The sequence below is a fragment of the Nocardia sp. NPDC058114 genome (genome assembly GCF_042884695.1).
Classification (GTDB): Bacteria; Actinomycetota; Actinomycetes; order Mycobacteriales; family Mycobacteriaceae; genus Nocardia.
In genome coordinates, this window is record NZ_JBHVTK010000002.1 from 739,370 (window position 1) to 795,624 (window position 56,255).

Annotated in this window: 56 protein-coding genes and 1 pseudogene (1 of these 57 cut by a window edge); 19 read left to right on the forward strand and 38 right to left on the reverse strand. The window is 66.5% G+C overall.

Annotation, left to right across the window (positions count from 1 at the left end):
* Both ACFVVI_RS11975 and ACFVVI_RS11980 read right to left on the reverse strand, forming a co-directional pair.
* Nucleotides 1–661: the 5' portion of a methyltransferase domain-containing protein gene (locus tag ACFVVI_RS11975; RefSeq protein ID WP_387445269.1), read on the reverse strand. Its footprint begins 428 nt before the window's first position; the window shows 661 of its 1,089 coding nt (coding positions 1–661); its start codon is at nt 659–661; its stop codon lies beyond the left edge, outside the window.
* Nucleotides 662–900: 239 nt separating this feature from the next.
* The gene (locus tag ACFVVI_RS11980) at nt 901–1,518 is read right to left on the reverse strand and encodes a nucleotidyltransferase family protein (protein ID WP_387445270.1); all 618 of its coding nucleotides are present in this window, start codon (nt 1,516–1,518) and stop codon (nt 901–903) included.
* Nucleotides 1,519–2,228: 710 nt separating this feature from the next.
* Here ACFVVI_RS11980 and ACFVVI_RS11985 point away from each other — a divergent pair.
* Both ACFVVI_RS11985 and ACFVVI_RS11990 read left to right on the forward strand, forming a co-directional pair.
* Nucleotides 2,229–2,675, forward strand: a complete 447-nt coding sequence (locus tag ACFVVI_RS11985; protein WP_387445271.1) for a hypothetical protein — start codon at nt 2,229–2,231, stop codon at nt 2,673–2,675.
* A gap of 112 nt (nt 2,676–2,787) precedes the next feature.
* Nucleotides 2,788–3,555, forward strand: coding sequence for an alpha/beta fold hydrolase (locus tag ACFVVI_RS11990; protein WP_387445272.1), 768 nt, complete (start codon nt 2,788–2,790; stop codon nt 3,553–3,555).
* 559 nt (nt 3,556–4,114) lie between these two features.
* On the opposite strand, the gene ACFVVI_RS11995 is transcribed toward ACFVVI_RS11990, so the two are convergent.
* From ACFVVI_RS11995 to ACFVVI_RS12005, 3 genes are read right to left on the reverse strand one after another with little or no spacing between them, the layout of a single operon-like run.
* On the reverse strand, nt 4,115–5,239 hold the full coding sequence (locus ACFVVI_RS11995; protein WP_387445273.1) for a PDR/VanB family oxidoreductase: 1,125 nt from the start codon (nt 5,237–5,239) through the stop codon (nt 4,115–4,117).
* Complete coding sequence (locus ACFVVI_RS12000; RefSeq protein ID WP_387445274.1) at nt 5,236–6,108, reverse strand: metal-dependent hydrolase; 873 nt, start codon at nt 6,106–6,108, stop codon at nt 5,236–5,238. The genes ACFVVI_RS11995 and ACFVVI_RS12000 overlap by 4 nt, the downstream gene beginning before the upstream one ends.
* Complete coding sequence (locus tag ACFVVI_RS12005; RefSeq protein WP_387445275.1) at nt 6,092–7,009, reverse strand: alpha/beta fold hydrolase; 918 nt, start codon at nt 7,007–7,009, stop codon at nt 6,092–6,094. The genes ACFVVI_RS12000 and ACFVVI_RS12005 overlap by 17 nt, the downstream gene beginning before the upstream one ends.
* A 212-nt stretch (nt 7,010–7,221) precedes the next feature.
* Between ACFVVI_RS12005 and ACFVVI_RS12010 the strand changes: the two genes are divergently transcribed.
* From ACFVVI_RS12010 to ACFVVI_RS12020, 3 genes are all read left to right on the forward strand, one after another.
* A complete protein-coding gene (locus tag ACFVVI_RS12010; protein WP_378994578.1) occupies nt 7,222–7,839 on the forward strand; it encodes a TetR/AcrR family transcriptional regulator in 618 nt (205 codons plus the stop codon).
* Nucleotides 7,840–7,915: 76 nt separating this feature from the next.
* Nucleotides 7,916–9,328 (forward strand): wax ester/triacylglycerol synthase family O-acyltransferase, encoded by a 1,413-nt coding sequence (locus tag ACFVVI_RS12015; protein WP_387445277.1) that lies wholly within the window; start codon nt 7,916–7,918, stop codon nt 9,326–9,328.
* Nucleotides 9,329–9,348: 20 nt separating this feature from the next.
* On the forward strand, nt 9,349–10,302 hold the full coding sequence (locus ACFVVI_RS12020; protein WP_379312553.1) for an enoyl-CoA hydratase/isomerase family protein: 954 nt from the start codon (nt 9,349–9,351) through the stop codon (nt 10,300–10,302).
* Between the two features lie 83 nt (nt 10,303–10,385).
* On the opposite strand, the gene ACFVVI_RS12025 is transcribed toward ACFVVI_RS12020, so the two are convergent.
* The 6 genes and pseudogenes from ACFVVI_RS12025 to ACFVVI_RS12050 form a co-directional block, all read right to left on the reverse strand.
* Entirely contained in the window at nt 10,386–11,360 is a 975-nt protein-coding gene (locus ACFVVI_RS12025) for a sterol desaturase family protein (RefSeq protein ID WP_387445279.1), read from the reverse strand.
* Between the two features lie 107 nt (nt 11,361–11,467).
* A complete protein-coding gene (locus tag ACFVVI_RS12030; RefSeq protein ID WP_379312550.1) occupies nt 11,468–13,036 on the reverse strand; it encodes an MFS transporter in 1,569 nt (522 codons plus the stop codon).
* Between the two features lie 137 nt (nt 13,037–13,173).
* Nucleotides 13,174–14,559 carry a hypothetical protein gene (locus tag ACFVVI_RS12035; RefSeq protein WP_387445280.1) on the reverse strand — a complete coding sequence of 462 codons (1,386 nt, stop codon included), beginning with the start codon at nt 14,557–14,559 and terminating at the stop codon, nt 13,174–13,176.
* A gap of 67 nt (nt 14,560–14,626) precedes the next feature.
* Nucleotides 14,627–15,172 (reverse strand): hypothetical protein, encoded by a 546-nt coding sequence (locus ACFVVI_RS12040; protein ID WP_379312548.1) that lies wholly within the window; start codon nt 15,170–15,172, stop codon nt 14,627–14,629.
* A gap of 489 nt (nt 15,173–15,661) precedes the next feature.
* A pseudogene (locus ACFVVI_RS12045) lies at nt 15,662–16,183 on the reverse strand (OsmC family protein).
* Between the two features lie 109 nt (nt 16,184–16,292).
* The gene (locus ACFVVI_RS12050) at nt 16,293–16,754 is read right to left on the reverse strand and encodes a phage tail protein (RefSeq protein WP_387445282.1); all 462 of its coding nucleotides are present in this window, start codon (nt 16,752–16,754) and stop codon (nt 16,293–16,295) included.
* A 200-nt stretch (nt 16,755–16,954) separates the two neighbouring features.
* Here ACFVVI_RS12050 and ACFVVI_RS12055 point away from each other — a divergent pair, with 200 nt between their 5' ends.
* A complete protein-coding gene (locus ACFVVI_RS12055) occupies nt 16,955–17,542 on the forward strand; it encodes a TetR/AcrR family transcriptional regulator (RefSeq protein WP_387445283.1) in 588 nt (195 codons plus the stop codon).
* 14 nt (nt 17,543–17,556) lie between these two features.
* Here ACFVVI_RS12055 and ACFVVI_RS12060 read toward each other — a convergent pair whose 3' ends face one another.
* The 3 genes from ACFVVI_RS12060 to ACFVVI_RS12070 all read right to left on the reverse strand — a co-directional run bounded on the left by ACFVVI_RS12060 (nt 17,557) and on the right by ACFVVI_RS12070 (nt 20,166).
* Nucleotides 17,557–18,174: a DUF305 domain-containing protein gene (locus ACFVVI_RS12060; protein WP_387445285.1), complete on the reverse strand. Its 618-nt coding sequence runs from the start codon at nt 18,172–18,174 to the stop codon at nt 17,557–17,559.
* Entirely contained in the window at nt 18,171–19,694 is a 1,524-nt protein-coding gene (locus ACFVVI_RS12065) for an LVIVD repeat-containing protein (RefSeq protein ID WP_387445286.1), read from the reverse strand. Before ACFVVI_RS12065 ends, ACFVVI_RS12060 begins: the two co-directional genes overlap by 4 nt.
* Before the next feature lie 292 nt (nt 19,695–19,986).
* Nucleotides 19,987–20,166, reverse strand: coding sequence for a hypothetical protein (locus ACFVVI_RS12070; RefSeq protein WP_358068566.1), 180 nt, complete (start codon nt 20,164–20,166; stop codon nt 19,987–19,989).
* 159 nt (nt 20,167–20,325) lie between these two features.
* On the opposite strand from ACFVVI_RS12070, the gene ACFVVI_RS12075 reads away from it, so the two are divergent.
* From ACFVVI_RS12075 to ACFVVI_RS12085, 3 genes are all read left to right on the forward strand, one after another.
* Nucleotides 20,326–20,826: a GtrA family protein gene (locus ACFVVI_RS12075; RefSeq protein ID WP_387445288.1), complete on the forward strand. Its 501-nt coding sequence runs from the start codon at nt 20,326–20,328 to the stop codon at nt 20,824–20,826.
* A 138-nt stretch (nt 20,827–20,964) separates the two neighbouring features.
* Nucleotides 20,965–21,543: an adenylyl-sulfate kinase gene (gene cysC, locus ACFVVI_RS12080; RefSeq protein WP_387445290.1), complete on the forward strand. Its 579-nt coding sequence runs from the start codon at nt 20,965–20,967 to the stop codon at nt 21,541–21,543.
* Nucleotides 21,540–22,340 carry a sulfotransferase family protein gene (locus ACFVVI_RS12085; RefSeq protein WP_387445292.1) on the forward strand — a complete coding sequence of 267 codons (801 nt, stop codon included), beginning with the start codon at nt 21,540–21,542 and terminating at the stop codon, nt 22,338–22,340. Before cysC ends, ACFVVI_RS12085 begins: the two co-directional genes overlap by 4 nt.
* Here the strand turns inward: ACFVVI_RS12085 and ACFVVI_RS12090 are convergent.
* Together ACFVVI_RS12090 and ACFVVI_RS12095 are read right to left on the reverse strand one after the other, a co-directional pair.
* Nucleotides 22,337–23,143: an ABC transporter permease gene (locus ACFVVI_RS12090; protein WP_387445293.1), complete on the reverse strand. Its 807-nt coding sequence runs from the start codon at nt 23,141–23,143 to the stop codon at nt 22,337–22,339. The two genes, ACFVVI_RS12085 and ACFVVI_RS12090, sit on opposite strands and share 4 nt — an antisense overlap.
* Nucleotides 23,140–24,078 (reverse strand): ATP-binding cassette domain-containing protein, encoded by a 939-nt coding sequence (locus ACFVVI_RS12095; protein WP_387445294.1) that lies wholly within the window; start codon nt 24,076–24,078, stop codon nt 23,140–23,142. The genes ACFVVI_RS12090 and ACFVVI_RS12095 overlap by 4 nt, the downstream gene beginning before the upstream one ends.
* A gap of 118 nt (nt 24,079–24,196) precedes the next feature.
* Here ACFVVI_RS12095 and ACFVVI_RS12100 point away from each other — a divergent pair, with 118 nt between their 5' ends.
* Complete coding sequence (locus ACFVVI_RS12100; protein WP_379312540.1) at nt 24,197–24,835, forward strand: PadR family transcriptional regulator; 639 nt, start codon at nt 24,197–24,199, stop codon at nt 24,833–24,835.
* 16 nt (nt 24,836–24,851) lie between these two features.
* On the opposite strand, the gene ACFVVI_RS12105 is transcribed toward ACFVVI_RS12100, so the two are convergent.
* Nucleotides 24,852–25,781 (reverse strand): DMT family transporter, encoded by a 930-nt coding sequence (locus ACFVVI_RS12105; protein ID WP_387445295.1) that lies wholly within the window; start codon nt 25,779–25,781, stop codon nt 24,852–24,854.
* 129 nt (nt 25,782–25,910) lie between these two features.
* Between ACFVVI_RS12105 and ACFVVI_RS12110 the strand changes: the two genes are divergently transcribed.
* Entirely contained in the window at nt 25,911–26,363 is a 453-nt protein-coding gene (locus tag ACFVVI_RS12110; RefSeq protein WP_378994618.1) for an Lrp/AsnC family transcriptional regulator, read from the forward strand.
* Here the strand turns inward: ACFVVI_RS12110 and ACFVVI_RS12115 are convergent.
* The 7 genes from ACFVVI_RS12115 to ACFVVI_RS12145 all read right to left on the reverse strand — a co-directional run bounded on the left by ACFVVI_RS12115 (nt 26,350) and on the right by ACFVVI_RS12145 (nt 32,680).
* Nucleotides 26,350–27,003 carry a CoA transferase subunit B gene (locus ACFVVI_RS12115; protein ID WP_387445297.1) on the reverse strand — a complete coding sequence of 218 codons (654 nt, stop codon included), beginning with the start codon at nt 27,001–27,003 and terminating at the stop codon, nt 26,350–26,352. The genes ACFVVI_RS12110 and ACFVVI_RS12115 overlap by 14 nt on opposite strands.
* Nucleotides 27,000–27,743, reverse strand: coding sequence for a CoA transferase subunit A (locus ACFVVI_RS12120; protein ID WP_378994624.1), 744 nt, complete (start codon nt 27,741–27,743; stop codon nt 27,000–27,002). Before ACFVVI_RS12120 ends, ACFVVI_RS12115 begins: the two co-directional genes overlap by 4 nt.
* Entirely contained in the window at nt 27,740–28,324 is a 585-nt protein-coding gene (locus ACFVVI_RS12125; protein WP_387445299.1) for an RBBP9/YdeN family alpha/beta hydrolase, read from the reverse strand. Before ACFVVI_RS12125 ends, ACFVVI_RS12120 begins: the two co-directional genes overlap by 4 nt.
* Before the next feature lie 26 nt (nt 28,325–28,350).
* The gene (locus tag ACFVVI_RS12130; protein ID WP_387445300.1) at nt 28,351–29,652 is read right to left on the reverse strand and encodes an MFS transporter; all 1,302 of its coding nucleotides are present in this window, start codon (nt 29,650–29,652) and stop codon (nt 28,351–28,353) included.
* Between the two features lie 65 nt (nt 29,653–29,717).
* Nucleotides 29,718–30,770, reverse strand: coding sequence for a 3-keto-5-aminohexanoate cleavage protein (locus ACFVVI_RS12135; RefSeq protein ID WP_387445301.1), 1,053 nt, complete (start codon nt 30,768–30,770; stop codon nt 29,718–29,720).
* A gap of 45 nt (nt 30,771–30,815) precedes the next feature.
* Nucleotides 30,816–31,682: a TauD/TfdA dioxygenase family protein gene (locus ACFVVI_RS12140; RefSeq protein ID WP_387445302.1), complete on the reverse strand. Its 867-nt coding sequence runs from the start codon at nt 31,680–31,682 to the stop codon at nt 30,816–30,818.
* Nucleotides 31,683–31,708: 26 nt separating this feature from the next.
* Entirely contained in the window at nt 31,709–32,680 is a 972-nt protein-coding gene (locus ACFVVI_RS12145; protein WP_378994639.1) for a quinone oxidoreductase family protein, read from the reverse strand.
* Between the two features lie 108 nt (nt 32,681–32,788).
* On the opposite strand from ACFVVI_RS12145, the gene ACFVVI_RS12150 reads away from it, so the two are divergent.
* A complete protein-coding gene (locus ACFVVI_RS12150; RefSeq protein WP_387445303.1) occupies nt 32,789–33,784 on the forward strand; it encodes an AraC family transcriptional regulator in 996 nt (331 codons plus the stop codon).
* An 18-nt stretch (nt 33,785–33,802) separates the two neighbouring features.
* Here the strand turns inward: ACFVVI_RS12150 and ACFVVI_RS12155 are convergent, their stop codons facing one another.
* Nucleotides 33,803–35,092: a helix-turn-helix domain-containing protein gene (locus tag ACFVVI_RS12155; protein WP_387445304.1), complete on the reverse strand. Its 1,290-nt coding sequence runs from the start codon at nt 35,090–35,092 to the stop codon at nt 33,803–33,805.
* Nucleotides 35,093–35,310: 218 nt separating this feature from the next.
* On the opposite strand from ACFVVI_RS12155, the gene ACFVVI_RS12160 reads away from it, so the two are divergent.
* Complete coding sequence (locus ACFVVI_RS12160; RefSeq protein WP_387445305.1) at nt 35,311–36,909, forward strand: MFS transporter; 1,599 nt, start codon at nt 35,311–35,313, stop codon at nt 36,907–36,909.
* Nucleotides 36,910–36,948: 39 nt separating this feature from the next.
* Here the strand turns inward: ACFVVI_RS12160 and ACFVVI_RS12165 are convergent, their stop codons facing one another.
* Genes ACFVVI_RS12165 through ACFVVI_RS12175 form a run of 3 tightly spaced genes read right to left on the reverse strand, consistent with a single transcriptional unit; the run spans nt 36,949 to nt 39,936 of the window.
* A complete protein-coding gene (locus tag ACFVVI_RS12165) occupies nt 36,949–37,572 on the reverse strand; it encodes a DUF4203 domain-containing protein (protein WP_378994651.1) in 624 nt (207 codons plus the stop codon).
* 28 nt (nt 37,573–37,600) lie between these two features.
* The gene (locus ACFVVI_RS12170) at nt 37,601–39,265 is read right to left on the reverse strand and encodes a SulP family inorganic anion transporter (RefSeq protein WP_387445307.1); all 1,665 of its coding nucleotides are present in this window, start codon (nt 39,263–39,265) and stop codon (nt 37,601–37,603) included.
* Between the two features lie 14 nt (nt 39,266–39,279).
* Nucleotides 39,280–39,936 carry a GAP family protein gene (locus ACFVVI_RS12175; RefSeq protein ID WP_378994656.1) on the reverse strand — a complete coding sequence of 219 codons (657 nt, stop codon included), beginning with the start codon at nt 39,934–39,936 and terminating at the stop codon, nt 39,280–39,282.
* Between the two features lie 120 nt (nt 39,937–40,056).
* Here ACFVVI_RS12175 and ACFVVI_RS12180 point away from each other — a divergent pair, with 120 nt between their 5' ends.
* Together ACFVVI_RS12180 and ACFVVI_RS12185 are read left to right on the forward strand one after the other, a co-directional pair.
* On the forward strand, nt 40,057–40,479 hold the full coding sequence (locus ACFVVI_RS12180; RefSeq protein WP_378994659.1) for a DUF6325 family protein: 423 nt from the start codon (nt 40,057–40,059) through the stop codon (nt 40,477–40,479).
* A gap of 12 nt (nt 40,480–40,491) precedes the next feature.
* Entirely contained in the window at nt 40,492–40,809 is a 318-nt protein-coding gene (locus ACFVVI_RS12185; protein WP_387445308.1) for an SHOCT domain-containing protein, read from the forward strand.
* A gap of 52 nt (nt 40,810–40,861) precedes the next feature.
* Here the strand turns inward: ACFVVI_RS12185 and ACFVVI_RS12190 are convergent, their stop codons facing one another.
* The 5 genes from ACFVVI_RS12190 to ACFVVI_RS12210 all read right to left on the reverse strand — a co-directional run bounded on the left by ACFVVI_RS12190 (nt 40,862) and on the right by ACFVVI_RS12210 (nt 46,039).
* Nucleotides 40,862–41,260 (reverse strand): hypothetical protein, encoded by a 399-nt coding sequence (locus ACFVVI_RS12190; RefSeq protein ID WP_378994663.1) that lies wholly within the window; start codon nt 41,258–41,260, stop codon nt 40,862–40,864.
* Nucleotides 41,261–41,307: 47 nt separating this feature from the next.
* Entirely contained in the window at nt 41,308–41,967 is a 660-nt protein-coding gene (locus ACFVVI_RS12195; RefSeq protein WP_387445311.1) for a GAP family protein, read from the reverse strand.
* A 1-nt stretch (nt 41,968) separates the two neighbouring features.
* The gene (locus ACFVVI_RS12200) at nt 41,969–43,612 is read right to left on the reverse strand and encodes a SulP family inorganic anion transporter (RefSeq protein ID WP_387445312.1); all 1,644 of its coding nucleotides are present in this window, start codon (nt 43,610–43,612) and stop codon (nt 41,969–41,971) included.
* Between the two features lie 99 nt (nt 43,613–43,711).
* Nucleotides 43,712–45,607, reverse strand: coding sequence for an alkyl/aryl-sulfatase (locus tag ACFVVI_RS12205; RefSeq protein ID WP_387445314.1), 1,896 nt, complete (start codon nt 45,605–45,607; stop codon nt 43,712–43,714).
* Nucleotides 45,608–45,661: 54 nt separating this feature from the next.
* Nucleotides 45,662–46,039: an SHOCT domain-containing protein gene (locus tag ACFVVI_RS12210; RefSeq protein ID WP_378994671.1), complete on the reverse strand. Its 378-nt coding sequence runs from the start codon at nt 46,037–46,039 to the stop codon at nt 45,662–45,664.
* A 183-nt stretch (nt 46,040–46,222) separates the two neighbouring features.
* Between ACFVVI_RS12210 and ACFVVI_RS12215 the strand changes: the two genes are divergently transcribed.
* Entirely contained in the window at nt 46,223–46,669 is a 447-nt protein-coding gene (locus ACFVVI_RS12215) for a hypothetical protein (protein ID WP_387445316.1), read from the forward strand.
* On the opposite strand, the gene ACFVVI_RS12220 is transcribed toward ACFVVI_RS12215, so the two are convergent.
* Nucleotides 46,656–47,054 (reverse strand): nuclear transport factor 2 family protein, encoded by a 399-nt coding sequence (locus tag ACFVVI_RS12220; RefSeq protein WP_387445318.1) that lies wholly within the window; start codon nt 47,052–47,054, stop codon nt 46,656–46,658. The two genes, ACFVVI_RS12215 and ACFVVI_RS12220, sit on opposite strands and share 14 nt — an antisense overlap.
* Nucleotides 47,055–47,172: 118 nt before the next feature.
* Nucleotides 47,173–48,978 (reverse strand): alkyl/aryl-sulfatase, encoded by a 1,806-nt coding sequence (locus tag ACFVVI_RS12225; protein WP_387445319.1) that lies wholly within the window; start codon nt 48,976–48,978, stop codon nt 47,173–47,175.
* 149 nt (nt 48,979–49,127) lie between these two features.
* Here ACFVVI_RS12225 and ACFVVI_RS12230 point away from each other — a divergent pair, with 149 nt between their 5' ends.
* The 3 genes from ACFVVI_RS12230 to ACFVVI_RS12240 all read left to right on the forward strand — a co-directional run bounded on the left by ACFVVI_RS12230 (nt 49,128) and on the right by ACFVVI_RS12240 (nt 52,298).
* Nucleotides 49,128–49,730, forward strand: a complete 603-nt coding sequence (locus ACFVVI_RS12230; RefSeq protein ID WP_387445320.1) for a GntR family transcriptional regulator — start codon at nt 49,128–49,130, stop codon at nt 49,728–49,730.
* Nucleotides 49,731–49,916: 186 nt separating this feature from the next.
* A complete protein-coding gene (locus tag ACFVVI_RS12235) occupies nt 49,917–51,368 on the forward strand; it encodes an MFS transporter (protein WP_387445321.1) in 1,452 nt (483 codons plus the stop codon).
* 12 nt (nt 51,369–51,380) lie between these two features.
* Entirely contained in the window at nt 51,381–52,298 is a 918-nt protein-coding gene (locus ACFVVI_RS12240; RefSeq protein WP_387445322.1) for an ABC transporter substrate-binding protein, read from the forward strand.
* A gap of 69 nt (nt 52,299–52,367) precedes the next feature.
* Here ACFVVI_RS12240 and ACFVVI_RS12245 read toward each other — a convergent pair whose 3' ends face one another.
* The 3 genes from ACFVVI_RS12245 to ACFVVI_RS12255 all read right to left on the reverse strand — a co-directional run bounded on the left by ACFVVI_RS12245 (nt 52,368) and on the right by ACFVVI_RS12255 (nt 56,109).
* The gene (locus tag ACFVVI_RS12245) at nt 52,368–52,943 is read right to left on the reverse strand and encodes a TerD family protein (protein ID WP_067457219.1); all 576 of its coding nucleotides are present in this window, start codon (nt 52,941–52,943) and stop codon (nt 52,368–52,370) included.
* Between the two features lie 79 nt (nt 52,944–53,022).
* Complete coding sequence (locus ACFVVI_RS12250; RefSeq protein ID WP_378994686.1) at nt 53,023–55,029, reverse strand: hypothetical protein; 2,007 nt, start codon at nt 55,027–55,029, stop codon at nt 53,023–53,025.
* Nucleotides 55,030–55,068: 39 nt separating this feature from the next.
* Nucleotides 55,069–56,109: an acetyl-CoA carboxylase biotin carboxylase subunit family protein gene (locus ACFVVI_RS12255; RefSeq protein ID WP_378994688.1), complete on the reverse strand. Its 1,041-nt coding sequence runs from the start codon at nt 56,107–56,109 to the stop codon at nt 55,069–55,071.
* Nucleotides 56,110–56,255 lie beyond the last annotated feature (146 nt).

Here is a 56,255-nt window from a genome sequence, read left to right on the forward strand (position 1 = left end):
CGATCGGATCGCGCCAATGATGGACGGTGGACACGGCCATCGCCACGTCGAAGGACTGATCGGCAAACGGCAGACTCTCGGCCACGGCAGCCATGCACGGCGCTGAGCCGGCAGGGCGCTGCGCCCGCATGACCGCCGACGGTTCTACCGCGGTCACATCCCGATCGTAGGGCTCGTAGGACCCGGTCCCGGCACCGACATTCAGCACCGTCTGCGCGTCCCCGAGCCCGTCCCAGATCTGCGCGGCGATCCGCGGGTCAGTGCGCCGTGTCGCGGTGTAGTCGCCGCCGATCGCGTCGTAGAGCTGTGCACCCAACATCCCCAGTTGCTCCTCCGGACTCACCGTGACCCCCTTCGCCCGTGCCTCGAGTTCTCTATTGATGGCAGCGACCATGGCATCGGTATGATCGCGCCGTTCCATCAGCAGGCCACGGAGTCGGTGCAGATGCGTGATCGCATCAGTGGACCGATCGCCGACCAGGTCCGCGACCTCCCGCAGCCCAAAGCCCAAGCGCCGGTAGGCAAGTACCTCGCGTAATCGCTCCACGTCGTCCGCGGAGTACGCCCGGTACCCGACTGCAGTTCTCGCCGATGGCTGTACGAGCCCGATCTGGTCATAGTGATGCAGCGTGCGGACGCTGACGCCCGCCAACTCGGCCACGCGTCCCACGGTCAAGTGCTCCTCCACGGCACTGACTATGCAGCCTGACGCCACGTGAGGGTCAAGCAACTCGCAGCAGGAGCGAGAACCGGTGCCCGGAAGCTGCGCAGGTTCACACGGGCAAGCGGTAGTTCAGAGAAGCAGACGTGCTCGTGTCGGCAGCCGGTGACGTACGGGCGGGCACAACCGCCCAGTTCAACTGTGCGTTTCTCGAAGTTTCTCTGCACTCGTCAAGTTGATCAAGACGGTGTGGTTGCCGCGGTAGGCCAGGGCAGGACGGTCAATTCGGGCCACTGCCGGAGCCAGCGGCTGGCCTTGGCCTCGTAGACGGTGCGCGGTGCGAGAACCGGATTGGGGCGCACGATCAGGTTGAAAACGTCCGACAGCCCGTGTGGGGCATACACACGCCAACGCCCGCCAGGTTGTTCGAGGCGAACTCCCAGACAGCAGGTAGTGGCGGCGAAGGAGTCGATCGCGTCCTCGCTGGACCTGTATGCAGGACATGGCGTCCCGAACTTCTGCTCGTACCAGAGATGAACACGCGCCTCGTTGCGGATCTCCACCTCGGCTGGAATGTCGGCGAAAACGTGCTTCGCCGACTGGATCACGGCGTCCTCCGCCTCCCACGACAGATCGGTGGAGTTGAAGTAGAACAGGTCGTAGTCCTTGATGCCCTCTCCTGGGCGCCGACCGGTGACTGTGTTCCAGACGGTCTGGAACAGGCAGCCCGCCGTGAGATACCAGCCGGGCAGTTCCAGCGAAGCCGACCGGGTCAGCACCTCCGTCAGCACCTCGTTGCGCGAGAGCGCCTCGCGGAAGGCTTCGAGTTGTTCGTCGACAGGAAGTTGGCTGATCACCGCCTATGCCTACCACCAGCACCTGACACATGACGACCGCAACGAGTGGACTGCACGCCAAGTTCGACCGGCGCGACGCCCGCTCGCTGATCGCGATGCCTGATCGCCCTACCCCAGCAACTCCGGGTCCCTGGCTTCGCCGCATCCAGCACGCATCTTCCGTCAAATCAACGCGAACTCAGCTTCGACAACCAGCCGACCAGAATGAATTCTCAGGTCAACGCATTCCCATCTTCGACGTGCCCCGCCGAGGGCACGAGCCAGCGACATCGCGCCAGGACCGGACTTAACCGAGCCTCCTGGTCTCGCTCAGGCCTGAAGTTCGAACGTTTGTGACACCTAGATTTCGCACTCACCTATAAGCCGTCCCGGGAGCTGCCATAGCGGCCTGCTCGCATAGACACGGTAGCCGGCGCAAAAGCGCAACGGTCCCCACACGTTGCGTATTCCCGCCTGATCGGACCGGTCCGGGGCTCAGTGAACAACCAGGAGAATGAAACATGTTGCCCTACAGATGTTTCTGCGAAGGATTGCGAGAGAGGTGTTGACAGTTACCTAGCAGCGATCTAGGTTAGATACCACTCCAGCACTGTTATTCGTCATATTTGTCCGGGATCTGTGCACAAGTCCCCTCTCGCGCACAGATTTGTGGCATCTATGCCACTTTTCAGCCTGTTCGGCGCCCTCTGTGCCGGGTGCGGCGAACGCTGGTGATCGAGCCCGTCGTTCCGCCGCAGACCCCGCTCCAGGAACGCATCCACGGCCCGCTGCCGGTGCGTTTCATCCCCCGCACAACCGACCCGGAGATCATCTACGGCTTCGCTGTCGTGGGTGATGCGGGCCGTGTCACCGATCGCGACGACTACATCTGGGGACGGGTCAGCGAGTCACTGCCCTGGGTGGCCACGCAAGGTGTTACCGCCCACTGGCTGCGTCACACCACATTGACCTGGGTCGAACGAACTTTCAGCTATGCCGTGGCCCGTGCTTTCGGCGGACACCGTGGTAAGAATTCCGGCACTACCGAAACCTACGTCAAGTCGTACTTGGACGAAGTCGCTGCCGCGCTCGCGGTACTCACCGGCGAGCCGCACCCGCTTGCGCGCGGTGTCGGGCACCCGGCTGCGACTGTCGAACTCGGCCACCGGACCATCTGAAAGGCATTGCTACGCCTGAGACGGTAAGCAACACGGACCGGCGGGTGTTGCCCGCCGATCCGTGTTGCTTGGTTGGGGATGAATGTCAGTGGGGGCTGGAACAGTTGTCGCTATGGATGTACGAACCGTCGTTGTCGCAGGTGCCTCGCTATCCGTTGAACTTTCCGGGCGAAAGACGTTGCCCCCGCTTCTGCTCCTCCACGGCGGAATGGGGAGCACCGCCGATTTCGCCGAGCTCGTGCCCCTCCTTGCACATGACCGCCGGGTGATCTGCCTGGACAGTCGCGGACACGGACGCTCCACCCTGGGCGACGTGCCGTTGAGCTATCAGCGCCTCGAGTGGGATGCGCTCGCTGTCCTGGACGAGCTCGGCGTCGCGCGTGCCGACGTGATGGGATTCAGTGACGGAGGCATCGCAGGGCTCCGACTCGCCGCGCATCACCCGGAAAGGGTCGGGATGCTGTTCACGATCGGTTCGGACTGGACCTTGCCGGAGGCGAGCCGCGCGTTCCTGTCGCAGGTCACCCCGCAAGGGTGGTGCGACCGCAACCGGAATGGCCCGTACTCCGAGGCGGCCTACACCGCGAAGAACCCGGAGCCTGACTTCGAACGGCTGGTCAGGGAGAACGTGACCATGTGGATCGACGACACCAACGCGACCGGATACCCCGGCGAGGACATCCGGAAGATCAGCGCCCCGATCGTCATGATCCGCGGCGCCGACGACCGCCTCTCCAGCCACGATCTCGCCGTTGCTCTACTGCAGATGCTGCCAGGGTCCGCGCTGCACGAACTCCCTGACGCCGGACACGAAGTCGCCGCCAGCCGACCCGCCGCCGTCGCCGAGATCGTTCGTCAGGACCAGACTCACACGGTCTGAGAATTGCCTCGTGATTCAAGGACTATCGCTGCATTGATGTTCAGCGGTTGCTCGGTTACGTAGTGGTGGTCAGCGCGGATTCTTCCCATGGAGTTCTTCTGTCACCACCACGACCGAACCGGATCGATGACGCTCCGACGCGAGCTGCTGGAGCAGCCCTGAACCTAGATGGATCAGTTCGATAATGCTCCACCTCATGGCAATTGGCCAGCAGGCTACTGGCCAATTGCACCGTCCACGAGTGCTACTTTCAAAACGCAAGGTGCGGTGAGCGCTGGTCATCCCGCCGCAAGCCCCGCTTCAGGAACGCATCCACGGCCCGCTGCCGGTGCGCTTCATCCCCCGCAACCGTCCCCGGAGATCATCGACGGCATCGCGGTCGTGGGTGATGCGGGCCGTGTCACCGAACGCGCGGTGCTCTCGACGCTGGGATGGCTACCGGACAGCGGCTGGCAGTGTCGCGCCGAGAGAATCGACTGATTCTCGTATGCGGACGACCGATGGCCACAAGTTCGCTCCAGTGATGCGCGCATCACTGGAGCGAACTCGGTATCGGTGATCACAGGTCGACGGTGACTCGGCGTCCTCGCGCACGGTCGGTGCACAGCAGCATCGTGTCGGGTTCCTCGAGGAACCGCGCGGTCCCTCGACTCTCGATGGCACCGGCGAGCACCTTGACCCGGCAAGTGCCGCAGAAACCTTGCTGGCACGAGTAGGCGGTGCCCGGCCGGGTCGCGCGCACCGCGGACAGGGCCGACTGGTTCGCGGCGACCTCGACCTCGGTATCGGTGCGCGCCAAACGGATTCGGAACTGCTCGCCGCCGATCACCGGTGGTGCCGAGAAGCGTTCGAAATGCAGTCCTGCCGCACCCGTTTCGGGCAGGAACGCACGAAAAGTGTCGTGCAGCAGGGGCGGACCGCAGTAGTAGATCGACGACCCGGCGCGGACGTCGGCGAGCAGCTCGGCAGGGTCGGGGCGGCCGTTGCGCTCGGTGGTCAGCACGCGGACCCGGTTCCGGTCCGTGGCGGCGAGCTCTGCCAGGAACGGCAGGGTCGCTTCGTTGCGGCCGAAGTAGGTGAGGGTCCAGTCGAGGCCGGAGCGGTGGGCGTGGCCGATCATGGGCAGCAGGGCGGTGATGCCGATCCCGCCGGCGACGAAGGCGATGTTGTCGACGCCGGCCTTCGACAGCCCCGGGTCAGCGAATGGAAAAGCATTGCGCGGCCCACGAATCGACAGGATCGAGCCTGCGCGTACATCGTCGTGGATCTCGGTCGACGCCGTTCCGCCGTCGATCCAGCGCACCGCGATCCGGTACGTCGTCCGGTCGTCGGGATCGCCGCACAACGAGTACTGGCGAACCGTCCCCGACGGCAATGTGACATCGATGTGCGAGCCGGGATGCCAGCGCGGCAGCTCGGTTCCGGCACAGGATCGCAGCGTCAGGCTCACCACGCCCAGCGCCTCGGTCGTCTTCTCCACGACCCGGACCGCGATGCCACGCTCCACGACCGCGGGCCCGGTCGCGGGCAGGCGCATGTTGCTGAGCGCACTGTAGAAGCGCAGCAGGGAACGGTAGGCCCGCATGACCCGGTCGGGCCGGTTCGGATCGGTGAAAGACGGTGGGATGCGGCGACGGTCGAGCACGACGCCGACCCGGTCCGCGGTGGTCCGGATCTCGCTCATGACGCGGCCAGTGCGGCGGGAGAGGCCGCGAGGTAGGCGACCGCCTGCGAGGTCGAGCCGTAATTGCGCGGATGGTAGGACGGCCTGAAGTACTCGATGGACATCTTCGCGAGGCTGCCGGGTGACGGCACCATCCCCGCGCGCCAGGCGCGGCGCGCGGCCCGCACTGTCGCGAACAGTCCGCGTTCGGCGACCGGATCGTCGTTGAGCAGCAGCCGCATTCCGCGCAAGTGCAGCAAGGCGAAGGTGGGCATCGCGACCAGATAGGCCCTGATGCGATGCCAATAGCTGCCGTCCAGATGCGTGAACAGGTCGTAGGCGACGTGCCGATGTTCGACTTCCTCGGCAAGGTGCCACAGCACCAGGTCGAGCACTCGCGGCTCGATGGTGCCTCGGCGCCACGCGTCGGCGTTGAGCGCCCAGTCGCCCAGGTACGACGTGAAGTGCTCGAGCGCCGCGACGACGGCGACGCGTTCGAGCAGCCAGTTGTGCGCACGCCGGTCGGTCAGTTCGCGCTCGCCGAGCAGAGCGCGGAAGAACCACCGGATCTGGTCGGTGAACCGGGTGGAGTCGAGCCCGTGCAGGTCGAGGTAGTCGACCAGGCTCTGATGCGCGGACGAGTGCGTGGCCTCCTGCCCGATGAAACCCACGACGTCCTCGTGGACCTCGGGATCGGTGATCAGCGGCAACGCCTGCTGGAAGACCTGGACGAAGAACACCTCGCCCTCGGGCAGCAGCATGTTGAAGCTGTTGATCACATGAGTCGAGAACGGGTCGTCGTAGACGTAGTGGAACGGCAGACCGGTCCAATCCCATTCCACGGCACGTGCTTTGAGTGCGACTTTGTCCTGATCACGCAGAGTGCTCACGGGGTTCTCCTGCCTGGGTTGCGGTGGTGGCTGCTTCGACGGCGTCGACGAACGCGCGGATGCGGTCGGCGATCTCGGCGGGGTTGAACGCCGGGGCCCAGTGGCCGCCGTCGACGTCGTGGACCTGCCACTGGTCGGCGACGTGGGCCACGTCGCGCTGTGCGGCGGGCGTGATGAAGATGTCGCGACGCGGGGCGAGCACCTGCACCGGCACACCGACCCTGCGCAGGCGGGGACGGAGCAGCGTCGGTACCAGATTGGCGCTGTAGATCTTGAGGCCGGCGCGGTTGTCGCGCGCCCGGTGCGGCGAAATATTCGGTGCCACACCGGCTTCCAGTCGGTGCGCGAGCCCGATCGCGGCGTCGACGAGACCGAGCCTGCACAGCAGCGCGCCGAGCACGGGGGTGGCCAGCGCGCCCATGTACAGCGGGGACTTCCACATCGTGGCGACCGCACGCCATCCGGCCGGTCCGGCGGCGAGACTGCTGCGCAGCCAGTGCGGGACACCGTCCAGACAGGGCCCGGAGATCGAGGTCAGGGAGGCGATCGCCGAGCGCGTCGCCGGGGCCGCGGCGGCGTGCCAGGCCTGCACCGCGCCCCAGTCGTGGCCGATCAGGTGCACCGGCCGACCCGGGGAGACCGCCGCGGCTACCGCGCCGATATCGGCGGCGAGCTGATCCTTGCGATAGGCGGAGATCGCCCGGGGTTTGTCCGATTCGCCGCTGCCACGTACGTCGAACGTCACGGTGTGGAACCGGTCCGACAGCACGCGCGCGACGCCGTTCCAGACCGTCTGGTCGTCGGGGAAGCCGTGTACCAGCACGACGGTGGGCCGGGCGAGGTCGCCGGCCGTGGTGACGACCAGGCGATGTCCGTCGGTCGTCTCGATGGGGAAGCTCATCTGCGAATGCCCTTCTGCCTCGGATCATCGGTGATCCGAACGAGCTCGTCGTCTATGACGCGCTACATAGTGGGATGCCAGCAATGTAGCCGTAACTGCGTGTTACAGTCAATGGCGAATGTGTTTCTACCTGTGTAACTCGGGTGGAAATGGTGCGCGAACGGGATCGTGGCAGAATCTGGATATGATGATGAACATAGGATGGTGACGCGGTGACCGCAGAGAACAGCGCGGCCGGAGTGACAGCGTCGGCCCGCGACAAGATGCTGATCGGCGCCGCCCTGCTTTTCCGGGAGAAGGGCATCGAGGGCACCTCCTTCGCCGACGTGATCGCCCGCTCGCAGGCGCCCCGGGGCTCGATCTATCACCACTTCCCCGGCGGGAAGGCACAGCTGGCCGAGGAGGCCACCCGGCACGCCGGGGCGCTGATGGCGTCGATGATCCTCAACGATCTGGCCACGAGTGGCCCCACCGCGACGCTGTCGCACATCGTCGACCTCTTCCGGCGCCAGCTCCACGACACCGATTTCGCGGCAGGCTGCCCCATCGCCGCGGGCGCGCTGGAAAGCGGCGATTTCGCCGAGGCGAAGAACGCCGCGGGCGAGGCCTTCGCGTCCTGGGAGTCGCTGATCACCGTCGCGCTGTGGCAACAAGGGGTACCGATGCCACGCGCCCAATCGCTGTCGACCACCGCGATCGCGGCGATCGAGGGCGCGATCCTGGTCGCCAAGGCGCAGCGATCGACCACAGCCCTGGATCGGGTAGATGCCGAACTCACCGCATGGCTGACGGCAGTACTGCCTACCGCGCGCACCGAGAACGACGTATGACCGACACCGCCACCGACGGGCGAGCACCGTTGCGAGCCGCGTCCACTACAGATTTCTCGCCGGAGGCCACCACCCCATGTCGACCACCACGCTGAACCCGATCGATGTCGCCTTCCTCTGGGGGGAAACCGACTCCAACCTGATGAACATCGCACACCTCGACATCTTCCGGCTGCCACCGGACGCGGGCCCGGACTTCGTCGCGGACCTGCTCGACGACCTACGGACCTACACCGGTGCGACCAGCCCCTTCGACCGCCGCATCGACTCCGCGCTGATCGCTCGTGTGCTCCCACAATGGGTCAGCGTCGAAGCGCCGGACCTCGACTACCACCTCCAGCACCATGTACTGCCCGCGCCGGGCGGACAGCGTGAGCTCGGCGCCCTCGTCTCGCGCCTGCACGGTGTACCGATGGATCGGTCGCACCCCCTGTGGCAACTGCACGTCATCGAGGGCCTCGACGACGGACGCCTGGCGCTCTACGTCAAGGGACACCACGCCCTGCTCGACGGCGTCGCCACCGTGCGGCTCGCCCGCAAAGTGATGTCGAACGATCCCGACGAACGCGGTAGGCCGGCGATCTGGGCCTATCGCGAAACCCGGAAGCCCCGGCCCCGCCCCACCCCGGATTCGGCAGGTACGGGCGCGAGCCCGGTCTCCTCGCTCCGGCGACTGATGAACGCTCCGATCCGGGGAATCGCCGATCAGCTCACGGGTGTGCAGGCGATCTCACGCATGTACGGCGGGCTGTTCGAATCCGACGCGGCCCTGGTCAAGCCGTATTCCGCGCCGGCATCGATCCTCAACGGCGCGATCACCGCCGAACGCCGGATAGCCACCCAGTCGTTCGATCTGGCGCGCATCACCGCGCTCGCTCAGCGATGCGGGGGAACGATCAACGACGTCATCCTCGCGATCTGCGCGGGCGGCCTGCGCCGCTACCTCGCCGAGATCGACGCGCTGCCCGCGGACTCACTGATCGCCGGCATGCCGATGTCGTTCCGCCCCAAGGACAGCGACGACGCCGAGGGCAACGCGACGACCATGGCGCTGGCCACCCTCGCGACCGACATCACCGATGTGCGGGAACGCGTCTCGGCGATCGTCGCCTCGACGGTCGCTGCCAAGGAACACATGAGCCGGATGTCGGGCGCGGCGGTCATGGCGTACACGGCGATGCTCATGGCGCCCTTCGGCGCGAGTCTGGTACTCGGCGTGAGCAGCCGGATCACGCCGATGTTCAATGTCGTCATCTCCAATATGCCGGGGCCGAGCCGGCAATTGCACTACAACGGTATGACCCTGGAGGAGTGGCACGCGGTATCGATCCCGCTCGACGGTCAAGCACTCAACCTGACGATCCTGTCCTACGCGAATCGCCTCAACCTGTGTGTGACCGCGTGCGCGACCGCACTGCCCCATGTCCAACGGGTCGCACCGTACTGCGGTGACGCGCTGGCCGAACTCGAACGTGCCTACGGGCAATAGCGACAACGAAAGGCAATGGCATGGAATTTCTCCGCACCGACCGGAACGGCCCCGTTCAAACCATCTGGTTGAACAACCCGCCCTACAACTTCCTCACCGATGCCGTGATGGGTGAACTACTCGACCTCCTGCGCGCCATCGACGGTGACGACGGAGTCCGTGCGGTCGTGCTCACCAGCGCCGTCGACGGGGTCTTCGTCAGCCATTACTCGGTGTCGGAGATCCTGGAGGGCGTCGAGGCCGCACCGCTGACGCTGAACGCGCGCACGGCCGGCGCAGCGCTGCGGATGAGTTCCTTGGCCGACCATGTTCCCGGCGGGCAGTCGGGCTTGGCCCGGGCCGGTGCGGGCGGTGTCGCGAATCTCCGCCGCTATCACGAGGTGTGCCGACTGATGCGGGAGTCCAGCACCGTCTTCATCGCCGCGCTCAACGGCCGCGCGCTGGGTGGCGGTTGCGAGCTGTCGCTGGCTTGCGACCTGCGCCTGATGGCCGACGGTCCCTTCGAAATCGGGCAGCCCGAGATCCTGGTCGGCATCATCCCCGGCGGCGGTGGCACCCAGATGCTGACTCGCGTGCTCGGCGCGGGGCGTGCGCTCGAATTGTGTCTCGAGGGCGCTCCGATCACCCCGAGCCGGGCACTGGAGATCGGGCTCGTGCACAGATTGATCGACGCCGACGAGCTGCTGACCGAGGCGCAGGCGACGGCTGCCAGGTTGGCGAAGCGCTCCCCCACTGCGGTCCGTGGTATCAAACACGCTGTCTACCAGGGTGGTTCGACCTCACTCGAGAAGGGCCTGCACATCGAACGCGCCCACTTCCTCACCGCGGCGTCCACGCCGTCGGCCAAACGCGCGATGGCCACCTACCTCGCCGACGTCGAATCGACGATCGACGCGGGCCGCGACATGTCCGACTTCGTCGCGGACAGCCTGCCGGGCTGGATCGACGGCACCAAGGTGGACTTCACCGAATAGCGCGGCCAGGCTGCCGCTGCCGATCGCGGTCCTGCCTGCCCATGACTACGTCACGGGTGGCTCGAACTCGAAGAGCTGCTCGCTCAGGTCGGCTGTGGCTGCCAACCGGGACCTCGGAACAGGAACCCGAGCTTGTCCGAGAATTTCGCCGCGTTCTGCACGTCCTGCCAGATCGCGACTATCTCGCGGGCGTTGATCTTTGCGATGTTGTAGGTGTCGACGTTCTTGGTGAGGCCGTAGATCGCCTGCTCGCCCTCCGGTTCGAAGGAGCCGAAGACGCGGTCCCAGATGATGAGCACACCACCGTAGTTGCGGTCGAGGTATTCGGTGTTGGAGCCGTGATGCACGCGGTGGTGGCTCGGTGTGTTGAACACGAATTCGATAGGCGCCCAGAGTTTGCCGATGGCCTCGGTGTGGATGCCGAACTGGTACAGCAGGTTGATCGCGTAGGAGGCGGCGATGATCTTGCCATCGATTCCCGACAGCGCCAGCGGTGCCAGGAACGGCAGGGACGTGACAACCAGCCATGGCGTACGCAGTGCTGTGGTGAGGTTGAAGTTCTCGCTCGAGTGATGCACGACGTGGACCGACCAGAACACCCGGATTTCGTGGTGCGCGCGATGAAACCAGTAGTAGGCGAAGTCGACCCCGATCAGCGCGACGGCCCACGCAACCCAGCCCTCGAGGTGCCATGGCACCAGCGAGGAAACAGTTGCGAAGATCGCGAGCTCCGCCAGCGCCCAGGGAATGTTGAGCACTTGATACCCCACACCGGCGGCGATGGAGGTAGCTGAGTCACGGTAGTCGTAGGGCTTGCCGTGACGCTTGATGTACACGAACTCCGCCACGACGGCGACAAGGAAGACCGGAATCGCCAGCCAGATCAGCATGGTCGAGACATCCATGCCGGACAGCGCGGTCGCAAGCCCGGGCATGACGACTACGGCAGCCGTGCTCAGTCCCGCGAGGAGCAGACCGCCGGCCACGACGAACCTGGTCCGGCGGCGGGCCCGGAACTTCTCCCGCCACACCTCGGTAGTCGATCTCGTGCCACTCATAGGTAAACCATCGTCCGGAGCCGCACCCCACACCAGGCACCCCAGGTGTGGCTGATCGCCACCTTGTTGCCGGCAGGGCCGAATGCCCGCCGATATCGCGACCGGAATCAGGACGGCTTCGGCACGGCTTCCGGGATGCGTCTCATCCGGAACGAGGTGAACAACCCGACTAGACCGGCCAGCAGCGGAACCAGTAGTGCCACCTGCAGAGCGAAGGGCCGAGCCTCGGTGTTGATGCGAACGATCTCGTCGCGGATCTGCGGCGGTTGGTCGACGAGCAGCTGATCGAGCTGGGTGTTGCTCATGATCTCGGCGTCGTCCTCCAGCACCTGCGCCACCTGTTGTTGCTGTGCCTGCGGGAGCACCGTGCTCGATTCCGCCATGCTCGTGAAGGTGATCGACAACGTCGCCAGCATGATGGCGCCGGCGAACGCCAGCCCGAAGGACAACCCGAACGACCCGGCCGCCGAATTGACGCCGGCGGCTTCGCTGATCCGCTCCTCCTCGATCGGGGCCAGTGTGTAGTTGTTGAGCTGAGACACCAGCAGACCCAGCCCTGAGCCCGCGATGATGAGGGGAATGATGAGCCCCCAGCCGAATTCCGCGCGGGGCACGATCGGAACGAGTACCACCGTCCCGACCGTCAGGAGCACAAATCCCCACCGGATGATGGTGCTCGCGGGCCGATCGCCCGCGTATCTGCCGGTGAGCAGCGCTACGGCGAACATGCTCAACGACAGGGGGGCGATGGACAGTCCTGCTTGCATCGCGTTGTACTCGAGCACCATCTGCAGGTAGATCGGCAGGGCGATCATCGTGCCGCCGAGGGCGATCTGCTGCAGCATCTGTCCCGAGATGCCCAGCCGGAAGGCCTTGGAACGGAACAGATCCGGGTCGAGCAGTATCGATTTGCCCGCACGCTTGCGCCGAACGAGCCAATAGGCGAGGCCGGCCAGCGCGACGGCCCCGAGGGCCAGGAGTGCGCCGACTGCTTCACCGCCCTCCTGCCACACCAGGATTCCCAGCACGATTCCGCCCATACCGAGTACCGACAGCACCGCCCCGACCAGGTCGACGCTGCGTGGGCCGGTATAGGACACATCGCGGACGATGCCCATCCCGGACAGCACGATCGCGATAACGACGACCTCCAACACGAACCCGACGCGCCACGACAGGTAGGTGGTGATGAATCCGCCGAGCAGTGGGCCGACCGCGGCCGCGATCGCGGCCGCCGCGCCGACCAGGGCATAGACCTTCTTCTGCGCCGCGCCTTCGAAGTTGCCGTGGATCAGCGATTGCATGGCGGGCAACAGCAGCGACGCGCCGATCCCGCCGAGCACCGCCCAGAAGATGACGATCGCGATCAGGCTCTGCGCGAACGCCATCGCCGTCGCCCCGATCGCGTAGCCGATCAATCCCAGCGCATAGGCCCGCTTGCGTCCGATCAGGTCACCTGCTTTTCCGCCGATCAGAATGAATGCGGCCGAAACCAGCGCTTCCAACGCGATCGCCGCTTGGACCCCGCTGACGGTCGTGTCGAGATCTCGCACCACCGCCGAGATCGACACGTTCATCAGCGATGTATCGACGACGAGCACGAACATCGCCATCGCCAGCAACACCGCCAGCAGTCGCTGTGTGCCGCCCGTCTGCCCAGCCGAATCGTTGCTCATCGACGCTCACCATCCCGGCAGTCGTGACGTACTTCTGCTGTTTGCTATGACCGGAACCCATTGCAACACGGAATTCACCGTGAACGTCGGACCGACGACGCCGTGACCTCGACGAGAAGACCTGATCCGAGCGACACTCACCCGTCCCGAGCCGGCACCGCCTCCGTGACCGGTGAGTCGCGTTCGACCAACGCGGGCCGTGCCACCAGTTCCACCACCAGCAGGGCTGCCACCGCGACGAGCACGGTCACCACCACGACCACGCCCGACGGGTACGGCCAGAACACCAGGGTCGTCACCGCGATCACGATGACGACCACCCGCAGCGGGATGCGGAACCGTGCGACCGCGGACTCGATCGGATTCGGGGCCCGCCCGTCCTCGGAGCGCAGCGCGTCGAGCGCCCGAGTACCAGCGCCACGGACCGCGGCCGCCGATCCCGACGATCCGGTGAGGTAGCCGACGACCGCGATCACCACGGCCAGCACGAACACCGCCCGCAACGCGGTGCGCAGCGGAACCAGCACGGTGTCGATCAGCACCGTGGCCGCCTGCGCGGAGAGCACATCCGCAGGGACGGCCCCCAGATACCACGACCGGCCGAGAGCGATCGCCACGGCCAGCAGCGCCATCGCGATCGCGATGCTGACTCCGACCAGCGCAACGGCGCGTCGGCGTGCGCCGTTCGGCGCCACCCACACGGCACCGACGGCGGCCAGCAGGGTCAGCCAGGGCAGCACCGCGGAGGCCTTGTCCAATGCCGAGGTCGCCCGCTGCGCCTTGACGAGTTCGGGCGATTCGAACAGCACGAACGACTTGTCGACCGTGGGGACCTTGTCCGCGAACGCGAACCCCCGATCGATCAGCGCTGCCCGAACCCGGTCGATGATCGGGGCCAGCGAGATGCTGACCACGCCCTGATCGCTGACATCGACGCCAGGCCGGGTCTGCCCGGTCAGCACCGCGACCAGCGCCTGATGCGCCTGCTCGTTGGCCTGGATCCACAGGGCTTCGAACTGGTCGGAGGCCACGAACGATGCCACCGTCCGGTGCACGAACGACTCGGCCTGATCGGCGATCACCGGCGCCAGCCCGACCACGGCGGGCGGCACGCGGGGAGCGTCGTCGGCGATCGACCGCAGCGCGTCGGCGGTGATCGCCTCGACATCGAGGCGCGTCATGACCTCGTCGGTGATCTGATCGGTGAGTTCGCCCTGCAGCACCGGGTCCGACCCCAGCGCGGCCATTGTCCGGACATAGCGGTCGGTGTCGAGGACCTCGCTGTGGGCGTAGCGGGCGAGGACCGCGGAAAAGGACAGGACGGCGACCAGCACGAGCAGGACCGCCGCACCTGTCCAGCGCAATCTCCGGTGACCGGAGGGACGTCGGCCCTCGGCCGGAGCAACGTTCGGCGATTTCTCATCGCGGGCGCTACGAAGTTCGGCCAGCTCCTGTCGCAGGCGCTGTAGTTCCGCGCGCTCAGCCGCGTCGAGTGGTTCGTCGGCTCCGCTCGAGGCATTCACGATGCTCCTCCGATACAGCCCGAAGGCCGGCCGGGAGTTGCCGCTCCGCGGCCGGATGTTTCGTCGTTCAGACCAACTCGGGGACGCGCAGATGGGCGAAGCCGAGTCGGAACTCCGCCACCTCGAGGACCTCGGCTCCCATGGTGCGGATCGCTTCGGCGCGCATGCGATCCACCAGGGGGCGGCTGTTGTCCAATTCCTCTCGGCTTGCCCAGACCGTGGATCCCACCCCTCGGCCGGTGTCCCGGTCGACGAACAGGCTGGCGCTGCGGAATCCTTCGATCTTCTCGAATTCCGGCAGCAAGCTGGACTTGAATGTGTGGATCGCCAAGTCGACTGCCGTCGGGTCGACCTGGATCCAGGTGCATCGGGTGCAGGCACTCGCGCCGGCCAGGTGATCGCGGTGCATGACCGCGACTTCCCATTCCTCGATGTGCTCGACCTGTCCGTTGAGCGCTTCGGCCAGACCGTCGCGCAGCGATCGGACGCGCATCCTGCTGTCGTGCAGGGCGTCCTCCGATTCCCACGCGGTCGTGGCGATGCATCGGCCTGTCGCCCTGTCCACCATCAGTGACATACCGACCCACCCGTCGATTTCGGGCATATTCGGCATCACCGCATTGTGGAGGTATGCGATACCACGGTCGATCGACGACCGCTGGGCAGCGAATGTGCTGGAACGTGCGTACACGGGCCACCTCCTACTCCAGGAAGGGCGGCGCCCCGGCGGGCGCCACCGGACATATCCACTGTCCTCCGAAAAGACCGTCCACACAATGCGACGGCCGTCGTCACCACGTTCGAAATCAGGCAATATTCGACAGCGCGAAGGTATTGACATCGAGCAGATCCGGAGAAGACTGGATATACACCGGAATACCGGAATGAGCCGCACTGCCGACGAAGACGTTCGCCGACGGTAGTGACGACATTTCAGGATCTGGCTAAGCCCCCGGCAAGCCAATCGAATACCGGAGTTGTCAGCGACGACTGAGCTCATGGTTTCGATGGAGACTACCGGGGACTGTTCTGTTTACGGCCGAAATTCTCGGCAGTGCAACGAATTCGAACGACGGAGCCGCGCATGGCGGGGAGGCCCCGCCTAGGCGAGGGTGATGTCGACGGGCACCGCGGTGCGCACTGTGTGCCCCACCGGCGAGCTGGACAGCACCTTCGTGTGCAGGTCCTCGAGCTGCTCTCGGGAGGCGTCCGAATCGATCGACACTGTCGCGGTGATGGACTCGAAGCCCGCGTGTCCCTGGGCGAGCCCGAGGAAAACGTGCAGGTCGAGGTCGCCCTTCACGTCGATGCGCAGATCGTCGATGCGGATGCCGGCGATCGTGGCGTTGGCCGCGTAGCCGACCGCGAGGCAGTTGCCCAGGGCCGCGAGCAGTTGTTCGACGGGGTTGGGGGCGGTGTCGGCGCCGCCGAGCGCCGACGGCTCGTCCGACGGGATCGGCGCGAACTTGCGGACGCGCGCCTCCGAGGCGAACCCACCTTTCCACCCGACATGCGCCGCCCAGGTGGTCTACCCCTTGGCCGGATCGGCTCGAACAGCCGCCACGAGACCACCGACGGCGTCGATATCCACGTTGTTGAGTCGGGTACTGGCTTCGACGGTCATGAGAGTCTCCTTGCGGCAGCGAGCGGGAATACTCGAACCACCACAGGGTCCTCGCCGCAGCCGCACTCCCAACAGGGTTTGCCGCACGATGAATCCAGCGCCGGACCGGTCAGTACTCGCCCTTGATGACGAAGTAGGAACCGCGAATGGTGCCTGCGAGCTTCGACTTCTGCCGGGCGAACTTGAACGAGTCGAGCTCGGCGGGTACTTCCATTCCGTCGCTGAGCTTGAACCCGACCGCCCGCTTCTTCGCATCGTCGATCGAGTACATCACGTTGATCGACAGGCCGCTTTCGTAGAAGACATAGGCCATACGAATGTTCTCGACCTGGAAAGCGGTAGCTTCGAGCGGGCGCGAGGCGATGACGATGTCACGTTCTTCGGCGAGTATCCGGCTCACCCGGTCGACAGCCGATGTCGCCTCGCTCGCGGGCTCCACGGTGAAGACATGATCGTATTTGTTCTTGAAATACCTGGCCTCGTTCGCCCGCAATCCCGCGAGCGCGTCGGCGACCGGCGACGACTCCAATCCCCGGGTCGAAACGGTCTCGAAATCCACGATGTAAGCCACGGCGAACTCCTCAGCGGGTATGTCCAGCACGTCGGAAGATGCTCTCGAGCTATAGGCGATCTTAGGCCGCCCCCACCTCGACGTCGGCAGGTTGCGAGCTCGATCCGCAGGCTGTGGGCGACGCCGTCGACCAGCATGTCAAGTCAATGACTGGGTTTTCCGGGGTTACCTATGCTCGCGGGTATGGAGATCATTCCGGAGTGGCCGCGGTGACCCGCGTGGCCAAGCGGGCGGTGGCACGTGAGGCGATCCTCGACGCGACCGTGGCGACCCTGGAGGAATACGGGTATGCGGGAACTTCCGCTCGCGCGGTCGCCCGGAGGGCCGGCGTGAGCCAGGGCGCGCTGCAGCATCATTTTCCGACCAAGACCGCGCTGGTGGAAGCCGCGCTGATCCAACTCGCGATGAGGTTGTTCGAGCAAGCTCAGCAGCGTTCGCGCGCACTTCCCGATGCCGAGCCGCAGCGACGCGAGGAAGTACTCGACATGCTGTGGGAGATCCATAATCTCCCGATCGCCCACGTCATCACCGAATTGCTGCTCGCCGCACGCACCGATGCCGACCTGCGCCGGCACATCACCGCGGGCGTCGACACCGCGCACGCGCTGACCATCGCGATGGCCGAGCAGGCGCTGCCCGGGCTGGCCACCCGACCGGACTTCGCCGACTGGATCCTGACCTGCGTCGCGACGATGAGGGGCCTGGTCGTCATGGCGCCGTTGCCGCTCGCATCGGCCGGTGTCGTCGACTGGCCGCGGGCGCGGGCACTGCTGCTCAACGCGATCTGAACCGAGCCCGGCGTTCACGGGTAGGGCAGCGCCTGGCCGTCACGGCGCGCCAGCAGGACCGACATCGCCGACAACTCGCCGCTCTGCTCGTTGGCCATCTGCCCGGCGATTTGGATCACCGGCAGTGCCGAGGCATGGAGCGCGGCGTAGTTGGCCATCTCGATACCGCCCCGGTGATGACGAATCATCAACTGCAGCAAGCGAACCTCGGCGGCGTGCGGATCCGGCAGCCGGCGCAGATCGTCGACTTCGGCCCAGGTCGCCATCCCCGGCATCAGCGCCTGCGCGCCGTGCTGGTGACCTGCTCCCATCCACGCCATCGGCACCGCGGCGGCCTGCGGCTGGTCGAGCAGGTGCAGCCAGCCCCGCAGGACGCCGATCTCGTTCAGTTGAGTGGTGCGGATCTGACCGCACAGCGCGGTGACGGACGGATCGACACCGGCGGCCAACGCGTCACACAGCACGATCGCCTGTTCGTGGTGCACGGCCATGTCCTGGGCGAAACCGATCTCTGTCGGCGTGAGCACCGGAGCCGCACGCGGCTCCGGTCGTGGCGACCACAGCGCACCTACGCCGACACCGATGAGCACCGAAAGGACAACGGCGACAGCGGATACCGATACTCGCGTCATCGCGGCGGATACACGGAGTCGTCGAGGTCGAGCACCATGAACCCGTTGTCCATGCAACTGACCCACAACTGCGAACCGTGGAAATCCGGGGGCGAGAAGCACCAGTCCGCCGACAGATCGGCGCCGATGAGTTTCGCCCGGTCACTGCTGAGGTCGCCGGCGGAGATGGCGCCTTCGAGCAGCGCACGACCGACGGCGATGGTTCCGGTCAGGGGTGGCGCCATCAGGATCGGGTTGGTGTCGGCGTGCAGGGAATTGACCAACTGCTGCTTCTTGTCCACCTGGCCGGGCGGGTTGTAGTAGGCGATCTCCCGGACATCGCGCAGATCCCGAATGTCGAAAACCCTGATGCCGGACTGGATCCAGCCGCACGCGAGCGCGGTGGGATCCTCGGCCCGATCCACCGAACAGTAGTGCGCGTCGTAGCCGAACAGGCCCTCTCCCTGCGCCGACTGCGCCCATCTGCCCGCGTTCTCGGGGAGGTTGATCTCGAGCTTGATCGTGTCGATCAGCCGGATATCTCGCTCGTCGGCGATGTCCAAGATCTTGACCCCGCCCGAGCCCGCCTCGTCGACGGTCAGCAGGAATGGGGCGCCGCCCTTGGTGATCGGAATCGTGTGCTGGGTGAATTGCCCGTCGAGCCAGAACCGCTGGGAGATGTGCGGTACCACGGGATTCGGGTCGCGGCGTTGCACGGCACTGATGTCGAGCACCGTGATGCCCGCCAGCGTCGACACATACATCCGATTCCCGTCGGGGCTGACGCCGAACCCGTGATTGGACAGGCCCGTCGTCCCGGTCCAGATCACGCGCGGATTGCCCGGATCGCTGATATCGATCGCGTGCAACAGACCGGGCGGCAAAGTGCCTGCCGCCCAATAGGTTCGACCGTCGGGGGAGAATCCACCCTCGTGCGTGGTGATCGGCAGCGGCATCGTCAGCTGCGACCCCGGACCGCTGTTGAGCAGTCGCGGGTGCGCGCAGTCCTCGGAGAGGTCGTAGATCGAGAAATAGCCGATGCCGTACCCGATCCCGACACCGGTCGCGGCCAGCAATCCGCGTTCGTGGTTCACCTTCAACGATTCCCACGTGCCGCCCTGCATCGCCGGCTCGGTCAGGGTGGCCGACAATCGCGGATTCGCCGGATCGGTAACGTCGAGCACTTGCACCCCGGGACGGTCGGAGAGAAACCCCATGGGCCAGTTGGACCCGGTGTAGGAGCAGTGCTCGTAGGTCGGGCTGACGATGCCCGCGCCCTGCCCCTGATACTGACCGGCCAACGTCAGATTGCAGCGATACCCCTGCCGGCTGCGACCGCTGTTGCGGTCGGCCAACGGAACCTCGCCCTGCACACCGGTTTCCGGCAGCGAACCCTGCCCACACTGCGCGCGGGTGACGGCGGTCCGCTCGATCTCCATGAACTCCGCGATCGGATCAGCGGACGCCGGGCTCGGCAGGCCCCCTGTCGCCAGCACCACCAGCGCGACAACCCCACACCTGACCAGCCCTGCGCATCTCACGTCCCGAGGCTACGACGCGTCCGCGTCGCCACGGATCGAAACGGCCGAAATTCCAAGTCACCGACTTGGTTCCTGCCTACCCTCGGGTCGTCGACGTCGAGCGCGACCGCCTCGCCGGCCACATCGACACCATGCGCCAGGGCCCTACGCCGACTCGACGAACTCATCACGGCCGACGATCACCTCCGCGAACAGGCCGTCGGCACCCGAGGGACGGAGCGACTCACCCACCACCGGCACAACCCATCGCGCCCCCTGACAGGCCAGGGTGCGACGCGCGAGTTTCGCTGCGTCAGTGCGAGTAGTCGCGGAAGGTCATGACACCGCCGACCAGGACTACCACCGCCGTGAGGATGTAGACGGTGACGCGAAACCAGGTCGGCCCGTAGTAACTGACCGCCATCGACGCGCCCAACGCTGCGAGAATCAGCACCACCCCGTAGAAGGGTGTGCGTTGCTCCCTGTCAACCATTCCTCCAGTGTCCGCCGACTGTGCCGCGGGTGCCAATGCCGATCTTGCCGATCACGGTTGCCGTACCGTCGCGATACTTGTTTATACGTATACTTCTACGTATAGTCACAAGCGTTGTCCGGCAGCACCGCCGGGTCCGCACGCTCGATCGGAACGAACATGACCGCCTCGCAGATCACCCGCCCCGGAATGCTGCCCACCAGCAACTACGCACCGTGGGTCGGCTCTGCGTCGCACGTCGACCCCATCCGTGTGCTGCGATTCCTGCGCGGCGACCACGCCCTCGCTCAGCTGATCCGGTTCGCCCTGGTCGGCGGTGCCAGCAACATCGCCTATGTGCTGTTGTTCATGGCCATGCACGACAGCGGCCCACTGGTCGCCAATGTCGCCGGGTCGATGGTGAGCACCGTGATCGCCAACGAATTGCACCGCCAGCTCACCTTCCGGGCGGGAAGCAGGGTCGGCGGATTCACCGCGCAGTGGGAGGGCGGCGGGCTGGCGCTGCTCGGCCTCGGCATCAGCACGGCGGCGCTGGCCGGCCTGGATTTCCTGGCGCCGGATCTCGGGGAGGTCGCGCAGGCGGGTGCGGTGATCGCCGTCATGGCCGCGGTCGGCGGTCTGCGGTTCCTGGTTCTGCGCAGTCTCGTCTTCGGAAACTAGGCGAGAGATGCGCCGAATCATTATCAGTGGCACCGTTTCCCTTATCGTGCCAGGACGAATTCTATTGGGCAGCAGGCGTTTACGCGTCGATCGCACAATCGATACCCCCACATAATTTCGCCCTGTCAGAAATGTCTGATGAATGACGGGCCCTGCAGACCGGGCGGGACAGTTCTGCTGACCGGGCTGCCCAGTTCGGGAAAATCCACCATCGCAGCCGCCACCCGGCAGCGGGTGGCGGCCGCCGGGCATCGGGTCGAGGTACTCGACGGCGACGACGTGCGCGGGCGGCTGTGGCCCGAACTCGGCCTCTCCCCCGACGACCGCACACAGAATCTCGGCCGGATCACCACTCTCGCGCTGATGCTGGCCGGGCACGGCGTGCTCGTTCTCGTGGCAGCCATCGCGCCGTACGCCGCCGATCGCGCGCTGATGCGGGTGCGCCACGACGACGCCGGCCTCGACTTCGCCGAAGTCCACGTCGCGACAGCGCTTTCCACCTGCACACAACGCGACGTCAAGGGCCTGTACGGGCGCCGATCCAGAGGCGAGCTCACCCAGCTCACCGGGGTCGACGCGGCCTACGAGGAACCGCTGTCGCCCGCTCTGCGGATAGACACCACCGCCGAGCCGGTCGCCGAATCCGCCGATCACGTCCTCGATCTCCTGATCCGCCGGGGCCTGATCACCGCTGTGCTGCCGAGCCCACGCCCGTGAGGCAGACGACGGCGAACCGTCTCGTGCCCGCGCCGATCTTCATCCTGTCCGCGCCCCGATCCGGGTCGACCCTGCTGCGGTCGGTCCTCGACAGCCATGCACGCATCCACGCCCCACACGAACTCCACCTGAACCTGCTGACCGTCCAGGAACTGGAGTGGGCCGCCGACGACATCACCGAGCGCTACGCGAGTATCTCGCTGGACGCGCTCGGCCTGACTATCCGGGAACTCGAACATCTCCTCTGGGACCGCCTGCTGCACCACGAGCTGGAACGCAGCGGGAAGGACCGGATGGTCAACAAGACGACGAGCAGCGTGCTGACCTGGCGACGGATCGCCGCGTGCTGGCCCGACGCCCGCTACGTGTTCCTGTTGCGCCACCCGGTCCAGATCGCCGACTCGCTGGGCCGCGCGTGGGCGGATCGCCGTGAGATCGACCCGGTGCGGCGGACGCTGGAGTTCGTCGCGGCGATGAACGAGGCCAGGGCGACGCTGGACGGCCACGAGATCCGCTACGAGGACCTGACCCACCGCCCCGAGGAAACCGTGCGCGGCCTGTGCCGGTTCCTCGACGTCGAGTGGCAGCCCTCGATGCTGGACTACGGCCGTTTCGACCACGGCAGCTACATTCGCGGCATCGGCGACTGGAGCGACACCATCCGCTCCGGCGCCATCCAGCCTGCCCGGCCACTGCCCGCCGACGAGACGATCCCGGACGCGCTGAGGACGGCGTGCCGAGAATGGGGCTACCCGGCTCGCGCGGAGCAGGACCACCGAGATGCCGCGCTGAGCTAGCGACTCAGATCCCGGAACCGCTTCACTGCCAGCGGGAAGAACACCGCGATCAAACCGAGCGGCCATGCCACCGCCAGCATTTCGGCGTGTGCCCCGGCCCAGGAGTCGCCGACCGCACCCGGATTGCCCAGTAGACCGCGCACCGCCGTGGCCGTCGCCGACATCGGGTTCCACTCGACGACCGCACCCAGCCAGGACGGCATCGACTCGGGCGAGGCGATGGCATTGGAGAGGAAGCTGATCGGCCAGACCAGGATCTGCACCGCCTGCACCAGCTCGGGCTTGCCCGCGACCATCGCCAGGTAGATGCCGATCCACAACATCGCGAAGCGGAACAGCAACAACAGCCCTACCGCCGCCAGGAACGAGGCGGCACCATCGTGCCAGCGCCAGCCGATCGCGTACCCGACCGCGATCATCACGATCAGCCCGACCGCCGACTGCAGCATGTCGGCGACGCTGCGACCCACCAGGACCGCGGCCGAGTTCATCGGCATCGAGCGGAATCGATCGATGACCCCCTTGCCGAGGTCCTGGGTCACCGCGAGCATGGTCGCCTCGAGACCGAAGGCCATTGTCATGGTGAGGATTCCGGGGACCAGATAATCCTTGAAGTCACCGTCGATGCCGCGCCCGCCGCCGATCAGGTAGCTGAACATCAGCAACAGCATCACTGGGAACACCAGCCCGACGACCACCTGGACGGGCTGACGGGCCCAGTGCGCCAGCTCGCGCCTGGTCATCGTCCAGGAATCGGTGAGCGCCGTGCTCAGGGTCCGGTTCGTCGAATATGTCGCGCTCACGCCGCGTCCTCCTTGGTCAGCTGCATGAAGACTTCGTCGAGTGTCGGCCGTCTGATCGCGATGTCCTCGGCTTCGATGCCGTTGGTCTCCAGCGCCCGGACCGTCTCGGTGAGCGCCGCCATCCGGTCGCCGACCGCGGCACTGACCATCCGCCGGTCCTCGTCCACCACCGCCTCGCCGGGGATGAGCGCGGCCGCGAGGGCCAGTTGGGTGGAGTCGTGCAGGACTACGTCGATGCGGTCGCCGCCGGTCTTGGATTTCAGCTGGTCGGCGGTGCCCGCCGCGATGACCTTGCCGTGGTCGATCACCGAGATCTGGTCGGCCAATTGATCGGCCTCCTCCAGGTATTGCGTGGTCAGCAGCACGGTGGTGCCACCGTCGACCAGGGAGCGCACCGAACTCCACACCTCGGCGCGACCGCGGGGATCGAGCCCGGTCGTGGGTTCGTCCAGGAACAGCACCTGCGGTGCGGAGATGAGCGACGCCGCGAGGTCGAGCCGCCGGCGCATACCGCCGCTGTACTGCTTGACCGCTTTCTTGCCGGTGTCCGCGAGACCGAATCGCGCGAGGAGTTCGTCGGCCCTGACACCCGCGCGCCGCGCGCCCAGGTGGTAGAGACGCCCGAACATCTCCAGGTTCTGCCGACCGCTGAGTTCCTCGTCGACAGCCGCGCTCTGGCCGAGCAGGCCGATGCGTGAACGCACCTCGTCGGCTCGCGTGCGCACATCGATGCCCGCCACCTCGACCCGCCCTTCCTCCGGCCGGAGCAACGTGGACATGATGCGCACGGCCGTGGTCTTTCCCGCGCCGTTCGGGCCGAGTACCGCGTGCACGGTACCGGCCCGAACAGCGAGATCGAGTCCGTCGAGGGCCTGCTTCGCCCCGTACTTCTTGCGCAGGCCTTCGACGACGATCGCGAGATCGTGGTCAGTCAAAACACCCTCCATCACCAGTGATCAAATTTGACTAGATGGCCAAGGTACCGGGGCCGGTTCGGTTAGTCAAACTTGAATACTGCTATTTTGATCGCACTCGCTCGGAAGGGAGACGTCCATGTCAGCGATCCGGTTGCTGGTCCTCGGCGCGGTCCGTCAGCACGGCCGAGCGCACGGTTATCAGGTGCGCAACGACCTGGAATTCTGGGGCGCGCACGAATGGTCCAACGCCAAGCCCGGCTCGATCTACCACGCGCTCAAGCAGATGGCCAAGCAGGGACTGCTCCTCGCGCACGAGGTCGCCCCGAGCACCGCCGGCGGTCCGCCCCGCGTCGAGTACGAGGTCACCGACAAGGGCACCGAGGAGTTCCTCACACTGCTCCGCGAGGCTCTGACCTCGTACGACCAGCAGATGGACATGATCTCGGCCGCCATCGGTTTCATCGTCGACCTACCGCGCGCCGAGGCGGTCGCGCTCCTGAAGCAACGAATGATCGGCCTCGAGCAGTGGCGTGCCTCGGTCACCGAGTACTACACGCCGGAGCAGGGTCCGGGGCAGCTCGGACACATCGGCGAGATCATGAACATGTGGGTGCACTCCGCCGACAGCGAAGCAGCCTGGACGCACGGCCTGATCGACCGCATCGAAGGCGGCGCGTACACCTTCGCCGACGAGGGCGAACCTTTCGTGGGCATCCTCGCCGAGGACGAGCCGAACCCGTTCGGCACCGGCCCGCACCCCGACGACCTCCGCTGACCGGGGTTTCACCAGATCAGGGGCGAACCAGGACTTCGCTGGGCCGCTCGGCCGGGGCGGACGGTTGCCGTTCGATCAAGCCCAGTGCGACGCCGGCGACGATGACCGCGCCGCCCGCCACCTGGGCGAGCCGGAACGGTTCGCCGTTGATGATCACGGCGCTGAGCACGCCGAAGACCGGGACCAGGTTGAGGATGTTCACCGCGACGCTCGGCGCCATCCTGCGCAGGCCGTAGTTGTAGAGCAGGAACCCGCCGACCGAGCACGCCACGGCCAGGTAGACGAGCAGCGACGACGTGGTCACGTCGGGCATGCGCCAGCTGTCGGCTTCCAGGAGCGCGATCAGGAGAAATCCGCCCGCCCCCGCCATGGTCTGGTAGTAGGTGACGGTCAGGGCGCCGTGTCCGGCACTCGCCCGCTTGCCGAGCACGTTGTAGCCCGCCCAGGCCAGTCCGCCGAGCAGCAGGATGATGTCGCCCAGCCACCGTGCGCTGCCGCCGATCCGGGCACCGTCGTGGACCACGAGAACGGCGCCGGCGGTGGCCAGCAGCACGCCCGTCACCCGCAGCAACGGCAGCCGGACGCGCAGGACGGCCAGCTCCAGCAGCATCGTCATCAGCGGGTACGTCGCCACGATGAGAGCCGCGTCGGAGGCTGTGGACAGATCCACGCCGACGTTCTCGAGGACGAAATAGACGGTGATGCCGAGCAATCCGCACAGGTAGAGCAGGCGCCGCTGCCCGGCATCCGGCCGGTCGCCGCGGTGGCGGTCCAGTCGCACCATCGCGGCGAGCAGCAACCCCGCCATGGTGAATCGGACGGCCCCGATACTGAGCGGGCCGAGGTCGGCCAACAGCACTTTCGTCACCGCGTAGGAACTGCTCCACAACAGTGCGGCCGTCACCACCGCGCCCACCGCCCCCACGCTCGGCCTTCGTCCACGCACCGGAAGGCACCTCTTTCCGAAGTCTCGCAGCCGAACGAAAATCAGCTGACTGGCGAGACGCTAGCAACATAGTCAGCAGCTATGCGTACACTCCGAACTAGATTCGGAAATTGATGGAGAGAGGCGAGCGTGGACGAACTAGATTCGGCGTTGGTACGGATGCTCCAACAGGATGGTCGGCGCACCAATCGCGACATGGCCCAAGCGCTCGACATCGCCCCCTCGACCTGTCTGGAGCGGATCAGATCGCTGCGCGAACGCGGCATCCTGACGGGGTTCCACGCGGAGGCCGACCTCGCGGCGATCGGGCGCGGGTTGCAGGCCGTGATCGCCGTGCGCGTCCACCCGCCGACCCGCGCGGTGATCGAGGGCTTCCAGGCGTTCCTGGAGCAGATGCCCGAGGTGATCTCGCTGTTCGTGCTCACCGGCAACGACGATTTCCTCGTGCACGTGGCCGTCCGCGACACCGACCATCTGCACGGGGTGGTCCTGGACAAGCTGACGACGCGTCCGGAACTCGCCAACGTCCGCACCTCGGTGGTCTACGGGCACCAGCGCAAGAAGGTGATCAGCCCGACGTGAGCGGTGCCGCGGTCACGGCGCGGACGTGTTCCTCGCGCACGCCCGGTGCGCATTCGCGCAGGATCAGACCCGTCGGCTCGACGTCGATGACAGCCAAGTCGGTGATGATCCGATGCACGACGCCCGCCCCGGTGAGCGGCAAGGTACAGGTCGGCACGATTTTCGGGGTACCCGCCTTGTCGGTGTGCGTCATCACCACGATCACGCGACGGGCGCCGTGGACCAGGTCCATCGCCCCGCCCATCCCTTTGACCATCCGACCCGGCACCATCCAGTTGGCGAGGTCGCCCGCGGCCGAGACCTGCATGCCGCCGAGGACCGCGGTGTCGATGTGGCCACCACGGATCATGCCGAAACTGAGCGACGAATCGAAGAACGAGGCGCCGTCGGCGACGGTGACGGTTTCCTTGCCCGCGTTGATCAGGTCGGCGTCGACGTCGTCGTCGCGGGGGTAGGGACCGGTGCCGAGGATCCCGTTCTCCGAATGCAGCGTCACCGCCACACCCGCGGGCAGGAAATTGGGGATCAGGGTCGGCAGCCCGATACCGAGGTTGACGTACTCGCCGGACCGTAGTTCCCGCGCGGCGCGGGCGGCCATCTCGGTGCGCGTCCAGCCGAGCGCCACCGTCGATGCGGTCATGACACGGTCCGCCTTTCGATGAGTTTGGTCTGCGGCCCCGTGTGCACGATCCGGTCGACGAACACGCCGGGCAGATGCACCTGCGCCGGATCGAGGGAACCGGCGGGCACCAGCGTCTCGACCTGGGCGATACACACCGTGCCCGCCATCGCGGCGAGCGGGTTGAAATTGCGGGCGGCCTTGTTGAACACCAGATTTCCGTCGGTGTCGCCGATCAGGGCGTGCACGAGCGCGTAGTCGGCGGTGATGGATTCCTCGAGCACGAACCGGCGACCATGGAAGGTGCGGACCTCTTTGGCGGGCGAGGCGATCGCGACGGACCCGTCGGACCGGTACCGCCACGGCAATCCCCCGTCGGATACCGGCGTCCCGACACCCGCCGCGGTGAAGAAGGCCGGAATCCCGGTCCCGCCCGCGCGCAGTTTCTCGGCGAGGGTGCCCTGCGGTGTCAGTTCGACTTCCAGTTCACCGGACAGATACTGGCGCGCGAACTCGGCGTTCTCCCCGACATAGGACGCGGTGATCCGACGGATACGCTTCTGCGCCAGCAAGATCCCCAGCCCATGACTGTCGGTGCCGCAGTTGTTCGAGAAGATCTCCAGCTCGTCGGCCGCGCCCGCCGCCAGTGCGGCGACGAGTGCGTCGGGAATGCCGCACACCCCGAAACCGCCGACGGCGAGCGAGGATCCGGACCCGATATCGGCGACCGCCGTGGCGGCCGTGGCGAACACGGTTGTCATCGGGCGAGCTCCCCGGTGAGGTCGAGGAGTTCGTCGAGCAGTTCCTGGGCGCGCGGCCACGGACCGTAGCCCGCCGCCGGATTCAGATGGCCGACGTCGCCGAGGTCGACCAGCCTGCTCCCCCACACCTCGGCCATGCCCGCGACGCGACGCGTCGTGGCCAAGGGGTCGGTGCTGCTCGCGGCCACGATGCTCGGGAACGGCAACTGCCGCCGCGGGATCGGTGTCCAGCCGTTGGCCGCCAGTTCCTCGGCGGTCGGATAGCCCGGTGGCAGCGGGGTTTCGAAGTCGGGCGGTGTCGCGAGCAGCGCGCCGCGCACCGGCCGGTCGGACTGCTGAGCCCAGTGGACGGTGATCATCACGCCCGCGCTGTGCGCGACCAGGACGACCGGGCCGTCGATCTCGGCGAGCACCGCCTCGAGTGCGGCGACCCGCGCGGCCAGGCTCAGCCCGTCGCGCTCGAGCGGCGGCACGATCGCCACCTTGTCGAGGGTGTCGGCGAGCAGCGTCTGCCAGTGGCCGGCGACATGGTCGCGCAGACCGGGCACGATCACGACGGTGGGTTCGGGGAGGGAATTCATGTGTGCGGTAATCCTTTTCGACGGGATCAGTGCGGAGCCGACGCATGGACGGAGGCGAGCTTGCGCAGACCGATCGGGTACATCCGGCGGCCGAGGAGCAGGGCGGCGATGGCGAGCACCGACACGACCGGGGTGATGCGCAGCGCGTCCCGCAGCCCGAGATGATCGGCGAGCACGCCGACGACGAACGGGCCGAGCGCCAGTCCGAGCAGACTGTTGGCGAGGGTGAGGGTGCCGAACGCCGAAGCGCGAACCGAAGGGTGGGTGAGGTTGGCGACCATGGCGACGGTGGGACCGGCCGAGCCGCCGGCGAAGAACGCGCCGATGCCGAGCAGAATCAGTTGCGGAGCACCGGTACTCAGGCTGAATCCGATGCCGAGGGTCACGAGCGAGGTCAGGCAGAACACGATCGCGGTGGTCCACTTGCGGGCCATCTCCGAACGCCCGACCCGGTCGGTGATCACCCCGCACACCACCATGCCGGTGCCGACGAGTGTCACGATCACGGCCGCCAGACCCGCGGCCCGGTCCGGGGCCAGCCCGTAGTAGCGGTTGAAGAAGCTGGGCATCCACGACAGCAGCACCGCGGCGGTGAACATCTGCAACCCGCTGCCCACATAGGCGCACAGCACCGCCGGATTGGTGAACAGCGTCGAAATCGGCGCCCGGAAGGCGACTTCGGGAGTGGGTTCGGCCGCGTGTTCGGCGTTGCGCTGCTCCTTGACCACCACCCAGAACGCCACGGCCAGCACGAGCCCGAACACCGCCATCGTCGCGAACGACCACCGCCACCCCAGGTGCACGGCGATCACACCGCCCGCGGCGACACCGAGCACCGATCCGAACGAACCACCGGCCATGAACGCGCCGCTCAGCGCGGCATGCCGCCGCGCGGCGAACACACTGAGCACCAGCGCGATGCCGACGCTGCCGTACGCGGCCTCCCCGACGCCGACGAAGAAACGCGCGGCCAGCATCTGCGGATAGTTGTCGGCCAGTGCGCACACCAGCGTCGCGATACTCCACACCACCGCCATCAGCACCAGGCTCTTGACCCGGCCCCATCGGTCGGCCAGCACCGACAGCGGCAGGGTGAGCAACCCGACCATCAGCGCGACCACGCTGCTCAGCGACGCCAACTGCGAATCCGACAGCGTCCATTCGGTTTTCAGGAACGGAAAGACCGCGCTCAGCACTTGTCGGGACATGTAGTCGGCCAGTAGCAGGCCGAAAGCCAGTGCGAACACCAGCCAGGGATAGTTGCGGCGAATGGTCGAGGAACGGCTCGGCGCCGGCGCGGGCTTCGCGGCGGTGGTGGTGAGGTCCATGGGTGCTCCTGCGAACCGGTGGACGTCGTCGCTGACGTCCACCGGGTTGTCGAGAAGGGGAAGGGTCAGGCGTGGTGGGTGAACCCGACCTGGCCCGGCTGGCGATTCGGGGCGAACCCGAGCTTGGCGAGCGTCTCGTCGGCGTCGGCGTAGTGCTCGTCGAGTTTGTAGATCTCGCGCGCTTCCTTGCCGGTGGCGACCTCACGGCCGAGTTCACCGGCGATCCGGACCAGCTGCTGGACCTGCTGGACCGAGGTCATCTTCTCGCCCTTGCGACCCCACAGGGTGTCCTCGTTGCCGCAGCGCGCGTGCAGACCCATGGCGATGGCCATCGTGTTCACCGGCAGCACGCTGCGCATCAGCGTCTCCAGGGTGAGCACGGCGCCGTCGGGGGTGCGGCGGATGAACTCCATCATGTTGTAGGGATTCGGGCCGTCGAAGCCGCCGCCGATGCCGACCCAGGTGAGCATGAGCGGGCCGGTGTAGACGCCGCGCCGGATCAGCCGCTCCACGGTCTCGAGCTGCGGGATGCTCGACAGCTGGAAGTGCGGCTGAATGCCGTTGGCCTGCAATCGCTTCAGGTGTTCGGCGACCCAGGTCGGACCCGCCGGGACGAACATCTCGCGATAGGCCTCGTACACCTCGGGCCGCTCGAAGGAGGTGCCCGCGATGTCGTCCTCGGTCATCAGCTCGACGATGTTCATCTGACTGGTGTTGATCGCGATGGTGACCTGATCGGGCTTGGGATCGAGCTCGGCCAGCATGTGCCGGGCATCGTCGGTGAGCCATTTCGCGTCGGCGCCTTCACCTTCGGGCGAGAACGAGATCGAGCCGCCCACCTGCAGGATCATGTCCGGCACGGCCTCGCGCAGGCGGCCGAGCAGCTCGTTGAACTTCGACAGGCGCTTGGAGCCCTTGCCATCGAGTTCACGCACATGGATGTGCAGCACGGTGGCGCCGGCTTCGTAGCAGTCCACGGCCGCCTGGACGTGCTCGTCCATGGTCAGCGGCAGGTCGTCGCGGAAGTCGTCGAGTTCCCATTCCGGGCCGTACGGTGCGACGGTGATGACCAGCTTTTCCTGGTTCTCCGGGAACAGTGCGTCGTCGTGAAAATGCATGGGGGTACTCCGATCGGAATTGCGGGGTTATCGAAAAAGGGAATGTCAGAAGGGACGGTCGCCGACGATCCCGGCACGTTCCATCTTGCGGACGGCGGGCCAGTAGTCCTGGACCGCGTAGTGCTGGGTGCACCGGTTGTCCCAGATCGCGAAGCTGTTCTCGGTCCAGCGCCAGCGCACCTGGTATTCGGGGATACTCGCCTGGCGCATCAGGTAATTGAGCAGTTCGCTCGCGCCCGGCGCGTAGTCGGCGCCGAATCGGATGTTCTCCGGCGTGTGGTAATTGACCAGATGCGTCGTGAAGGAATTGACGAACAGAATGTCCTCGCCGGTGTCCGGGTGAATGCGCACCACCGGATGTTCGGCATCGGGGAACCGCTCATGCAGGGCGAGCCGCTTCTCCTCGGTGAGCGCGGCGCCGAAACTCGCCTCGATACTGTGCCGGGCCCGCAGATGCGCGATCTGGGATTTCACCGACTGCGGCAGCCGCTTGTACGCCTCGACCATGTTCACCCAGATGGTGTCGCCGCCGACGGGCGGCGTTTCCACGCAGCGCAGCACGGCGCCCATCGGCGGATTGACCCGCCAGGTGGCATCGCAGTGGTAGGCGTTCTCGTAGTGCTCGGGCGCACTGTCGAGGTCCTTGTAGATGCGGACGAGACCAGGGTGGTCGGGATCGCTGCCGAGGGCCGGGTGGTCCTCGAGCGGGCCGAAACGTTCAGCGAGGGCGACGTGTTCGGCGCGGGTGATGTCCTGGTCGCGGACGAAGAGCACCTTGTGGCGTAGCAGCAGGGTGCGCAGTTCGGCGAACAGGGCGTCGTCGACGGCGGCCTCGGCGAGGCTCACCCCGTGCAGTTGCGCGCCGATGGTCGCGGTCAGCGGCACCGCGTGGATCGCGGTTCGAACGGTCATTGGCTTGTTCCTTTCCGGTGGGCGCGTCAGATCGCGAAGACCGACGCGCCGACGCTGCGGCCCGCTTCGAGGTCGCGATGGGCCTGGACGGCGTTCGGGAGTTCGTAGCGCTGGTTGATCTCGACCCGCAGGCGCCCCGCGGTGAGGTGGTCGTGCAGTTCACCGGCCAGTTCGGCGCGTTCGGCCGGGTCGGCGATGTAGTCCGCGAGCGCGGGCCGGGTGACGTACAGCGAGCCCTTCACGGCCAGCTGCATCGGCTCGATCGGCGGCACCGGACCCGAGGCGGTGCCGAAGCACACCAGCAGACCGCGCCGGGCGAGGGAGTCGATCGAGGACTGGTAGGTGGTCTTGCCGATGCTGTCGTAGACCACGGGAACGCCCGCGCCGTCGGTGATTTCACGGACCCGGGTCGCGACGTCCTCGCGGGTGTAGATCACCACGTGGTCGCAGCCGTTGGCGCGGGCGACCGCCGCCTTCTCCTCGCTGGAGACGGTGCCGATCACACTGACCCTGAGCAGTTTCGCCCACTGGGTGAACAGCTGACCGACCCCACCCGCCGCCGCGTGCAGGAGCACCGTGTCGCCGGCGCGCAGCGGATGGATGCGGCGCAACAGGTAGGCGGTGGTCAGGCCGCGCATCGTGGTCGCGGCCGCGGTGTCGAACGCGATGGCATCGGGCAGGGCGATCAGGTGCTCGGCGGGCATGATCCGTTCGGTGCTGTACGCGCCGAGCGGACTGCCGGTGTAGGTGACGCGGTCACCGGGCGCGAAATCGACGCCGGGGCCGACGGCTTCGACGACGCCCGCCCCCTCCACGCCGAGGCCCGCGGGCAACGCCGCCGGGTACAGACCGGTGCGGAAATACGTGTCGGCGAAGTTGAGACCGACCGCCTCGTGCCGGATCCGGACCTGGCCCGGCCCCGGCTCACCGACCTCGGTGGACTCCCACCGCATCACGTCGGGACCACCGGTTTCAGCGAATCGAATTGCGTGTGCCACTGCCATCTCCTCCTGTGTGATGCAGCTAACTGTAGGGTGGGTCACACCGAGATATTTGCCCTCACGGGACAGAAAACTGTTCATTTCGGGACAGCGAGGAGGTGTCGGATGAAGCCGTTGTCCAGGTACGCGTCACTGAACGACTACGTCGAACTGGCGCGCTCGCTCGGGCTCGAACCGGCCCGGCTGATCCGCGATTGCGGACTCGACCCGGCCGGTTTCGGCACGCAGGACCGCTGGATTCCGGCCGAAGCCGTCGCCGAGCTACTGGAACGCTCGGCCGCCGAATCCGGCCGCGAGGACTTCGGTGTGCGGTTGGCGCAGCTGCGCCGCTTCTCCAACCTCGGCCCGTTGAGCCTGGTCATCCGCGAGGAACCGGACGTGCGCAGCGCGCTGCGGTTGCTGTCGCGCCACGAGCACATGTACAACGAGGCGCTGCACACCGAGGTCATCGAGGCGAACGGCATGGCCACCATTCGGGTGAGCGTGGACGTCGGCCGAGCGGTGCCCGTGCGGCAGGCCGTCGAACTCACCACCGGGGTGCTGCACGGATTGCTCCGCGGTTTCGTCGGACCCACCTGGCGGCCGATGCAGGTGTGCTTCTCCCACCCCGCCCCGCGCGAGAGCACCACCTACCTCAAGATGTTCGGCCCGCATGTCGAGTTCGATCAGGATTTCGACGGAATCCTCACCTACAGCAGCGATCTCGACGCGGAGAACGCGATGGCCGACCCACTGCTGCACGCCTACACGCAGCAGTTGCTCGGCGCGATGGCGCCCTCGCGGGAGGCCACGGTCGCCGACCGGGTCCGCGAACTCGTCGAACTGCTGTTGCCGACGGGCCGGTGCACCGTCGAACAGGTGGCGCGCAGCCTCGGGGTCGACCGGCGCACGGTCCACCGCAAGCTCGCCCAGGACGGCACGACATTCACCTCGATGGTCGACGAGATCCGCGGGGCACTGGCCGAGCGGATGGTGGCCAACCGCCGCCACTCCCTCACCGAAGTAGGTGACCTGCTCGGCTTTTCGTCGGTGAGCAACTTCTCGCGGTGGTTCAGTGCCAGGTATGGAGTCAGCCCCCGGCAGTGGCGGCAACGTGAGTGAGCGCGCCATCACCGCAACTCAACGGTGAGTGGCCAGTTCGGCGATGGTCGTACGGACCCCGCGCACGGCGGGGACCGCGGCGAATTCGGCTGCTTCGTAATGGAAGTCGCGCAGGCGGGCGGTAGTGCGGGCAGGCATCGCGGCCCCGTGCGTCGCCAGTGCCTGCTCGATCTGTGTGGCGGCCTGCTCTGGTTCGCGGAGCATCAGTTGGAGTCTGGCCGAGAAGATCAGCGCCATCGCGGCCGGGATGAAGCTGTCGAGCCGCGGTGCTCGAATATGGGCCGAGGCGGTGCGAACCAGATCTGGACGGGTGACGGCAAGGTCCCGGTAGGTCGGACCGAGTAATTGGGACTGCCGGCCGGGGCCCGGCCAATCGCGGCGTGGGCCGAGCACCATGCTGAACGCGACGGCGGCGAGACTGGTATCGCCCGGGATCGGCTCACGTACCACCTCGTTCGCCTCTGCCCGACATTCGGCGGCGACGATGCTGGCCCGCAGGCAAGCGGCCCGGTCACCGAGGATGCCGTGCGCGCAGGCCTCGAGTTCGGCGAGGATCGACCGCAGATGTGGAGTCGCGGTGCGGCGCGCGATGTACTGCGCGAGCTGGACGATCTCCAGCCCCTCCGCAGGACAGCCGTTGTCGAGGCACTGCCAGGTTGTCTCAGCGAGGACGGCGCCGGTCAGCGCCGGGTCGCCGGCGGCGTGCGCCAGCCGCGCGGCGGTGACGAAGTAGCGCCGCGCGGCCCGGTTGTCCTCCACATCCCAGCTCATGGTGGCCGCGATATCGGCCAGTTCGGCACCGATGAGCAGCGCAGGCGCATTCGAGGTTCCCGGCGAAAGGCGTCGTAACCGAGGAATGTTCATCGCCAACCAAGCGGTCACCGGCGCTCGCGCCGGTGACTCGTCGTCCCACTGTCTGGCGCGGGCCCACCGCGCCAGCTCCTCGGCCGCGTCGACTTCCTCGGGCGCGAACCCGTCGCGCGAACGGGTCGGCGGCGGCTGCCGCAACAATTGCCTGAACTGCGCGGGCAGGTCCGCGTCGGGCAACAACGACAGCAGCGGCGCCAACTGGGCGGGCAGGTCTCGCGCGACGCCGACCGATTCGACGGCGAGCCGGTCGTGCAAGTCCCACAGTGACGTGTGCAGCACGGACTCGTACGCGGCGACATGCTCGGCTCGCACCATCCGCACGCCGGTTTCGAGCTGGCCCAGGTACGGCTTCGAATAGTTCGTCCGCGCGGCCATCGCCTGCAGGCTCAGTCCCGCCGCCGTGCGCGCGGCCCGCAGCGCGCGCCCGACCTCGGTCATGAGGTCGGCCTCGCGGCATGAGTCGGGTCGATCATCGTTGGAAGCGTACGTCGCCGTGCTGGTCCGCGTGCGGGGTCTGCAACTGTCTGCAGAAGGGGCGTGGCCGAGCTCCTCCTGCCCTGGACGGACCTAACGTCCACGATCGTGAGCACAACCCTGCTCGCCGTGCGGATCTACCAGCTCGAAATCTCTATCAGCTCGAACAACGGAGCGTGGCCATGTCCACCAGCACCATCCAGCCCGACAACGACACCGGAAGGCTCGAAGGCGCCTCGCGCGCACGAATTTTCACGGTGCTAGCGGTGATCGTTCTCTTCTCCGAGATCGCACCCATGCAGTACACGATCGTCGCGGCAGCGCTACAGAAGATCGCCCCGAGTTTCCCCGGCGTCGGCGCCAACATCAACTGGGCCATCATCGTTTTCGGATTGATCGGCGCGGCCGCGTCTCCGTTGATCGGCAAGATGAGTGATGTCTGGGGCAAGAAGCGGATGTTCCTCATCTGCGGCGCCCTGTTCGTGATCGGCTGCGTACTCGACGCGACCACCTCGAACTGGGGTGTGTTCTTGTTCGGTCGCTGCCTGCAAGCCACCGCCATCGCGACCGCGGTGATCGCCTACGGCCTCATCCGGGACCTGATGCCGCGCAAGATGGTTCCGCTCGCGCTGGGTCTCACCGCGACCGGCTTCGGCGTCGCCTCCATCGCGGGCCCGCTGCTGGGCGGCTACCTCGTCGACAACCACAGCTGGCGTGCCATCTTCTGGGTACTGGGGGCATTCACTGTGGTGATGCTGCCGCTGGTGTGGTTCATCGTGCCCGAGTCCAAGCTCCGCGTGACCGAGCGCATCGACATCGTCGGCGCCGCGCTGCTCGCCGGTGGTGCCGCGCTCACCCTGATCTACGTCGACAAAGGCCACGACTGGGGATGGTCGAAGCCGACCACGCTGGCCTGGCTGATCGCGGGCCTCGTGCTGCTCGTGCTGTTCGTCCTCGTCGAAAAGCGGGCCACCACACCGATCATGGACATGCAGCTGCTCTTCCATCCGCGCGTGGCGCTGGTCCTCGCCGGTGCGCTCTTCGCGTCCCTGCAGATCGGCATCGTGTCCTACGCCATCGCCTACATGTCCCAGACCCCGCCGGAGTCGACCGTCGTCGACGGTGTTGCGCAGGGCACCCTGGCCCAGATCCAGCAGCTGACGGGTCAGGCGCTGCCGATCGAGGCCGTGCAGGTAACCCTCGATCCCGGCTATACCTACGGCAGTGGATACACCCTGCTCGAGTTCGCCGTCCGGATCGCGCTGCTCGGTTCGGTGGTCACGATGATCTTCGGCGCGGTCGCGGGCCTGCTGGCCAGGCGGGTCGGTGCCCGGCTGCCGCTCGTCGCGGCACTGGTCATCTTCGCCGCAGCGGCCGTAGCGTTCGCGGTCCTGCCGCTGACCGCCACCAACTTCCTGATCGTGAACTCGATCTTCAGCATCGGCTTCGGTATGTACTACGCCTGTATGCCGATCCTGCTGGTGGAGGCGGTTCCGCAGGAACAGCAGGGCGTCAGCATGGGCATGCTCGGCGTGATGCAGTCCATGGGTGTCGCGATCGGTCTCGCGATCGTCACTGCCTTCCTGCACAGCAACGGCATGAGTGCCCTGGTGAGCGTCGGCGGACAGGCTCAACCGGCCACCCCGCTGCCCGACCTGTTCGGTGATCGTGGCTACCAACTGGGCTTCTGGGTCTGCGCGGCGGCCTCGGCCGTCGCCCTCACCCTCGCCCTGGTGATGAAGCACGGCCGCACCCCGGCCACGGGCGGCACCGCCCACTGATCCGGGTTCGACCAGCCGGTGGTGTCTCCCGCCGGCTGGTCACCTCGTGGGCCAGCCGCCGTTGCGGTCGCTCATGTCCGGCTCGTCGTCGTCACCGACCAGGTGCTGGATGCCGAGCTTCTCGGCGAACAGGTGGCGCTGGGTGATCCAGCCGAGGATCGACAGACCCACCCAGGCCAGGGTGGCGGTGACCTGCTGCCAGCCGGGCTCGGGGTCGCGCAGGAACGACAGCGAGTCGCTGAACAGCGCGACACCGCTGCAGATCATGCTCGCGCCGCCGATCGAGGTCAACCACAGCAGTGCGCGGGCCCGGAACTTCTGTGCCAGGAACGCGCCTGACACGCCCACCGCGAGCGCGACGATCATGCTCAGGGCGACGTTCTTGTCGCCGGGCTGCAACACGGTCGCCAGTTTGGTGCCGATCATCACGCCGGTCAGACCGCCGATGAAATAGGAGGCGAAACGGAACACCAGCGAGGTGACCACCCAGACCGACACCGCGCCGATCAGCGCGGCCAGCAACAGCCACCAGAAGCTCGCGTTGAACAGGTCCGCGATCAGCCAGCCGAGACCGAACCCGATCGCGAGCAAGCCCAGGTGGACCGAGCGAATCCCGTAGAAGCACAACAGCGCTCCGACGAGCGCGACCAGAATGCCGTTCATCTGCGTTCCTTTCGGCAGGCGAGCATGTTCATGAGCCGGACAGTGCCGCGGCCGCGGCGGCGACGGTGGGATAGATCGGGACCGGGACGTCACCGTGCTCGGCCGAGCCGAGGGCGTCACCGAACTGGGCGACCGGTCGCGCGATCGCGAACCCGATGCGCCGGGCGGCCAGCGTGTCACGCAGGGCGAGCAGCATCGCCGCGGCGGTCACGTCGACCGAGGGCGAGGTCTCGGCGTCGAGGACGACCATCCGGGTGCGGTCGGTGCACAGCCCTTCGATCTGGTCCTTCACATAACCGGAGTTGGCGAAGAACAGCCCCGACTCGACCCGGACGACCAGCAGATCGGGGCGCGTCGCCGCGTCCGGGTGCCGGACGGCGGCGACCCACAACGACCCTTCCTTACCGAGCTCGGCCACATGCGGTTGCGAGGCCCGGTACACCAGCAGCAGCATCGACACGCCGATACCGATGAGCAGGCCGGGCAGCGTATCGAAGATCAGCACGCCCAGCATCGCGGCCATCGCGGCCAGGAAGTCGGCACGTGCCGCCTTGCCGTAGATGCTGGCGAGCATGTGGGTCCAGACCCGGTAGAGGCGGCGCAGGGCGGCGATGTCGACCAGCTCGATGACGGCCGCGATCACGACCGCCGCCAAGGTGGCCTCCGGCAGTTTCTCGAACAACCCGGTCAGGAACAGCAGCGTGACGACGGTGAGCCCGGCCACGACAAGCCCGCTGAGCTGGGTCTTCGCCCCGGCGCCACCGTTGACCGCCGTCTTCGACAAGCTGCCGTTGACGACCATCCCCGAACTCAGCCCCGAGCCGAGATTGGCGGCGCCGAGGCCGAGCAGCTCCCGATTCGCGTCGATGGGGTAACCCGCCTTGGCCGCATAGGTTTTCGCGGCGCCGAGGCCCTCGGCGAAGCCGATCAGCAATACCCCCACGGCGGGTCCGAGCAGATCGAGGTAGTCACCGAACGACACTCCCGACGGCAGGCCGAGCGTGGGCAGTCCCGAGTCGATATGACCGACAATCGAGACACCCTTGTCGTCGAGTCCGAACAAGGTCACGACGACGATGCCGAACCCCACCGCTACCAACGCGCCGGGAACGAACGGCAGCCAGCGGCGCAGTGCGAGCACCAGCGCGAGGCTGATCAAGCCGACCGTCACGGTGCGCCACTGGGCATGGCCCAGCTCGGTGATGATGCCCCACGCCTGCCGGAAGAAGTTGCCGTCGTGTTTGTCGACGCCGAGCAACTTGGGCACCTGCCCGATGATGATGACCAGGGCGAGTCCGACGATGAAGCCCTTGAGCACCGGTTCGGAGATGAACGCGGCGATGAAGCCGAGCCGGATGAGACCGGCGAGCAGACCGACGAGGCCGGTCGCGATGGCGAGGGCGGCCGTCAACGCGATGTAGCGGCCGTTGTCGGCACCCGCGAGCGGGGCGATGATCGCCGCCGACAGTGCCGCGGTCGCCGACATCGGCCCGACCACCAGGTGCCGCGAACTGCCTGCCAGCGCGTAGAGCACCAGCGACGGCACCGCCGCGTACAGGCCGACCACCGGCGGCACCCCGGCGATCGACGCGTAGGCCAGCGCTTCGGGCACGAGCACCGCCCACACCGTGAGACCAGCGATCACATCCGGCCGCAGCCACGCCCGCCGATACCCCTGCAGTGACTCGAACACCGGTATCGACACCGCTACAGCCCGCCGATGCCCTTGCCGACGACCACAGCGCCCATGATCAACAGCACGATCGCCATCACCGCATGGTTGTTGAGCTGCAACCACTCCCGCAGGCTGTCGAGCATCGGACCGAGCTTGTCGGCCGCGAGCATGTATCCCACGACCACGGCCAGCACGGTGACCGAGGCGAGCAGGGTGAACACCACGATCGCGACCAGGTCGCCCCCCGCGCTCAGACCGCCTGCCCCGATCGCGACACCCGCCGACACACACAGCAGCAGATTCTTCGGATTGACGCCCGACAGCAGCGCTCCCAGCCCCAGCGCCTTCACCGGTGTGAGCGTGTCGATCGCCTTCATCCAGCCGGGCACCTCGGTCTGCGACCGTTCCTGCCACTGGATCACCGCCAGGACCACCAGCGCGACGCCGAGAATGATCTTCACGATCGAGGCGCCGGTCGACGGTTCGCTGTCCGTGCCGCCCAGTGTCCCGGCGAGCATGGTCATCACGCCGGTCACGACGAGGATGCCGGCCACCCACCCCACGGCGAAGCCCTTCGCGGCACCGCCCGCGTTCTTCGACAGGATCATCAGAATGGCGGCGATGATCGGGATCGGCGAGACCGCCACACCCACCGCCAGTGGCAGGAGACCGCCGATTACTGAGCCCATGCCACGACGCTAAGCGGGCCGATCCCGGCGCGCCTCACACTTTCCGGGTGAACTGCGCGCTCGCTGTTTCATCCGAATCGGGTGAAGCGGCCCAGCACTCGCCGGGGGCACGATCTGCCCATGGGATCACCAGCAACGCTCGGACCGGTCGAATTCCTTGTGCTCACCTTTCCCGGCACCGAGATCGACGAATCCGTGTCCGCGGCACTGGCCGAGATCGTCGCGAAAGGCACGGTCACGCTGCTCGATCTGATCGTGCTGTCCATGGACGACGCGGGCGCCATCACCGAACGCGAGATCGACGACGACATCTCCGCGGTGGGTCTGACGGGTCTGACGGCGGCCGACATCGACCTCGTCAGCGACGACGACCTCGACGTAGTCCGGGCGTCGATGGAACCGGGAACGACCGCCGTCGTCATCGTTTTCGAGGAAACGTGGGCGCTGCGCCTGGCAGGCGCGGTGCGCGCGGCCGACGGTGAGGTCGCGCTGCACGTGCAAGTACCGCGCGATGCCGTCGACGCCGCGCTCGCCCTCGCCTAGGAAGGAATCGATATGCCACTTCGCCGGGGTCGCGTCGGGCGACCGGGACTGATCGGCACCATCGCCAGAACCGCGGTCGTCGCGGGTACCGCGACCGCCACCTCGAACGCGGTGAACCGGCGCGGCGCGCAGCGGGCCGCCGAACAACAGGCCTACGCCCAACAGCAGGCACCGCCTCCGCCGCCGCAGCAACAGGCTCCCCCGCCGCCCGCCGCGCCGAGCGCGGGCAACGACACCGTCGCCCAGCTCGGCAAATTGGCCGAGCTGCATTCCGCGGGCGCACTGTCGGACGCCGAATTCGCCGCCGCGAAAGCCAAACTGCTCAGCTGAGTTTCCGGCGAACGCCGCCCCCGGCCACGGTGCCGGGGGCGGCGGGTCGTGATCACTGCACACGACCACCGACCGTGTGGATGATGACCACCTTCGGGTCCCACGGCACGAGCTCGTCCACCTTCCGCTGCAACTCCTCGCGCGGCGGCAACTGCGCGGGGCCCAGCACCGAGACGGTCGCGATATCGCTGTGCAGGGTGACGTCCATGACCTGCGCGTCCGGAGTGTCCCGGAGCCAGTCGCCGGCCGCGTCGGCGATCTGACCGGCCCACAGAGTCGACAGCGAGTTGAGCACCATCGGGATCGCCACCAGCACCAGCGCCGCGCCGAGCACCAGGTAGGCCCTGCCTCGCCGCATCGTCGCCGGATCGGCCTCGCCCGCGTACCCGGCGATGAGCAGCACGATCGTCGACGTGATGATCATCGCGACCACATTCGACGCGAACAGCACGAACGCGCCACCGGCGAGCGCGGGTGCGTCCTTTCCGAAGAGTCACCTCAGCCGGCGAGGTTGACGATGCCGCGAGCGGTGAACAGGGCACCGAATCCGAGCAGTACCGACAACGTCAGCATCCGGCTGTGGCTCAACATCCACGCCTGCGCGACCGCCAGACTGTGCTCGGCCCGTTCGCCCATCGCGAGATAGATCCCGATCGGAATCAGGAAGTCGACGACCGCCGCGACGAGCAGGATCGCGGTCGCCAACAGCGCGTCGGCCAGGCCGACGGCGGAGCTGGCGATCACGCTCATCCCCGACATCATGATGAACAGATTCGGGTTCAACACCCCGAGTACGACGCCGATCGCGAAGGCCTTGCGGGGGCCCGCGGTGGCGAGCTCGTCGAGCACGCGTGGCTTTTCGCCGGTGTGCCGACGGGGCCGCACCAGCATGACGACGCCGAGAGCCAGAAAGATCAGACCGACCACGAGTCCGGCGATGTGGGAGGTCTGGGCCGTGGTAGCTCCCGGGTCCGGCGCACCGCCGATGCACGCGGCGAGCGCGACGATCGAATACACGACCAGGAACCCGAGCCCGAACATCGATGCGTTGCGCACCGGGTCGCGCGAGCGCAGCAACAGGACACAGCCGATCACCGCGCCCGGCGTGACCATCAATCCCACGATCTCCGGCAACAGCAATGCCATCAGTCCGCCCACGTCACGCCCTCCGCTCTCGATGGATCCGAACCTCGGCATCGGCGTAGGCGGCCAGTGTCGACTCGCCGAGTGTGCTTGTCGCAGGGAAGAATTCGATGTGCAGGCCCTGTGCGTGCAGCAGGTCGTCGGTCCAGACGTCGCGAATGTGCGGGTCGACACCGCTGAGGTAGAGGCGGCCACCGAGCGAGTCCAGCCGGCGCGCGTAGTCGCCGACCACGTGCAGGAAGGTCGCGCTCACGCTCGTGCGCCCTCGCAGGCGCAGAATGACGACGGGCTCGTGCGCGCCGTCGGGGTCGGGCAGCTTGGCCTGCAGCGTGCGCGCGCCCGCGTAGAACAGGCTGCCGTAGACATCCAGGATCACGACCTCGTTGTCGGACAGTGAGGTCGGGGCCTTCGCCTCGACGAGATGCTCACCCTCGACCCGTAACCGCACCACCTTCAAATCGATGGCCTCCTGGTTCAGCTGCAGCAGCAGCGACAACCCGACCCCGACCCCGACTGCCGCCGTCACGGGCAACAGCAGGGTGGCGAAGAAGGTCACCAGCAGCGCGATCCGTGAGATCGCGCCGCTGCTCCAGATGGCGACGAGGCGGTCCGGATCGATCGACCGCGCTGCGGCCACCATCAGTATCGCGGCCAGCGTGGGCAGCGGCACCCTGCCCACCGCCCCGGCCAGCGCGACCAGGATCACCAGAATCCAGAGCCCCGACCACATTCCGCCCCAGCGGCCACGCGCACCGGAGGAGACGTTGATCGCCGTCTGCCCCACCGATCCACCGACCGGCATCCCACGAAACAACCCGGCGAAGACATTGCCGATGCCTTGCGCCGTGAAATCACGATCGACCGAGCTTCGCGTCCCGCCGGGGTTGGGTGCCGACTCCGCAACCCCTGCCCCCTGGACCAGCACGATCAGCGTCACCGCCAACGCCCCGGTGACCAACGACAGCGACAGCGTGCTCGAGTCCGGCAGGTGCGGCATCGGAATCCCGGTGGGAATCTCGCCTGTGTCGGCGACCGTGCCGACTTCGCTCCAGCCGAAAGCGAGCACGACGATCATCGGCACCACCAAGGCGAACAGGGCGGCGACCGTGCGCAGCCGCGTGTGTGCCAACCCGATGAGCAGCATCATCGCGAGTACGCCGACAACGGCTGCCCGCCAGTCGAAGTCCAACGGATGCAGCACCACGTGCAGCGCCTTCTCCGCCGCGATCGACCCCCGCACCGGCGCACCGAGCAGACTCGGCAACTGGCCGAACAGGATGTTGGCCGAGATGCCGAGCAGGAACCCGGTCATCACCGAGTGTGAGACGAACCGGGTGTACTTGCCCAGCCGCAACATCGCGGCGACGATCATCATCGCGCCCGCGACCAGCGTCAACATCACGATGGCGCCCGACCGCTGATCCGGTTCGACATCGGTCAGGGTCGAACCCACCGCCAACGCGGACGCACTCGTCGTGGTGACCACCATCAGCTGCGTGCTGGTACCGAACCCGCCGAAGAATCGCCCGGCCATGCTCGCGTAGAGCCCGTGCACCGGACTCACCCCCGCGAGAACACCCGCCGCCATCCCGTCCGGCACCCCGCCGATCGCACCCGGAATCCCCGCGACGACATCGGCTTTCGACATGCGCTCGGTCACGAACCACCGTCGTACCCGCCGCACGATGTCAGTCACCGGTCCGCCGCCGCACCGTCGCCCTCGCGCCCATCGCAGCTCCTTCGACGGCGGACCGGTGGATCAGGGGGTGACGATCGCGAAATCCGGGTCGGGGGCGTCGAGGTAGCCGACCAGTTCGGCCAGCTTGGTGGGATCGCCCTCGGCGGTGACGCGACCGTCGCCGATCATCTTCGCCAGATCCTGGCCACCGAGCAGTGCCGCGCGCAGGTCCGCTTCGGTGAGCGTGAACGTCGCCTGGGCGGGCGGGGGCTCGCCTTCGACGTCGAAGTGCACGAGCAGTCCGTTGCGCAGCTCGGTGCGGTGCACCGTGCCGGAATCGGTGATGCGCCAATCGATGACGATCCTCGCGTCCCACGCGCGCGGGCCGTCGACGCGCAGCGCGATCGCGTCGAACAACTGCTCCACGGAGAGGGCGGCGGAAATATCGGCCGACGACGTCGCCAGCGGAGTACCGACATTGCCGTTGCGCAATTCGTAGGCGCCCATCAGGAAGAAGTTGCGCCAGGTGCCGTTCTCCGCGCCGAAGCCTAGCTGTTCGAGCGTGTCGGCCTGCAGCGCTTTCGCCTCGGCATTATCGGGGTCGGCGAAGATGACGTAGTTGAGCACCTGGGCCACCCAGCGGAAGTCGCCCTCGTCGTAGGACTTTCGCGCCTTGGCGACGGCTTCGTCGGCACCGCCCATGAAATCCACATGGCGCCGGGCGTTCGCGACCGGCGGGTGCTGCCACAGCGTGGCGGGATTGCCGTCGAACCAGCCCATGTATCGCTGGTAGATCGCTTTGACATTGTGGCTCACCGACCCGTAATAGCCGTGGGTCGACCACGAGTTCACAACGGCGGGCGGCAAGGGCAGGTCCTCGGCGATCTCGATGCCGGTGGAGCCCTTGTTCAATGCCCGCAGAGTCTGGTCGTGGAGATAGCCGTAGAGATCGCGCTGTACCGAAAGGAATTCGGTCAGCCGATCGGTTCCCCAGGTCGGCCAATGGTGCGAGGCGAACACGACATCGGTGCGGGCGGCGTATCGGTTGATCGCCTGCGTGAGGTAACTCGACCACACGTGCGGATCGCGAACCAGCGCACCGCGCAATGTCAGCAGATTGTGCAGGGTGTGGGTGGCGTTCTCGGCCATGCACAGCGCCCGCCGGTCGGGGAAGTAGAAGTTCATCTCCGATGGCGCCTCGGTGCCCGGCGTCATCTGGAATTCGATGCTCACCCCGTCTACTGTCACGGTCTGCCCGGTGTGGTCGATGTAGACCGTCGGCGAGATCAAGGTCGGGGTACCGAGCGAATTCGTCGGCCCGAGGCCGGCACCGACCGACCCCTTCGGTCCGCGGGGAAGTGCGGCGCCGTACATATAGGCCGCCCGGCGCGCCATCGCGGTGCCCGCGTACACGTTTTCCTCGACCGCGTGTTCGGTGAAACCGACCGGCGCGATGATCGGGCAATGCCCGGCCGCCACCTCTTCTTCGGTGGTCACCCCCTTCACACCGCCGAAATGGTCGATATGGGAATGCGAATAGATCACCCCGGTCACCGGGCGGTCGCCGCGATGCTCGCGGTACAGCGCGAGCCCGGCGGCGGCGGTCTCCTCCGAGATCAGCGGATCGATCACGATCACGCCGGCGTCGCCTTCGACCAGCGTCATATTGGACAGATCGAATCCGCGGATCTGGAAGATGCCGTCGGTGACCTCGTACAGGCCTTGCTTCACACACAGTTGCGACTGCCGCCACAGACTCGGATTCACCGTGGGCGGGCACTCGCCGTCGAGGAACGAGTAGGCGTCGATGTCCCACACCACCTTGCCCGCGGCGTTCTTCACCACCCCCGGCGTCAGCGCCGCGACGAACCCACGCTCGGCATCGGCGAAATCCTGGTTGTCATCGAACGGTAGCGTGCGCAGCAACGTCTCGTTGTTGGCTTCGACGCTGGCCGAGGCATCCTGCTGACTGGTCATCAGATGGTGTTCCTGTCTATGAGCGACGCCGGATCGCGCAGTCGTTCGCGGATTTCAGGAGAGAGCCTTGGCCTTGAGTTGCTGGAATTCCGCCTCGGTGATGGCGCCGGCGTCGAGCAGCTTCTTCCCGTCGGCGATCTGGGCTGCGGAATTGGTGCCCGCGGCCTGCCTGATGTAATCGTCGGTCTCCGTGCGTGCCTGCTTCTGCGCTTCGGCGGTCCGTTCCGCCATGCCGCTACCGCGGAAGATCAGATACACCAGTCCGGTGATCAGCGGGAACAGGATCAGACACACCACCCACACCGCTTTCACCCAGCCCGAGGTGGACCGGTCCCGGAAAAGATCGGTGAGCAGGTAGAACATCAACATCAGGTAGGCGACAAAGCAGAAGCTCACAATGATGACCCAGAGAACGTCCCACACCGACGACATGATTCGACCTCACTTCTGTGATGCGTGACCACCGGGCGGCGGTTACGGTTCAACCCTTGCCGCCATCGTCGCGAAGCCCGTGCCCGCACACATCATCCGAATCGGGTGAATCCGTCCGCACCGCTCGACCTCACCCATAACGGGGGATCCGGATCGTCCCCGACAGCCCCTACCGTCGAATCCATGACGATCACCTCGCATCCCGTCCGCCAGGGTCTCGCGGCGGGCGTCACCATGCTCGCGGTGATCATGCTCCTGGTAGCAGGCACACTGAGCATCCTGCGCGGTATCGCCGACGTCACCGAGGACGAGCTGTTCCTGATCCCGAGCGAATACAGCTACCAACTCGACGTCAGCGCCTGGGGCTGGATCCACCTGGCGCTGGGTGTACTCCTCGTGGCCGTCGCCGTCGGGATGATTCTGACCGCGTCCTGGGCCCGCATCGCCGCCTACTGTCTGGCCGCCCTCTCGATCATCGCCAATTTCCTGTCCCTGCCGTACTGCCCGTGGTGGTCGGTGATCATCATCGGCATCGACCTCGTCGTCATCTGGGCCATCTCCACCTGGAACCCCCGACCGAGTCTGAGCGTGCAGGTGGTCCCCGTGTCGGAGATGGCTACGTCTTCGTAGCGGTGATCTGGGTCAGCACGCAGCGCCATCGGCCGTCGGCGTGGATGAAGGCGTCGGTGGTCCATTCGTCGGCGTCGAATCGAATGCCCTGGTAGTGAGCGGTATTGGTGACCCTGGTCGTCAGCAGGGCGAGTTCGCCGTGGTAGCGGATTCTGGGCTCACCGACGCGCTCCATCGCCGAGTGTGTGAGGTCACCCGATCGGACGAAGGCCAGGAACTGTTCGGCGGTGGTCATGCCGTTCTCGGAGACCATGATCCACTCGTCGGCCATATAGGAGCCGATCCGGTCCGCGTCGTTGGCGACGATCGCCACCTGCCACTCGTCCAGAACGGCCAGGAGTTGGTCATCGACCGTGCGACCGGAAGAAGTTCGTGTTGTTGCCATGCGGCAACGCTAAGACTGAGCGCGGTCGGCGGTCTTGGACGAATGGAACGCGCTGCCTGCGGCCCTGACCGGCGATGCGGCCGCGCCCAGCTTCGGCGGCGGCCGCATCGACGCACGGTTACGGTGTCACGACCGCGAAATTCGGGTCGGGGGTGTCCAGGAGACCGAACAGTCGCTGGAGGACGCCGGGGTCGCCGGTGTGGTCGATCCCGGCCAAGCCCTTGCCCGCGAGAATGCCGAGTAGTTGTGGCTTGGTGAGAGTGACGGTGAGGTCGATATCGGCCTTGGACCGTGGGTCGGGCGTCTGGATGAGGACGCCGTTGGACAGGGTGAGACGCACGACAGAGTCCTGGTCGGTGAAATGCCATTCGATCCGGAACGAATCCTTCGCCGCGCGTGGACCGTTCACCCGGATGGCGATCGAGTCGAACAGCTGGTCCACCGACAGTGCCGCGGCCATCCCGCCGCCGAGGTCGAGCTCGGTCCGTTGGATTCCGTGCCGCAGTTCGTTGTCGCCGGTGAGGTAGAAGCAGCGCCAGGTGGCGTTCTCGGCCCCGAAGCCGAGTGTTCGATAGGTCTGGGCGAGTGCGTCTTTCGCGGCTTTGTTGTCCGGCTCGGCGAACACGGCATGGGTGAGCAGCTCAGCGGCGAAGCGCAGATCGCCCGCGTCGGCGTAGGCACGTCCCTTCTCGATCACCGCGTCGATGCCGCCGATGGTCTCGACGTACCGGACCGCTTTCGCCGTACGCGGGTGCTCCCAGAGCGAGGTCGGGTTCCCGTCGAACCAGCCGAGATAGCGCTGGTAGACCGCCTTGACGTTGTGGCTCACCGACCCGTAATAGCCACGGGCGCTCCACGCGTCGGCCAGGTTCGGCGACAACTCGAACTGTTCGGCGATCTCCGGGCCGTTGAGTCCCTCGTTCATCATCCGCAGTGTCTGATCGTGCAGGTACATGTACAGGTCGCGCTGCACCGACAGGAATCCCATGATGTTCTCGGCACCCCAGGTGGGCCAGTGGTGCGAGGCGAACGCGACATCGGCGTCGACGGCGAACATCTCGATCGCCTCGTCGATGTAGCGCGACCAGATCCGCGGATCGCGCACCTGCGCGCCGCGCAGGGTCAGCAGGTTGTGCAGATTGTGGGTCGCGTTCTCGGCGAGACAGAGGGCGCGGTGGCGGGGAAAATAGAAGTTCATCTCCGCGGGAGCCTCGGTGCCCGGGGTCATCTGGAAGACGATCGGCACGCCGTCGACGGTCTCCTGCTGGCCGGTACGCGTGATGTCGACGGTGGGCGGGATCAGGCCGAACGTGCCATGGGAGGCCTGGATGCCCAGCCCGGTGCTGCACTGGCCTTCGGGTCCGGGCGTCATCCCCATGCCGTACATGTAGGTGCCGCGCCGCGTCATCGCGACACCCGCGTAGACGTTCTCCGAAACGGCCTCCGCCATGAAACCGGCCGGCGCGAGAATCGGCACGTCACCACGGCCGTCGGGCAGCACGCCGTCGACACCGCCGAAGTGGTCCCCGTGGGAGTGGGTATAGATGACACCGGTGACGGGCCGGTCGCCGCGCTCCTCGCGATACAACGCCAACCCGGCCGCCGCGCACTCGGCCGAGATGAGCGGATCGATCACGATGATGCCCGTATCGCCCTCGACGATCGTCATATTGGAGATGTCGAAACCACGGATCTGATAGATGCCGTTCACGACCTCGTACAGCCCGTTCTTCACACAGAGCTGGGCCTGCCGGAACAGACTCGGGTTGATCGTTTCCGGACACGGCCCGTCGAGAAACCCGTATCCGCTGGTGTCGAAAACGACCGTGCCGTCAGCCTTGGCGATCCGCATGGGCGTCAGGGTCTTGATGAACCCGCGATCAGCATTCTCGAAATCGGTGCGATCGTCGTAGTCCAATGCCATCGCAAATCAGCTCCTCAGCTCGGTCGACGCGTCGACTCGATGCTCGGCGCCCCGCAGACTCGCCACCTCACCCGCAGCGGGTGAATTGCGCACGCGCGGTCGGTAACGCCACGGCGGGGTCGTGTCGAGCATCCGCCTAAGCTGCGGGTGTGGCAGATCCGGTATCGGCTGAGAATTCGTCGGGAGACGCGATCGCGCAGGCGTTGCGCGCGGAGATCCTGGCCGGTCGGCTCGTAGCCGGGGAGCGGCTGGTCGAGGAAGCCCTGGCGAAACGGTTCGGGGTGTCGAGGATTCCGGTACGCGAGGCACTGGCCCGGCTGCAGACCGAAGGTTTCGTCACCATCGTCCGCCATCGCGGTGCGACGGTGTCGTCGTCGTTGATCCACGACGGTCGCGAGCTACTTCAGGTGCGGCGGGGTCTCGAGGTCCTGGCGGCGCAGCTCGCGGCGGAAAGACGGGGTGGCGTGGTCGCGGACGACATCTCGCGGGTCGCCGACGGCGAGACGGACACGCACACGCCGTTCCACGAGTTGATCGCGACCGCCTCAGGCAACGAACAGCTGCGCGAGATGCTCGCCACGCTGAACCAGCGGGTGCAGTGGAGTCTCGGCCACAACCCGGAGACCTCGGCCGACGATCATCGCGCGGTGGCGATCGCGATCCGTAACGGTGCGGCGGTCCAGGCGGGCTATCTGATGGATGAGCACCTGCGCCGGGACGAACAATTCTTCTCGGCGGAGTTCGATCGTTAGCTACTGCCACTAGTTGTATACAGTCTAGTCGAATATATCGATGGCTTAACATGAAGTACGAGGAGCGAAACTCGTACGTCACAGGAACTGTATACAAATTAGGCAGTGCGATTCCAGTTCCACGCTGTAGTCGGCTCGCCGATACGACCGTTGTCGGCGTCACACTCCCGTACCCGGAGTTCCGACATGTCCCACACCGCCCCCGGCGAACTCACCGCCGTCACCGTCCCCTCTCCGTCGCCTGCCACCGAACCCGGAGTCTCCGCCGGGTTGTCCTCGGCCTTGGACCGCATCGGTTTCGGCCGAGTACAGATCGTCGTCATCTCGCTGCTGATGGCGGGCCTGTTCTTCGATTCACTGGAACAGAATTCGACCGGCGCGATGGGTCCGCTGCTGAAGGAATCCTTCGGCATCGACAACGCCCAGCTGACCATGATCAACACCGTCACTGTGCTCGGCGGCCTGGCCGGTCGACTCATCGGCGGCTACCTGGCCGACCGGTGGGGCCGGCGCACCGCGCTGAGTCTGAACCTGCTCGTCTACACCCTCGGCGGCCTCGTCAGCGCGGTCGCGGTGAACTACGAGATGCTGCTCGCCAGCCGATTCGTCGTCGGCATCGGACTGGGTGGCGAATTCACCGTCGGGTTGGCGATTCTCGCCGAGATCGTGGCCACGCGTCATCGCGGCACACTGCTGGCGACGCTCAACATCTCCTCCGGTGGCATCGGCAACATCGCGTCGTTCGGGTTCTTCTGGCTGGTACTCGGCCCGCTGAACAACGTCCTCGGCGGGAACGACAGCTCCTGGCGCTGGACCTACGTGATCCTGGCCGTGCCTGCCGTGCTGGTCGTGTTCTTCCGCCGCTACCTGCCCGAATCGCCACGGTTCCTGCTGTCGAAGGGCAACATTCACGCGGCGAACGTGAGCCTGTCGAAGCTGGGCAGCGGCAGTGTCGCCGGACTGCGTCATCCCGGCGTCGTCACCCCGTACGTCACCGAAGCCGACATTCCGGTTCCCACGAAGTCGTCCTATCTCACCGTCTTCCGAGGTCGCAATCTCCGCAACACCGTGGCCATCGGCGCTGCCTCCTGGATGTCGTTCGGCGCGCAGGTGACACTGCTGTTCCTGATGCCGATCCTGCTGGTATCGCGCGGATATTCGCTGTCGGACTCGCTGGCCTTCACGATGATCATGAATGTCGGCAGCCTGTTGGGCGCCTGCGCGGCGTCGTATCTCGCGGGCCGGGCGCCACGGCGCCGCACGGTGATGTCCGCCGCGGTGCTCGGCTGCGTCTCCGCGATCACCTTCGCCACTTTCGCGAACTCGACCGCGCTGATCCTGGTGCTGGGCATGATCTTCCAGTTCTTCACCATGATGCTCAACACCATGCTGTCGGTGTGGTCGCCGGAGCTGTTCCCGACTTCAGTCCGGGCCATGGGCACCTCGGTGGTCAACGGCATCGGCAATGTGGCCGGCGCTGTCATGCCGTTCGCCGCGCTGTTCTTCTTCGACCTCGCCGGTGTGCCCGGCGTGTTCTTCATGATCGCGGTCATGTACGCCCTGCTGGTGGTGGCCGCCCGATTCGGACCCGAAACCTTCGGTAAGTCACTCGAAGCCGTCACCGAACAACCCCGCTGAGGAGCCGACCCCATGCTCGACCTGACGATATCCGCGACCGCACACGGCTTGAACTACCTGCCGGAGTACTACGCCGATCACCTCGGCCTGTTCGCGGAGAACAACGTGAAAGTCACTGCGACAGCGAAGGATCCCTGGACAGGGGTGCTCGACGATCTCGACAGCGGAGCGGCGGATATCGCCCTTGGCGGGCTGTGGGTACCCGGGATGTACTGGGGAACTCCGCGCGAACTCACGGTGTTCGCCCAGCTCAACCACCAGTTCCCCAAGGCGCTGGTGACCCGTCCCGGTACCGGTGCCATCGACTGGGCCGATCTCACCGGCCGCACCGTCCTCGCGCCGGGGATCGGCGGCAGCGCCCCGTACGCCTTCACCGCGGGACTGATCCGCGAGTCAGGCGTCGACCCCGCGGGCATCACCTTCCTGCGTGATCTGTCCACCCCGATGTTCGTCGAACTGTTCGAGGCCGGGCTCGGTGATGCGATCGTCCTCGATATGACCACCGCGCAAGTGCTGCAGGACAATGGAACCGGCACCATCGCGATCGACTACGCCGAAGTCGGCGGTCTCGGCCCGAACAGTGTCTATTACTGCCGGACCGACCGCGTCGAGGAGCTCTTCGACCGGCTCGTCGGCTTCACCTCGGCTCTGGGCGAGTCGATGCGGCGGTTGCGGACGACGACGGTCCCTGAGCTCGGGCCATTGCTCGCAGAGCACTGGCCCCACCTCGCCCCGGCGACCCTGGCTCGTTCCTGCGAGCGCATCAAGGATTCTCGAACCTGGGACACTGTGCGCATCGACGCCGAGGCCAGCGACCGATGGATGCGAATTCTCCACCAGGAAAGAATGGTTCGCACACCACCCCCGTTCGCAGAACTCGTCGACACGCGCATCGTCGACAGCGCCGAGCTCACCGTGGCGTACAGATAGCGCGCTGGTCAGCTGCGTGGGCGTCCCGGATTTCGGGGGTTCCCGCAGCTGACCGGCAGTGCTGGTGCCTCAGAGGTTGACGCCGAAATCGCGGGCGATGCCTTCCAGGCCGGAGGCGTAGCCCTGGCCGGTGGCGCGGAACTTCCACTCGGCGCCGTTGCGGTACAGCTCGCCGAAGACCATGGCGGTTTCGGTGGACGCGTCCTCGGAGAGGTCGTAGCGCGCCAGTTCCTCGCCGTTGCTGCGGTCGAGGACGCGGATGTAGGCGTTGCGCACCTGGCCGAAGGACTGGTTGCGGGTGGCGGCGTCGTAGATCGAGACCGGGAACACGATGGAGTCGATCGTGGCCGGGGTGTTGGCCAGGTCGACGTTGATCGTCTCGTCGTCACCGTCGCCGGCGCCGGTGGTGTTGTCGCCCGCGTGCTCGATCGCGCCCTCGGGCGACTTCAGGTTGTTGAAGAAGACGAAGTGCCCGCTCGACACCACCTTCTTGTCGGCGCCGAGGCCGATGGCGCTGGCGTCGAGGTCGAAGTCCGTGCCCGTGGTGGTCCGCAGATCCCAGCCGAGGCCGACCGCGACGGCGGTGAGGTTCGGCGCCGCCTTGGTCAGTGAGACATTGCCGCCCTTGGACAAGCTGACACCCATATCGAATCCCCTTGCTCATCGCGGCACGAAGCGCGCCGACGACCACACCCTAACGTTCGACTCTGAACGTTTGCTGTGATCAATCCTGTTCGGCCGCACCTGTTTCCACGGGCATGCGGTCGGCGCCCCAACTGCGCCGGAGATAGCCGATCACCCGGTCCAGCTCCGCGCGCTCGACGGCGGCCAGCTCACCCGGCTCGAGCGGGTCGAAATGGAAGATGTAGAGCCGCGAGGCGAATTGCTCGAAGGGCAGCGACGCTTCGCCGAAACGCTCACCGTGCCCGGCTGTTCCGACGACGACCCCGTCGCCCCAGTCCTGGCCGCTGTCGTTGTTCGGGTTGTAGAAGTACACCCGCATCACGTCCTGCGGGTCGAGGCTGACGCGCAGCACGGTGATCGCGTGCCAGCCGACGAAGCGGGCCGCGCTGTCGGTGACGGCGATACCGGCGGGCTGCGGGTGGATCACCGGCTGGTTGCCGTTGTAGAAGGGGTGATAGCCCGCGTAGAAGTGGCGCAGGAACTCGTCGAGGTCGGTCAGCAAGCCGGTGGCGACATCGACATTGATCCGGAAGCCGCGGCCGGACCACCAGCCGTGGAATTCCGGGTTGATCCAGCGGTGCGGGTCGCCGTCGCGGCCGATACAGCGCCGTCCCATCTGCGCGTAGATCCGGTCCAGGTGCGGTACCACCAGCAGCGAGACCGGGTCCAGATCCAGTTGCAGCGCGGTCGATTCCGTGTCCTCGGTCTCGCGCGAGGAGATCGGCTGCCCTTCGAAGTGCATCACGATCTCGTCGTCGCGCGCGGCCCACACCAGCGTCTGCAGCAGATAGTCGGGGTCGTTGTAGGCCCACATCGACAGTGCTCGCGCCGATTGGCAGGTGGGGTTGTCGCCCTGCCCGATTCCCAGCGGCAGGCCGAGAACCGACAGCATCCCCGACAGCAGCCACGCCCGCGGCTCCGGCGTCGGCCCGAACACCTGGGTCAGCCGCCGGCGCGAGTGCGGTGAAAGCCGCAGCGCCAGTTGGCGCCACAGCGCGGGCGCGACCGGTGGCTGATAGAGGATGCCGCGTTCGAGCAGCAGGGTGAGTCCGTACACGCACTGCGCCGTTTCGACGTGCACAGCCTGCTCGATGAGACTGTGCACGAGTTCGTGATAGCAGAGCAGGCTGTCGCGGCCGGTGCTGGACAAGCCCATCGCCTCGCCGAGCAGATACTCACCTTTGGTGAGCAGAAAGCGCAGCAGCACAGCGTGATACGGCGAGACCAGCCCGGTGTCGTGCATGGACCGCGCGAATCCCGTTGCCTCGTACTGCAACGCACTGTCGTCCATCGATTCCAGCCGCGTGCGGTAGATCTCGACCCCGGGGTCTTCCCTGCACCCCTCGGTGGTTCCGTAGAGACTACTGATCAGCCGGTCGGCGCCGAGGCCGCTGGCGCCGAGATCCACGTCGGGATTCGCCCGGGCGACGGCGATCTGGGTGATCATCCGTTTGACCCCGTCGACCTGGATGGGCCGCTGCCGCAGAATGCGCCAGATCTCGTCGACCAGGTTCTCCAGCACCTTCTCGTACCCGACCTCGGCGACGAGGTAGTGCAGCAGCTCGCGCGAGACCTGCGCCATCCGCCCCTGCTGTTCCCGCTCCGCCTCGGTGGGCGGGGAGAACAGCAGCGACAGATTCACCGCGAGCACCTGCGACAGGTGATCCTCGGCCTCTTCGGCCGACACCAGCGCATGCTGATATTCGCCCTTGGCGACCGCGAGCAATCGCAGATCGCTCACCGCCTCCAACACCATGGTGTCGGCGTTGGCGCTGCGCAAGGAGCCGGTACTCAGCGCCGGGATGAGGATCTGCGGCTGCGCCCAGTCGGTCCCGAGGAAAAGGCCCGCGGTCTCCAGCTTTTCGGCCCGTTCACGCACCGCCGCGCAACCACCGGGCAGCAGCAGCACCCGCCGCAGCGAGTCCATCACCCTGGGCAGCTTGACCTGCTTACCGAAATCGCCCGCGTCCGCGAGGGACTGTATGGCGTGGTCCACCGTGGCGAGACGCCGGTCCAAGCTCGCCGGGTCGTGGCCGTCCGGACTCAATCGCCGATCCCTTCGCACTCCGCTGCCCCTGGCAACGGATCAAATATAGAAGTCGAGCTCTTCTTGTCGCTTCAACAGATCCCGCAGAGTGTACGGGTCCTCGCCGAAGAAATAGAGCAGACCCCAGTGATTACCGAATGCGGTGCGTTTGGTGACCTTTTCGGCCTGCGGCGCGGTGAGCTCGTGCGTCTCGAAGTAATCATGATCCTCGGTCTCGGGCGGCACCGACAGCCGACTGACCACACGTCGACGCGGATACACGCCGAAGCACCCGGCGTGGCCGGTGGCATCCACCACTTCCTTCGGGAAGAACGCGTCGATCTCCTCGTCGGTGGACTTCGGGTCGAACGCCAGTACCAGCGCGTGGTAGGCGTTGAAACCATAGGTCCGTTCCAGCAGTTCGAACACCTTGAAACCCGGTGGCCGGTAGGCGACCTCGCCGAAATACATTTCCCCGTCGCTGGTGACGAAGTACTCCGGATGGATGAAGCCGAATTCGATGTCGAAGGTCTTGATCAGTTTTTCGACCTGCCGGGTGATCTCGGGCCGATATTTCTCGAGTTCCGGCGTCGCGGGCACGAACACCGAGTATCCGAGCGTCACGTACTCCGAGATGTTCAGGAAGCAGATGCGGCCGTTGTGGACCCAGGCCTCGACCGCGAACTCCCAGCCGTCCAGGTGCGATTCCATCAGCATCGGGAACTCGTCGTCGGGGATGAAGTCCACCTCGTCGGGGGTCCGGATGATCCGGTGACCGAGGCAGCCCGCCTTGTCGAACGCCTTGAGGTGAATCGGATCGTTGGGATCACCGTCGAGTTTCAGCAGGGTTTGATTGACCCGCTTCAGGAATCGGATCACGTCGTCGCGTTCGTGCGCCTCTTCGAAGATTCCGACCCGGATACCGCCGAGCTGCGCGCGCCGCTTCATCAACGACTTGTCACGCAGGAGCATCGACTGCCCGAGCAGGCGAGGATTGTCGAGCAGGACGGAGTTGATCGCTCCGGCCCATTCAACCGTCTCCTCGAAGATCGGAATGGCGACGTCGACTCCCTTTTTCTTCAGGGTCTCGGCGATCTCCATCGAACGATCGTTGAGCCGCTCGAAATCCCAGGGGATATAGGGTATGCCGTGCTCCGTGCAATAACTTTCCGCCCATTCGGGCGCAACTACGATATAGCGGCGGTCGAACCGGTCAACCGCCTCGACCGCATTCAGACTCCAGCCCA

Coding starts and splice junctions, on each gene's coding strand:
- ACFVVI_RS11990 (WP_387445272.1), top strand. CDS start 2,788: ATGGATGTACGAACCGTCGTTGTCGCAGGTGCCTCGCTATCCGTTGAA.
- ACFVVI_RS11995 (WP_387445273.1), bottom strand. CDS start 5,239: ATGAGCGAGATCCGGACCACCGCGGACCGGGTCGGCGTCGTGCTCGAC.
- ACFVVI_RS12005 (WP_387445275.1), bottom strand. CDS start 7,009: ATGAGCTTCCCCATCGAGACGACCGACGGACATCGCCTGGTCGTCACC.
- ACFVVI_RS12015 (WP_387445277.1), top strand. CDS start 7,916: ATGTCGACCACCACGCTGAACCCGATCGATGTCGCCTTCCTCTGGGGG.
- ACFVVI_RS12020 (WP_379312553.1), top strand. CDS start 9,349: ATGGAATTTCTCCGCACCGACCGGAACGGCCCCGTTCAAACCATCTGG.
- ACFVVI_RS12025 (WP_387445279.1), bottom strand. CDS start 11,360: ATGAGTGGCACGAGATCGACTACCGAGGTGTGGCGGGAGAAGTTCCGG.
- ACFVVI_RS12030 (WP_379312550.1), bottom strand. CDS start 13,036: ATGAGCAACGATTCGGCTGGGCAGACGGGCGGCACACAGCGACTGCTG.
- ACFVVI_RS12040 (WP_379312548.1), bottom strand. CDS start 15,172: ATGCCGAATATGCCCGAAATCGACGGGTGGGTCGGTATGTCACTGATG.
- ACFVVI_RS12060 (WP_387445285.1), bottom strand. CDS start 18,174: ATGACGCGAGTATCGGTATCCGCTGTCGCCGTTGTCCTTTCGGTGCTC.
- ACFVVI_RS12070 (WP_358068566.1), bottom strand. CDS start 20,166: ATGGTTGACAGGGAGCAACGCACACCCTTCTACGGGGTGGTGCTGATT.
- ACFVVI_RS12075 (WP_387445288.1), top strand. CDS start 20,326: ATGACCGCCTCGCAGATCACCCGCCCCGGAATGCTGCCCACCAGCAAC.
- cysC (WP_387445290.1), top strand. CDS start 20,965: ATGAATGACGGGCCCTGCAGACCGGGCGGGACAGTTCTGCTGACCGGG.
- ACFVVI_RS12100 (WP_379312540.1), top strand. CDS start 24,197: ATGTCAGCGATCCGGTTGCTGGTCCTCGGCGCGGTCCGTCAGCACGGC.
- ACFVVI_RS12115 (WP_387445297.1), bottom strand. CDS start 27,003: ATGACCGCATCGACGGTGGCGCTCGGCTGGACGCGCACCGAGATGGCC.
- ACFVVI_RS12120 (WP_378994624.1), bottom strand. CDS start 27,743: ATGACAACCGTGTTCGCCACGGCCGCCACGGCGGTCGCCGATATCGGG.
- ACFVVI_RS12125 (WP_387445299.1), bottom strand. CDS start 28,324: ATGAATTCCCTCCCCGAACCCACCGTCGTGATCGTGCCCGGTCTGCGC.
- ACFVVI_RS12130 (WP_387445300.1), bottom strand. CDS start 29,652: ATGGACCTCACCACCACCGCCGCGAAGCCCGCGCCGGCGCCGAGCCGT.
- ACFVVI_RS12135 (WP_387445301.1), bottom strand. CDS start 30,770: ATGCATTTTCACGACGACGCACTGTTCCCGGAGAACCAGGAAAAGCTG.
- ACFVVI_RS12140 (WP_387445302.1), bottom strand. CDS start 31,682: ATGACCGTTCGAACCGCGATCCACGCGGTGCCGCTGACCGCGACCATC.
- ACFVVI_RS12150 (WP_387445303.1), top strand. CDS start 32,789: ATGAAGCCGTTGTCCAGGTACGCGTCACTGAACGACTACGTCGAACTG.
- ACFVVI_RS12155 (WP_387445304.1), bottom strand. CDS start 35,092: ATGACCGAGGTCGGGCGCGCGCTGCGGGCCGCGCGCACGGCGGCGGGA.
- ACFVVI_RS12160 (WP_387445305.1), top strand. CDS start 35,311: ATGTCCACCAGCACCATCCAGCCCGACAACGACACCGGAAGGCTCGAA.
- ACFVVI_RS12165 (WP_378994651.1), bottom strand. CDS start 37,572: ATGAACGGCATTCTGGTCGCGCTCGTCGGAGCGCTGTTGTGCTTCTAC.
- ACFVVI_RS12175 (WP_378994656.1), bottom strand. CDS start 39,936: ATGGGCTCAGTAATCGGCGGTCTCCTGCCACTGGCGGTGGGTGTGGCG.
- ACFVVI_RS12180 (WP_378994659.1), top strand. CDS start 40,057: ATGGGATCACCAGCAACGCTCGGACCGGTCGAATTCCTTGTGCTCACC.
- ACFVVI_RS12185 (WP_387445308.1), top strand. CDS start 40,492: ATGCCACTTCGCCGGGGTCGCGTCGGGCGACCGGGACTGATCGGCACC.
- ACFVVI_RS12205 (WP_387445314.1), bottom strand. CDS start 45,607: ATGACCAGTCAGCAGGATGCCTCGGCCAGCGTCGAAGCCAACAACGAG.
- ACFVVI_RS12210 (WP_378994671.1), bottom strand. CDS start 46,039: ATGTCGTCGGTGTGGGACGTTCTCTGGGTCATCATTGTGAGCTTCTGC.
- ACFVVI_RS12215 (WP_387445316.1), top strand. CDS start 46,223: ATGACGATCACCTCGCATCCCGTCCGCCAGGGTCTCGCGGCGGGCGTC.
- ACFVVI_RS12220 (WP_387445318.1), bottom strand. CDS start 47,054: ATGGCAACAACACGAACTTCTTCCGGTCGCACGGTCGATGACCAACTC.
- ACFVVI_RS12225 (WP_387445319.1), bottom strand. CDS start 48,978: ATGGCATTGGACTACGACGATCGCACCGATTTCGAGAATGCTGATCGC.
- ACFVVI_RS12235 (WP_387445321.1), top strand. CDS start 49,917: ATGTCCCACACCGCCCCCGGCGAACTCACCGCCGTCACCGTCCCCTCT.
- ACFVVI_RS12240 (WP_387445322.1), top strand. CDS start 51,381: ATGCTCGACCTGACGATATCCGCGACCGCACACGGCTTGAACTACCTG.
- ACFVVI_RS12245 (WP_067457219.1), bottom strand. CDS start 52,943: ATGGGTGTCAGCTTGTCCAAGGGCGGCAATGTCTCACTGACCAAGGCG.
- ACFVVI_RS12255 (WP_378994688.1), bottom strand. CDS start 56,109: ATGGAGATCGCCGAGACCCTGAAGAAAAAGGGAGTCGACGTCGCCATT.